This window comes from candidate division KSB1 bacterium (genome assembly GCA_034506395.1).
In the GTDB taxonomy this organism is placed as follows: domain Bacteria; phylum Zhuqueibacterota; class Zhuqueibacteria; order Thermofontimicrobiales; family Thermofontimicrobiaceae; genus Thermofontimicrobium.
This window is the reverse complement of sequence record JAPDPQ010000032.1, coordinates 1-57,671: the sequence shown is the minus strand read 5'-3', so window position 1 is coordinate 57,671 and position 57,671 is coordinate 1. Positions and strand designations below refer to the sequence as shown.

The 57,671-nt window shown below is 46.2% G+C and carries 41 protein-coding genes (1 of these 41 running past the window's edge); 28 read left to right on the top strand and 13 right to left on the bottom strand.

The features are described 5' to 3' along the window. The 3 genes from trkA to ONB37_16665 all read left to right on the top strand — a co-directional run. A protein-coding gene (gene trkA, locus ONB37_16675) for a Trk system potassium transporter TrkA (protein ID MDZ7401792.1) crosses the window boundary here: on the top strand, positions 1–606 show its 3' portion. It extends 735 nt beyond the left edge of the window; 606 of the gene's 1,341 nt are visible here — the last part of the coding sequence; its start codon lies off the left edge, out of view; it ends in the stop codon at positions 604–606. Between the two features lie 290 nt (positions 607–896). Further along, positions 897–1,439, top strand: a complete 543-nt coding sequence (locus tag ONB37_16670; protein ID MDZ7401791.1) for a transposase — start codon at positions 897–899, stop codon at positions 1,437–1,439. A gap of 443 nt (positions 1,440–1,882) precedes the next feature. Beyond that, a complete protein-coding gene (locus ONB37_16665; protein ID MDZ7401790.1) occupies positions 1,883–3,328 on the top strand; it encodes a TrkH family potassium uptake protein in 1,446 nt (481 codons plus the stop codon). Between the two features lie 174 nt (positions 3,329–3,502). Here the strand turns inward: ONB37_16665 and ONB37_16660 are convergent, their stop codons facing one another. The 3 genes from ONB37_16660 to ONB37_16650 form a co-directional block, all read right to left on the bottom strand. Then, positions 3,503–3,973 carry a Rieske (2Fe-2S) protein gene (locus tag ONB37_16660; protein MDZ7401789.1) on the bottom strand — a complete coding sequence of 157 codons (471 nt, stop codon included), beginning with the start codon at positions 3,971–3,973 and terminating at the stop codon, positions 3,503–3,505. A gap of 181 nt (positions 3,974–4,154) precedes the next feature. Continuing rightward, positions 4,155–4,346 carry a DUF2892 domain-containing protein gene (locus ONB37_16655; protein MDZ7401788.1) on the bottom strand — a complete coding sequence of 64 codons (192 nt, stop codon included), beginning with the start codon at positions 4,344–4,346 and terminating at the stop codon, positions 4,155–4,157. Between the two features lie 263 nt (positions 4,347–4,609). Next, positions 4,610–6,181: a YCF48-related protein gene (locus ONB37_16650; protein MDZ7401787.1), complete on the bottom strand. Its 1,572-nt coding sequence runs from the start codon at positions 6,179–6,181 to the stop codon at positions 4,610–4,612. 410 nt (positions 6,182–6,591) lie between these two features. Here ONB37_16650 and ONB37_16645 point away from each other — a divergent pair, with 410 nt between their 5' ends. The 4 genes from ONB37_16645 (at position 6,592) to ONB37_16630 (ending at position 8,935) form a co-directional block, all read left to right on the top strand. Beyond that, on the top strand, positions 6,592–7,173 hold the full coding sequence (locus tag ONB37_16645) for a manganese efflux pump MntP family protein (protein ID MDZ7401786.1): 582 nt from the start codon (positions 6,592–6,594) through the stop codon (positions 7,171–7,173). Between the two features lie 150 nt (positions 7,174–7,323). Beyond that, the gene (locus tag ONB37_16640; GenBank protein ID MDZ7401785.1) at positions 7,324–7,875 is read left to right on the top strand and encodes an RNA polymerase sigma factor; all 552 of its coding nucleotides are present in this window, start codon (positions 7,324–7,326) and stop codon (positions 7,873–7,875) included. Between the two features lie 10 nt (positions 7,876–7,885). Continuing rightward, positions 7,886–8,224, top strand: coding sequence for a hypothetical protein (locus ONB37_16635; GenBank protein ID MDZ7401784.1), 339 nt, complete (start codon positions 7,886–7,888; stop codon positions 8,222–8,224). A 417-nt stretch (positions 8,225–8,641) separates the two neighbouring features. After that, positions 8,642–8,935: a hypothetical protein gene (locus ONB37_16630; GenBank protein MDZ7401783.1), complete on the top strand. Its 294-nt coding sequence runs from the start codon at positions 8,642–8,644 to the stop codon at positions 8,933–8,935. Between the two features lie 281 nt (positions 8,936–9,216). On the opposite strand, the gene ONB37_16625 is transcribed toward ONB37_16630, so the two are convergent. Next, positions 9,217–11,472, bottom strand: coding sequence for a TonB-dependent receptor (locus tag ONB37_16625; GenBank protein ID MDZ7401782.1), 2,256 nt, complete (start codon positions 11,470–11,472; stop codon positions 9,217–9,219). 1,066 nt (positions 11,473–12,538) lie between these two features. On the opposite strand from ONB37_16625, the gene ONB37_16620 reads away from it, so the two are divergent. The 5 genes from ONB37_16620 (at position 12,539) to ONB37_16600 (ending at position 20,026) form a co-directional block, all read left to right on the top strand. Then, entirely contained in the window at positions 12,539–14,023 is a 1,485-nt protein-coding gene (locus ONB37_16620) for a T9SS type A sorting domain-containing protein (protein MDZ7401781.1), read from the top strand. A 180-nt stretch (positions 14,024–14,203) separates the two neighbouring features. Further along, on the top strand, positions 14,204–14,911 hold the full coding sequence (locus ONB37_16615) for a hypothetical protein (protein MDZ7401780.1): 708 nt from the start codon (positions 14,204–14,206) through the stop codon (positions 14,909–14,911). 100 nt (positions 14,912–15,011) lie between these two features. Continuing rightward, positions 15,012–16,133 carry a hypothetical protein gene (locus ONB37_16610; GenBank protein ID MDZ7401779.1) on the top strand — a complete coding sequence of 374 codons (1,122 nt, stop codon included), beginning with the start codon at positions 15,012–15,014 and terminating at the stop codon, positions 16,131–16,133. Between the two features lie 225 nt (positions 16,134–16,358). Then, positions 16,359–18,368: an ATP-binding protein gene (locus ONB37_16605; GenBank protein ID MDZ7401778.1), complete on the top strand. Its 2,010-nt coding sequence runs from the start codon at positions 16,359–16,361 to the stop codon at positions 18,366–18,368. A 293-nt stretch (positions 18,369–18,661) separates the two neighbouring features. Then, the gene (locus ONB37_16600; GenBank protein ID MDZ7401777.1) at positions 18,662–20,026 is read left to right on the top strand and encodes a sigma-54 dependent transcriptional regulator; all 1,365 of its coding nucleotides are present in this window, start codon (positions 18,662–18,664) and stop codon (positions 20,024–20,026) included. 229 nt (positions 20,027–20,255) lie between these two features. Here ONB37_16600 and ONB37_16595 read toward each other — a convergent pair whose 3' ends face one another. Continuing rightward, positions 20,256–21,443: a beta-lactamase family protein gene (locus tag ONB37_16595; protein ID MDZ7401776.1), complete on the bottom strand. Its 1,188-nt coding sequence runs from the start codon at positions 21,441–21,443 to the stop codon at positions 20,256–20,258. A 269-nt stretch (positions 21,444–21,712) separates the two neighbouring features. Next, positions 21,713–22,651 (bottom strand): PHP domain-containing protein, encoded by a 939-nt coding sequence (locus ONB37_16590; protein MDZ7401775.1) that lies wholly within the window; start codon positions 22,649–22,651, stop codon positions 21,713–21,715. Positions 22,652–23,183: 532 nt separating this feature from the next. Here ONB37_16590 and ONB37_16585 point away from each other — a divergent pair. Further along, positions 23,184–26,462, top strand: a complete 3,279-nt coding sequence (locus tag ONB37_16585) for a PDZ domain-containing protein (protein MDZ7401774.1) — start codon at positions 23,184–23,186, stop codon at positions 26,460–26,462. Positions 26,463–26,664: 202 nt separating this feature from the next. On the opposite strand, the gene ONB37_16580 is transcribed toward ONB37_16585, so the two are convergent. Continuing rightward, entirely contained in the window at positions 26,665–29,715 is a 3,051-nt protein-coding gene (locus ONB37_16580) for a fibronectin type III domain-containing protein (protein MDZ7401773.1), read from the bottom strand. 502 nt (positions 29,716–30,217) lie between these two features. Between ONB37_16580 and ONB37_16575 the strand changes: the two genes are divergently transcribed. From ONB37_16575 to rfbC, 6 genes are all read left to right on the top strand, one after another. Beyond that, positions 30,218–31,117 carry a universal stress protein gene (locus tag ONB37_16575; GenBank protein ID MDZ7401772.1) on the top strand — a complete coding sequence of 300 codons (900 nt, stop codon included), beginning with the start codon at positions 30,218–30,220 and terminating at the stop codon, positions 31,115–31,117. Between the two features lie 439 nt (positions 31,118–31,556). Beyond that, positions 31,557–33,956 carry a C25 family cysteine peptidase gene (locus ONB37_16570; GenBank protein MDZ7401771.1) on the top strand — a complete coding sequence of 800 codons (2,400 nt, stop codon included), beginning with the start codon at positions 31,557–31,559 and terminating at the stop codon, positions 33,954–33,956. A gap of 886 nt (positions 33,957–34,842) precedes the next feature. Then, a complete protein-coding gene (gene selA, locus ONB37_16565) occupies positions 34,843–36,282 on the top strand; it encodes an L-seryl-tRNA(Sec) selenium transferase (GenBank protein ID MDZ7401770.1) in 1,440 nt (479 codons plus the stop codon). After that, positions 36,279–38,201, top strand: a complete 1,923-nt coding sequence (gene selB, locus ONB37_16560) for a selenocysteine-specific translation elongation factor (GenBank protein MDZ7401769.1) — start codon at positions 36,279–36,281, stop codon at positions 38,199–38,201. Before selA ends, selB begins: the two co-directional genes overlap by 4 nt. 149 nt (positions 38,202–38,350) lie before the next feature. Next, complete coding sequence (gene phrB / locus ONB37_16555) at positions 38,351–39,706, top strand: deoxyribodipyrimidine photo-lyase (protein MDZ7401768.1); 1,356 nt, start codon at positions 38,351–38,353, stop codon at positions 39,704–39,706. Positions 39,707–39,825: 119 nt separating this feature from the next. Continuing rightward, complete coding sequence (gene rfbC, locus ONB37_16550) at positions 39,826–40,395, top strand: dTDP-4-dehydrorhamnose 3,5-epimerase (GenBank protein ID MDZ7401767.1); 570 nt, start codon at positions 39,826–39,828, stop codon at positions 40,393–40,395. 10 nt (positions 40,396–40,405) lie between these two features. Here the strand turns inward: rfbC and ONB37_16545 are convergent, their stop codons facing one another. The 4 genes from ONB37_16545 to ONB37_16530 all read right to left on the bottom strand — a co-directional run bounded on the left by ONB37_16545 (position 40,406) and on the right by ONB37_16530 (position 43,526). Beyond that, positions 40,406–41,107: an SGNH/GDSL hydrolase family protein gene (locus ONB37_16545; protein MDZ7401766.1), complete on the bottom strand. Its 702-nt coding sequence runs from the start codon at positions 41,105–41,107 to the stop codon at positions 40,406–40,408. A gap of 149 nt (positions 41,108–41,256) precedes the next feature. Then, positions 41,257–42,000: a prolyl oligopeptidase family serine peptidase gene (locus ONB37_16540; protein MDZ7401765.1), complete on the bottom strand. Its 744-nt coding sequence runs from the start codon at positions 41,998–42,000 to the stop codon at positions 41,257–41,259. Between the two features lie 366 nt (positions 42,001–42,366). Then, positions 42,367–43,251: an SMP-30/gluconolactonase/LRE family protein gene (locus tag ONB37_16535; GenBank protein ID MDZ7401764.1), complete on the bottom strand. Its 885-nt coding sequence runs from the start codon at positions 43,249–43,251 to the stop codon at positions 42,367–42,369. Between the two features lie 50 nt (positions 43,252–43,301). Next, a complete protein-coding gene (locus ONB37_16530; GenBank protein MDZ7401763.1) occupies positions 43,302–43,526 on the bottom strand; it encodes a hypothetical protein in 225 nt (74 codons plus the stop codon). Between the two features lie 649 nt (positions 43,527–44,175). Here ONB37_16530 and ONB37_16525 point away from each other — a divergent pair. The 7 genes from ONB37_16525 to ONB37_16495 all read left to right on the top strand — a co-directional run bounded on the left by ONB37_16525 (position 44,176) and on the right by ONB37_16495 (position 51,762). Then, the gene (locus tag ONB37_16525; GenBank protein ID MDZ7401762.1) at positions 44,176–44,799 is read left to right on the top strand and encodes a TetR/AcrR family transcriptional regulator; all 624 of its coding nucleotides are present in this window, start codon (positions 44,176–44,178) and stop codon (positions 44,797–44,799) included. A 64-nt stretch (positions 44,800–44,863) separates the two neighbouring features. Continuing rightward, entirely contained in the window at positions 44,864–46,222 is a 1,359-nt protein-coding gene (locus ONB37_16520) for a TolC family protein (protein ID MDZ7401761.1), read from the top strand. A gap of 379 nt (positions 46,223–46,601) precedes the next feature. After that, positions 46,602–47,444: an efflux RND transporter periplasmic adaptor subunit gene (locus ONB37_16515; protein ID MDZ7401760.1), complete on the top strand. Its 843-nt coding sequence runs from the start codon at positions 46,602–46,604 to the stop codon at positions 47,442–47,444. A gap of 213 nt (positions 47,445–47,657) precedes the next feature. Further along, a complete protein-coding gene (locus ONB37_16510) occupies positions 47,658–48,575 on the top strand; it encodes an ABC transporter ATP-binding protein (protein ID MDZ7401759.1) in 918 nt (305 codons plus the stop codon). Between the two features lie 102 nt (positions 48,576–48,677). Then, positions 48,678–49,412 (top strand): ABC transporter ATP-binding protein, encoded by a 735-nt coding sequence (locus ONB37_16505; protein ID MDZ7401758.1) that lies wholly within the window; start codon positions 48,678–48,680, stop codon positions 49,410–49,412. Between the two features lie 121 nt (positions 49,413–49,533). Continuing rightward, a complete protein-coding gene (locus ONB37_16500; protein MDZ7401757.1) occupies positions 49,534–50,643 on the top strand; it encodes an ABC transporter permease in 1,110 nt (369 codons plus the stop codon). Positions 50,644–50,646: 3 nt separating this feature from the next. After that, a complete protein-coding gene (locus ONB37_16495; GenBank protein MDZ7401756.1) occupies positions 50,647–51,762 on the top strand; it encodes an ABC transporter permease in 1,116 nt (371 codons plus the stop codon). 184 nt (positions 51,763–51,946) lie between these two features. On the opposite strand, the gene ONB37_16490 is transcribed toward ONB37_16495, so the two are convergent. Together ONB37_16490 and ONB37_16485 are read right to left on the bottom strand one after the other, a co-directional pair. Beyond that, entirely contained in the window at positions 51,947–52,897 is a 951-nt protein-coding gene (locus ONB37_16490) for a DUF523 and DUF1722 domain-containing protein (protein MDZ7401755.1), read from the bottom strand. A 496-nt stretch (positions 52,898–53,393) separates the two neighbouring features. Next, positions 53,394–54,860 carry an SDR family oxidoreductase gene (locus ONB37_16485; protein MDZ7401754.1) on the bottom strand — a complete coding sequence of 489 codons (1,467 nt, stop codon included), beginning with the start codon at positions 54,858–54,860 and terminating at the stop codon, positions 53,394–53,396. 1,031 nt (positions 54,861–55,891) lie between these two features. Between ONB37_16485 and ONB37_16480 the strand changes: the two genes are divergently transcribed. Next, the gene (locus ONB37_16480) at positions 55,892–56,581 is read left to right on the top strand and encodes a lycopene cyclase domain-containing protein (protein ID MDZ7401753.1); all 690 of its coding nucleotides are present in this window, start codon (positions 55,892–55,894) and stop codon (positions 56,579–56,581) included. Positions 56,582–57,042: 461 nt separating this feature from the next. After that, positions 57,043–57,671, top strand: a 629-nt coding sequence (locus ONB37_16475) for an NAD(P)-binding protein (GenBank protein MDZ7401752.1), incomplete at its 3' end; no start/stop codon positions are given.

The following is a 57,671-nucleotide window of genomic DNA, read 5'->3' as shown; positions in this document are numbered from 1 at the left end:
GCCCATGAGCTGGAAAAGGAGTATAACGTCAAAATCATCGAATCGAATGTAGAAAAGTCATACGACCTGGCGGAAAAGCTGAAGCGGGCGCTGGTCATCAAGGGCGATGGGCTGGACCTGGATTTAATGGCCATGGAGGGCATCGTGGATATGGACGCCTTTATCGCCGTGACAGGCGATGATGAGACCAACATCGTCTCCTGCCTGATGGCCAAGCATTTGAAAGTGCCCAGAATCATTGCCCTCATCAATCGCACCGATTACTGGTCCATCATCCCCACTATTGGGATCAATGCCTATATCTCAAAACAATTGCTCACCGTAAATAGCATTTTGAAATTCATCCGACGAGGGACGGTGGTGAATGTGGCGTCAATCCCTGGGATTGCCGCCGAAGTGATTGAACTCATTCCCAAAAAAGGCTCCAAGATCACCCGAAAAACACTGCGGGAACTCGATTTCCCAGACGGGGCCATCGTCGGGGCTGTGATGCGGGACGATCAGGTATTCATTCCCGTTGGCGACACGCAAGTGAAGGCAGGCGACAAGGTAGTGGTGTTCTCGTTGCCGTCGGATATTCATGAAGTGGAGGAGTTTTTTAACTAAAGTGGGAGTTAAGCCGTAAGGAGTTAAGCCGTCAGGCTTTTAGAACACGGGCGATTGTTCTGAGATGGTTTTGAAAATGGCTAAAAGGCTGACGCCTTAATTCCCTTTCGAGATGGGATAAAGCCATCAGGGCTAAAACAAGCTTGTTGAATGAAAGGCGCTCCCTTCGATGAATTTAAAAACGGTTAAAAGGCTAACACAGGGTTAAAAGGCTAACGCCTTAAATCCCAAGCAAGGTGGAGTTAAGCCGTCAGGCTTTTATGATTAGATCAGAAGCAAAGGAACATTAAATGAAACGCCATACGCCATATCATCTTTATATTGATGATTACCCTTATTTCATTAACGTTCATACTTATCTCAATATCTATCAGATGACTTCTGACTTTGAAAAACAAAAGCTGCTTCAGAAGATTACGGAATTTTTCAAAACCTTTCATTTTGTTCTTTATGCTTGGATCATTCTGGACAATCATTATCATCTCCTCTTTAAAACCCGAATCGGGAGAGATTTGTCCAAAGTGTTTGGTAAAATTCATGCAGGCTATTCTTATGAAATAAATTCGCTTCAAAATTGTCGGGGCAGAAAAATTTGGCAGAATTATTGGGATTGGTGTATCCGATCCGAACGGGATTTTTGGACGCATTTCAATTATTTGCATCATAATTGCATTAAACATGGCTATTGCAAAAAAATGGAAGACTATAAATTTTCCAGCTATCGCTCCTGGATCAAGCAAAAAGGAGAAGACTGGATGATGTCGGTTTTTCAACAATATCCGATTATTGATTTTTCAATTGATCATGATGATTTTGAAAATGACTTTGAATAAAAAAAGGAGTTAAGCCGTAAGGCTTTTAGAGAAATCACAGCCTGATCAGCCAGAGATTAAAAGGCTAACGCCTTAATTCCCACTCAATGTGGGAGTAAAACTTTAAGGCTTTCATAAAGTTAACAGTCTGGCTGGCTTTGTCTTCAGGGGATAAAAGGCTGACGCCTTAATTCCTCAGCAAAGCGGGAGTTAAGCCGTAAGGCTTTTAGAGAAATCACAACTTCATCGGTGAAGGACTAAAAGGCTAACGCCTTAACTCCCATTCAAAATAAAAGGCTAACGCCTTCATTCCCACTTAATCTGGGAGTTAAGCCGTGAGGCTTTTATCAAGTTACCAATGCGGTCAGCTTTATTTTTAGGGACTAAAAGGCTAACGCCTTAACTCCCATTCACGATAAAAGGCTGACGCCTTAACTCTTGAAAATTACAAATTCTAATTGACGATGATCAACCTCCGTTCCATCATTCATATTCTCAGTGCCCTGCTTATTTTCTTAGGGATTTCCTTGATTCCCTCTGGATTGATCGCCCTTATTTATCACGAAGGCGATTCCCAGGCCTTTCTTATCACCATTGCCATTGCCTGGCTGATCGGGATTCCTACTTTTTTCGTTAGCAGAACCACGGCCGAATTGCGGCCCAAAGATGGCTTTTTGATCGTCACTTCGGGCTGGCTGTTGTTCTCATTCATCGGCGCTTTGCCATTTAAATTGTCGGGATTTATTCCATCATATACTGATTGCTTCTTTGAGACCATTTCTGGCTTCACCACCACAGGCGCTTCGATCCTCACCAATATCGAGACTTTGCCTCATGGGCTGCTGTTCTGGCGATCGTTCACCCACTGGCTGGGCGGCATGGGCATCATCCTGCTGTCGCTAGCGATCCTGCCTTTATTAGGTGTGGCGGGGATGCAACTATTCAAAGCCGAAGTACCAGGGCCGACGCATGACAAAATAACGCCTCGACTGAAGGACACGGCCAAACTATTATGGGGCGTCTATGCGCTGATCAGCCTGGTGGAGACCATTTTACTGATGCTGGCGGGTATGAATTGGTTCGATGCCCTGTGCCATACCTTTGGCACCATGGCCACAGGTGGCTTTTCCACGAAAAATGCGAGTATCGGTCATTACAATAGCCCGCTGATCGATTTCATCATCATCCTGTTTATGATGCTGGCGGGGATCAATTTCGCCCTGCACTATCGGGCGCTGCGGGGCCAGCCGCAAGTTTATCTCAAAGACGCCGAGGTCAGATTTTTTGGTTCGATCATTCTTTTGGCGACGCTGATCATTGGCTTTGATGTGTGGAAAGTCACGGGTCACCACCTGTTCAAAACAATCCAATACAGTTTATTTCAAGTTGTTTCTATCGTCACCACAACGGGCTATGGCACTGCCGATTATGAGCAATGGTCAGGATTATCCCAGGCGATTTTATTTTTCCTGATGTTTTTCGGGGGCTGTGCGGGCTCCACAGGCGGCGGCATGAAAATCATCCGCACCATGATCTTGTTGCAAATGGGGCGCAATGAAATCAAGCGATTGATCCATCCGCAGGCGGTATTTAGTGTGCGGGTGGGAAGCAATGTAATTCCTCGTGAGATTTCATCCACCATCGGTGGGTTCTTTTTGCTTTATATGGCATTGACGGTGTTCGGCGTGCTATTCATGAGCGCACTGGGACTGGATTTTCAGACTGCCTTTGGTAGCGTGGCGGCCATGATCAATAACATCGGTCCTGGCCTGGGTCAGGTGGGACCAACCGATAATTACGCCCATATTCCGATGATCGGTAAATGGTTCCTCAGCTTTTTGATGCTGGTGGGAAGGTTAGAGGTCTTCACGGTACTGGTACTGTTTACCGCTTCGTTCTGGCGGAAATGAATTTGGTGAGCGCCATTGCCTAAATGCTACCAATTGGAAAATCGAGTAACAATTTCGTTCAATTTATGCTCAAGTTGAAATAGTTCTTTTATTCAACAGCGAGGATTCTTGCGAAGGTTTCGAACCTTCGCAAGGGTTTCAATCCTACATTAATTGGGAAGATTGCTGGTTCGATCAATAATAAATGATTACCTGATTGGTATCACTCTTAAATTCGGTTCGAAAACTATCGAGACTTCTCACCGCAGGACCTCGCAGCACCTTACCATCCTTATCGAACTGGGAACCATGACAGGCGCAGTTAAATTTATTACTTGAGGCTTGCCAATCGATGGTACAGCCCTGATGAGTACATACCAGCGACAGTGTTTTGAACGTGGTATCGCTGATTCGAAATAGAATCACTGGCGTCCCTCCTAATTGAAAAGTCTTGAAGCCTCCTACCTGCTGCAGGGCAGGATTTTCGCTCAAATTAACGGTGAATGTTCGTTCTGAGGGGCCATTATCATTGCCAGGTCCAGTGGGATTTTTATCCTTACCACAACTGGCTAATAACGAAGCAAAAACGCTCACTCCCAATCCTGTTAATAGCAAATTCCCTGATGATTCGAAAAATTGACGGCGGTTGATTTTATTTTGATCCATAGCTCTGCCTCCGATGATTCAATTTCTGATTTTAACTTTAAAGCTTAGGCCTATTTGTCCAGAGGGTTTCCCTCCCAATTGTTTATCCCCGTTTAGTTACTTAAACTACTGAACCACTCAACCATCCGCCCAAAAAAAAAGCTTCCCCGATCTGATCGATCCAGGAAGCTTTTCTTTGAACTCAGTTTGATTTGACTTTGCAGGTCGAAATGCCGAATGGCCTGTAAAGCGGACACCAGCCAATAATTGCGGTAAGCATTGGTACCAGGCCAATAAGTCCCAGCCAGCTTTTGAATCCAATGCCCAAGCCGATAATCGCAAGGCCTAAAATCACACGAATTACTCGATCTATTGATCCAACGTTCTTTTTCATCTGCTACTCCTCCTGTATTGCTTTTTGTTAAGTTATTTACTTTGCCACTAGAAAGCGTTTATTCAATTCCAGCTATCAGTTGCAAGTGTTCAGTTTTGATCTGTCAATCCTCGCTCTGAAGGATTCGGTCTTCAATCATCAATGTTATGTTTTAAGAAATTCGGTCCAGACTTACCGATAATGTAAATTGCTGAAAATTTCCACTAACAGGCAACTTCTGGCTCTTGTCTGTTGACTAACCACTGCCAGCGGCAGACTACACACTACTTCATCATCACCATCCGCTGCGTGCTGGCAAAGCGATCTGCTTCAATCCGATAGAAGTAGATACCTGAGCTGAGCAAGCGACCAAAATCGTCCTTGCCATCCCATTTTGCGGCGTGAACTCCAGCAGTTAACTGACCATTCACCAGCAACCGCACTCGCTGTCCCAGCATGTTGAAAATTTCCAGCTTCACCTCGGAAGCGTTGGGCAACGAAAAGCGAATTGTTGTTTCGGGATTGAATGGATTGGGATAATTTTGCTCCAGACTAAATTGACCAGGTACACCAGTCTGAGCAGATTCATCATTAACACCCGTAGTGCCAGGCCATTGAATATCTGTAAAACTGGTATTGTGAACGAAATTGAGAATCACCTCACCAATCACATTGTTAGCCTCCAAACGCCAGGCATGATCGGTCGGCGGGGCATTGTAGCTTCCGTTGCCATTGTGATCCGCATAAAAATCGACCCAATAACTGTTACCTGCTGTGACATTATCAAACGTCACCGAAAAATTCGGCGCAGGAATAGCCGACACGGTCTTGCGACTTGCCTCAATTCCAGTAGCCTTATCAACTACTCGAGCTTCAAATTTCTGTCCAACATGGGGATTCATATTGCTCAACTGCAAGATGATTGAAGGGATTGTTGTGTCCTTTCGGTAGAGAATTGTGCCATTATCGCCGACAGCCCAGCCATGGCCCGCATTGAGAAAGAAGACATCATTCAGCTCGACCGTCACGCCGCTTGCCTCTACCGCCCAATTCACACCGCCATTCGTTGTTTTGAAAATCCGACCGCTATTGCCCACAGCCCAGCCATTGGTTGAATTCAGGAACACAACTGCCTCCAGCCCAACATTGATGCCACTGTTTCGAGATGACCAGGTGTTTCCACCATCGGTAGAATAGAGCAGCACATCGTTTTGTCCCGCAATCCAGCCCTCGGTTTGGGTCAGAAAAAATACATCATGTAGATCGCTGGATGTGCCTGGAGATTTCGCCGACCAGGTTTGTCCGCCATTGGTGCTGATTTTCAAAACGCCATTTTCGCCGACAACCCAGGCATACTGGCTGCCCTTTGCTGCAATGCCCCGATAGCGAACCGTTCCAGTTTCTACAACGGTCCAGGAAGCGCCGTTATCGGTCGAGCGAAGGATCACTCCATCTCGACCCGCTGCGTAAGCCATGCCGCCTTCGCCAAAGGCTACCGCCAAAATATTGCTGCTGGTGCCACTGGAGATTTGCGTCCAGTTCGCTCCACCGTTGATCGTTCGGAAGATGCGACCGTTATCACCGACAATCAGCCCAATATTTTGATCCAAAAAAGCGACATCTTTCAAGTCCTCATTGGTCAATTTGATAGCATTCCAGGTCTGTCCGCCATTTATTGTGAACAGGGTTGTGCCTGAATTACCGACCGCCCAACCATTCTGGGTATCTTTGAACCAGATGGCTTCTAAGATATTTGTTGTACCGCTGGTCTGTGACGTCCAGCTTTGGGAAAAAACGTTTGCTGTCAAAGCCAGAAAAACAAAGATGACCACATTTAGAGTGTATCTTTTTACCATTTTTGACTCCTGAAATATTTTATGAACGAATATAGGACTAATTATGTCCTATTTAGATGATCTTCATAGCAAAAGGATTCTGTAAAATGGGCATTTCATAAAATAAAGCATGAGATTGTGCTTGTTATTCAAAATAAACTGGCGTTCTGAGTCAAAGTATTCTAAAGGATCCGAGCTTCCGACAGGGAAAATACTCACTGCTGAACGAAACAAAACGAAATAATAGGTGTTTAATAGGACAAATTTTTTAGATATTTTTAGAAAGGTGAGCTGTCAAAAATAAGATGCAAAACGTCAGACGTGAAACGAATATAAATGATCATCATTTCATACTCTTTTGATCGGGCGTCTCGCATTTGCCGTTTCCCGTTTCACCATTTAGATCGAATTCAAACCAAAGGAACAATCCGATCGATACCATTACTATTCTTCTCATCGCTTTGGCGCTAGCCATGGACGCCTTTGCCGTGGCTGTGGCTTCAGGGGTTGCACTGAAGGCTGTCAGCTCCAGGCAGACCTTGCGGCTAGCATGGCACTTTGGCTGGTTTCAGTTTCTCATGCCTGTCATTGGATGGACAGTTGGGACTACCGTTTACAAAATGGTTGAAAAGATCGACCATTGGCTGGCATTTTTGCTGCTATCTTTTATCGGTCTCAGAATGATCATCAGCGCCTTAAAGGCTGAGGATGGCAAGCCAAGGACCAACGACCCTACCAAGGGTGGGACTTTGATCATGCTCTCCATCGCCACCAGCCTTGATGCGTTGGCCGTAGGGCTAAGTATTTCACTGTTGAAAATCTCCATCTGGAAGCCCGCCCTAATTATTGGACTGATCGCCTTCAGTTTCACTGCCATCGGCATTCAACTTGGAAGAATTGTGGGGATGAATTTCAAATTGGATAAGTATGCGGAGATTATTGGGGGGCTGGTGTTGATTGGGATTGGGGTGAGGATTTTGGTGGAGCATGGGGTGCTTCATTTTGGCGGTTAGCTTTTGGCATTTGGCTTCTGGCTTTTGTCTTTTGCGACAAATATCGCCCTTTAAAAATTCAGCAACTTTATCCTTCCTTTATCGTTCCTAATCTGAGATTTCACCAAAAAAATACAATAATTTTGCACCTCTTTCGTCTTTATTATCGAGATGATAAACAAGCAAATAAATAGGGTAGATAAGAGCTTCGAGGCGGAGCAAAGGAGTTTATTCGCCTTTATCCGATCCAAAATTCGCTCGATAGAAGAATCGGAAGATCTGTTGCAGGAGGTCTTCTTTCAGGCACTGAGTAGTCTGAATGCGCTCGAAGCGGTCGATAATCTGACGGGATGGCTGTACACTGTCGCCAAAAACAAGATCATCGATTGGTATCGGAAGAAGCGACTGCCAACGGTTTCTATCGATGAACCGATGGCGAACGGATTCAGCTTCCAAGATTTTTTAACCGAGGAAATTCCCGATGGACTGGATGAAGAGACTCGTGAGCTGGTTCTTCAATCCATCATGGAAGCCATCGAGGAACTTCCAGAGAAGCAGCGCTATGTGTTCATCCAGCAGGTGGTGGAAGGCAAGACCTTTCGGGAGCTTGCGGAGGAGACGGGCGACTCGATCAATACCTTGATTGCTCGGAAACGGTATGCCGTTCAATTTTTAAAGAATAGGTTAGCCAGGTTAAAGCCTGGACTCCAAACTCAAACTTAAGAGGTGCAAAATGGAAAAGCTAAAACATCTGAGTGGCACCAAAAGAGTGTTCGCCATTATTGGCATGGCGATCGGTGGTGTCATCCTGGCGGCGGCTATTGCGCTATTGCTGGGATTTGTGGTGATGTGGCTCTGGAATTGGCTGATGCCAACGATCTTCGGTCTGACCAAAATCACCTTCTGGCAAGCGTGGGGACTGGTGCTGCTGTCGCACATCCTGTTCAAATCGTTCCCACACAGCAAAAATCACGATCATGATGATCGCTGGAAGAAGCGTTTTAAAGAGAAATTTGGTCCTGAAAAAGAAGGCGAGACGAAACAGGAATTTGGGGATTCGATCACCCAATAATTTTTTATCCCAACCATTTCAAATGTTCTGAGCCTTTGAAATGATTTTGGAGAGTTAAAAAAATAGAATTCTATAGTCATTCCGAACGGATCCGCCCGCCAATCGACCATAAGCGTCAACCTTAGAGTAAAATGTCATTCTGAGCGACCATAGGGAGCGAAGAATCTCTTGATTGATCGAAAATACGTGCTTCTATCGAAGAGATTCTTCGTCGCTTCGCTCCTCAGAATGACATCGTTGCTATATTCATTCGTTTAGGTTGACGGGAATGGCCAATCGGCGGGCGGAGGAGTGAGGAATCTATATTTCTCATGCAATCGGTTACTTAATGAGATTCCTCCCCGCCATCTGGCGGGTCGGAATGACATTTTCTTATTTTGCAAACCTCTCTAAAAGTCATACTAAGGGAACATAAAAATGGAAAAGATCAAACAATACAAACCGCATGGCAACCTGGCAGGCGAGCATCCCTGGGGCGATGCAGGTCAGCTCATCCTCTTTCTCATCTTTCTGATCGTCTGGGTCGGGGACTCCTTTATCTTTCATTTTTCAACATTTCTTGCTGACGAGATCCCGATCTACGTTCGATTGCCCATCGCTCTGGTAATTCTTGGTGGTGCAGTCTATTTTATTCGGTCTGCTCATCGGATTATTTTTGATGGAGAGATCCACCCACCAGAAGTCATTCGCACCGGTATTTTGATCGAGTGAGACATCCGCTTTATCTGGGCTCCATTTATTTTATGCAGGATTGATCGTGCTGACGCGTTTGCTTCTCTCATTTGCTCTCTGGATTGGAATAATCGCCTTTTATTATGTCATTGCTCGCTGCGAAGATAAGTTATTGCTCGTTAGATTTGGGAATGAATATGAAAAAAACAAGAGCGACGTGCCGATGTGGCCGCCTCAGTTTTTCCAATGAGAAAAAGGCCAGTGAGAAGCTGACTAGCTGCAGCTTCTCACTGGCTTCAAGAAAAAACTTGGATTGAATTTCAATTCACCCGTATCCCAGCGTAAATTTGCCTGCCCACCACAGGTCCCCAAATTCTCGACGAGTCAAAATAGGGACTGAATGGCTCCTGCCACGCCAGAATTGGATTGGGCTGAATGTAGTTGGTGATATTCTCCACGCCGATATAGAATTCCAGATTTTTAAATTTGCGTTTGATTTGGCCAAACATCATCACATAAGCGGGAGAGTAGGCTGCTGTTCGATAGTTCTCTGGATTCATCTCGGTATTGGGTAGACGGCTCTTGCTGTTCAATTGGGTCGTCAAATCAAACTGCCAATTTTTCGAAGGTGTTTGATACGACAGCACCAGCAGCCCTTTATGGCGGTTGGTCAGCGGCTCTTCCAACAGGCGACCATTGATCGTCATTTTCACATCGTTCCAGCGCCAGGCCAAAATGCTTTGAAAGCCTGAAAAAATGGTGGCGTTCAGCTCGATCTGAAAACTATTGGAAAACGCAGCTCCGTTTAAATTGTAAACATGGATCTGGTCAGCCGCTTGTTCAGTATCCACAATCACCCGATTCTGAAAATCAGTTCGATAGAAATCCACAACCAATGTGGCGGGTCGATCATGACCCAGAGTGAAATCCTGTGACAATTGAATCCCATAGTTCCATGCTTCCTCAGCCTTAGGCGTTTCAAGTATAGACAAGCGCTTCGAGCTGGCCAGAATTGCCAGATTTTCCATGAAAAGGTGAGCGCTACGATAACCTTTGCCAGCCGATAGACGGATTATCGTCGCAGGCGTCCATAGATATTTCACATGAAAGCGAGGCGTATAAAAATTGCCGTAGAGACTATGGCGGTCATAACGAAATCCTGCCAGCGTGGTCACTTTATCGGTGGGTTTCCACGTGTGCTCGATAAAGATGCCAGGAACGCGCTCATTTTTTTTGTAGTCCGCATCGTTATAAATTTCATCGACTCGATCCGATACAAAACTGACGCCTGTGGCAATATCATGTGCGCCCAGGGTTTTCTGAAAAATCAAGTTACCATAAAGACTGGTCTCGTTTCCTTGATAAGTTTTTGTTCCCCAGAAAGCATCGTTGTTATGACGAAACGCCGAAAAAATAAATCCGATGCTGCTCGAGCCCGCTTGATCCAGCGCCCTACCGAACTTGGCGTAAACCTCTTGTCGATTGGTTTTGGTGTGAAAACCATAATCATCCAGATGCGGTGTATGGTTATCAAAATCAAAATCAGTCTGGCCGCCATCTCGGTGGTCATGAATGATGGTGAAGCCCAATTGACCATCTCCCAGATCTCCTGGCTGAAATTTCCAGCGATTCATCACATGGAGATGCTCGGACAATGGCATATCCATAAACGTATCATCGTTTTTATCATGGCGAAGGCGATTGAGATTACCATACGCCAATACCATGGTGCTGAGCCTGTCATTGAAACGATGCGAGACCCCGAGGCTGGATTCCGTCTTGCCCATGCTATTCTGATAGATGTTGAAAAACAGCGGCTCGTCTTTTTCGGGCTTCTTGAACTCTACATTGATCTGCCCTGTGGTGGATTCGTATCCCGTCATCACCGATGCGGTGCCTTTGGAGATATCAATCGATTCCATCCATGGGCCCGGCACATAGTCGAGTGCGAATGGAGCGATGAGCCCGCGGATCACTGGCTTCTTTTCTATCAAAACCTGAGTATAGAATCCCGCCAATCCAAGCATTTTAATGCGCTTTGCTCCGCTGATGGCGTCGCTTTTTTCGACATCGACAGTGTTCGTGTTTTCAAAACTTTCTGACAAGGTGCAGCAAGCCAATGTTCGCAGTCCGCTTTCTGTAATGGTCTGGGTGGCGCGAACTTCTTCTGCAGAATGAAAAATATGGGGCCTTTCTGCTGTAACCTCAAGGCCCTCGGTTGTTCGAATTTGTTTCAAAAAGACCATTACATGATCAATATGATCATCAATGATCAGCGTATCGTTTTTGTATTCTACATAGCTGACGATTAGCTTTAAGCTATCTAACTTTGGCTTTTTTAATTGAAAGTTCCCCAGAGCATCGGTTGTTGTACCCAAAGATGTTCCCGCCCAATACACATTGGCGCCAGCAAGAGAAATCGTGTCTTGGGCGCTCTGATCAAATTTGATGCCCATGACAGTGCCATGAACATATCCTTGATGCTGTTGATGTTGTGAATAGAGCAATGATCCCTTTCCCATAAACAAAATTGCCACCAGAAAGAGGCAAATTAAAAAATGGATTGATTTTTTCATCGTCGTCTCCTTTACCTGTTAAAAATATAATTCATTGGCAAATTAAGGAAATTTGCATGTTTTCCATTTAGCTTCCAAGCCATAATTGTGGTGGATAATATTTTGCTATTTCATCCCATATCAGTTTAAAATAAGCCGGCCGTAGAAAATTTTCCGAAATAAAAATATAAGAGTATTCAGAACATTTCGGTTCTTGGCGATCGCTTATTTTAAATGGCCCGCCTTATTTAAGCTGTAAGATTGTTTGATTTGAAAAAGGGATTAGCTTCTTGGTGGTCGGAATATGTCTTGAACAATAGGGGAGATTTGAATAGGGCAGTCAGGTTGAAATAATGGCTCTTGGATGAGGCAAAACTGCATTGGGAGCCGAGGGAGAATGGTTAGCATATTGGAGAAACAAAAACAATGGCATTTCTGATGATGCTGGTTGTTGTTTTGATCGGACGGGCGATCGCAACAGGCCCCCGATTGGCAGCAGTCACATGAGTTTGAATCATTCATCGTGCAGTTTGATGCTGGCTCCATCTCATGCATGGTGTGTGAAAGCAACGCCAAAGGCATCATCGTCAATGTGCAAATGAGAAAAGAGGCGATGACTCGAGTGATCAAAGCCAATTGAATGTGTGTGGTGCGCAATTTTTTCATTGAAAAGCCGTTTTTGTTGCAACGGAACGATCTCTAGAAACGAACAAATAAATGCTTAATTGCAAAACGATTATTTGGCTGCCGTATCAAGCTTTATAATTTAATTTTTTTGGATCAAAAAAGTTTCCATTAAAATGACCGAGAAAAATTTTTTCTGTTTTGTCGGACGAGTCTTTATAAAAAAAACTATCTGAAAAGGATTAGCATGGAAGCGACCAAATCGTCGTATCTGCTCGACCAAAGAGTCGAGCGAACCTAATTTTTAAAACAATTGCTTTCCGATTAATCATTTGATTCAGCACAAGTTAGCTGGCACTGAAATAATGGCATAGACTTTGAATGATTCGCATTTGAACGAAGATCTTCGGATGGTTAGTTCTCAATTAAACTGAAATGGTCATAATTCAACAAGGAGTGTGCTATGAACCGAACGATTCAAACCGCAATTTTAGCTTTTTTGATTGTATTTCTGAGCATCCAAATTGTGGATGCCTCTGCACAGGACAAGCAGCGCAGCAAGAAAGCTTGGCCCGATTCTTTAAATCAAGTGACGTTGACGGGCACCGTCATTATCGATACTACGCATCAAAACATCTATTTTCTGGATGTGGATAATGATGGGGTTGCCGATTTCAATTTGGCCTTTGGACCTGCCTGGTATGAACCCGAAAGCGGTGCTACTCGACCCAATGCTGGTGATTATGTCACCATCGTTGGGGCGGTGAATGAGAAACCAGCGATCCCCGTCGTCATTGTTTTCGAGATCAACGGATTATTGTGGCGCGAGCCAATTGAGAATTGGTGGCAGCATTATCAATGGTGTGACAGTCTGAAAATCATAACCGTTACTGGCACGGTGCTGGTAGATACCACCTATTTTTATGAGCATTATTATTTGGATGTCGACGGTGACCAGCTTCCTGACTACAAGCTCTGTTTTGGCCCCCCCTGGTATGAACCAAAAAGTGGCGCTGTGCGACCCGTGGATGGCGCTACTGTCACCATAGAAGGCGCTGTAAAAGGCGATAGCGAATTGCCATGTCTGGAAGTCTTCAAAATTGATGGACTGGAATGGCGAGCACCCATGGGGCCTGCGCCATGGAGCGGCGGCTGGATCAGTAAGCATCACAAAAATCAAAAACGCATCCATTGTCCGATTGATTCTTCCTCATGGGTTGAAATTCCGCCTGGTGCCTGGCAGGGTGGTGGACATCAGGGTCCCCAGTTTCCTGATTCGGTTTATTGCGAATTCATGAAGGTCTGGCGCGATAGTCTTCCAGGGCGTCCTGATTCGGCAATTGCAGGTTGGCATTTCCACTTCTCCAATCCTGGGGGACATCGGGTGAATGGCAAAGGCGTGCCCGTTCGCTTCATCAAACGACTAAGAATCCAGCTTCACTACGGCGAAGGCGATTCTGGCGGCATGATGCTGAATAAATCGAATATGGCTTCGATTCAGTTGAAATATTGGGATGAAAGACTCGAACAGTGGCTGCCTGTGACCAACGCCAGCTACGATTTCAACAATGAGATCATTATCTTTGAAGCCGAAGATATTCATCCTTATTATGCCGTTTTAGGCATTCAAAGCACGACGTCATTGGCTGGATTGGAAACCAAGGTACCAACCAATTTCGTAATGGAACAGAATTATCCCAATCCGTTCAATCCGAGTACGACGATTGGCTATCGGATCCAGTCAGCAGGAATGGTCCAGCTCACCATCTTTAATGTGCTGGGTAAGGAAGTGCGTAAGCTGGTCAATGAGTATCAGCCTGCTGGGAGTTATCAGGTCGTTTGGGATGGTCGGGATCATGCTGGCAATTTAGTGCCAACTGGGACATACCTCTACAAATTGCAGTTCGGTGATCAAACCCAGATTCGGCAGATGTCCCTGGTGAAGTAAAGTAATTTTATCTGTGGGCTTCAATTTTCTCCCACAGAATTGCAGTCCCACAGAAATGAGATAAAAAATTCTGTGGGATTCCATTTCTGTGGGAGAATATTTTTGTGCTTGATTTTAAAATTTTAAATCTGTATTTTCAAAGCAGCTAAATTCCACTGCAATGTGGAAAAGAGGGTGAGCATGAAGAATCAAATATTAAAATTATCGCTACTGATTGTCATCCTGATGCTCCCGAGTATTTTCTTCGGTCAGAATGATGATCAGACTCCTATTATTGGCTACCAAGATGCCGATCGTGATGGCTTCAATGATCTGTTCCGCGACGCTGATGGTGATGGGATTAACGATGTCACTAATTTGCCGTATCCGCATCATTTCCAATTTGAGGATAAAAACAAGGACGGCATCAATGACCTTTGGGTCGATCGGGATGGCGACGGCGTGAATGATCTGATGTTCGACATGCTGCGAAAAAGAGGCGTTCGGCAGGAGACGCCCTGGGTCGATAGCGATGGTGATGGCATTCGGGATGAGAATATTCGACCTCGGTTTAAAGCGGATTTGCGGGAATTCGTGCTGGATATGGATGGGGATGGAAAGAACGATATTACGGGTATCGAGTTCTTTTCGGATAATACCATGGGCTATCGTTACGGCTGCATCGATGAGGATCGCAGCAAAGTCATTCCCCAATTCAGAGATAACAATGGCGATGGCATGCACGATCCGTTTACCAATCGGTTTCAGCACGAAATGCAGGGCTATGGCAAAGGAAGAAAATACGACTATTTTATCGACAGTGACGGCGACGGCATCTCGGATGGACGGGGCTTTGAGAAATTTGGGAAGCAGAAACGAGGGCAAGGGCATGGGAGAAAGAAGAATTAATACAAACCAGGTTTTTGTAAAAAACCTGGTTTGTTTATTAATTTGGATAATTTTCTGGTGGAATCAATCTTCCGCCCAAACCCGTTTTTCAATCAGCCAGATGACTGCTTATGATCAAAATATCTTCCGCAACTATTTGGCAGCGGGTGATTGGGTGACCCAGACCTCGGTGAATTTCCAGTATGACTTTGAATTGAACAAGCTTCCCATTCGGTTCAATTACACAGGCGATCTCAACTTATTTTATTATTATACCGATCGATTGTCTCACGCCCATCAAATCGGATTGGAATCAATTCTCAATTTCAGCGAACATACTGACTTCAATTTTGGTGCTGCGGGTCAGTTACGGAAATATCAACCTGATTTTGAAATTTATGATTATCGGACACTGATCGCCTTCGCTCAGCTTCGCTGGGATCGCTGGCAAACCACACCGCTCCAATTGGGCTATCGTTTTCGCTATCGGGACTACCAAAACTTATCGGAATTGAGCTATCAGGAGCATTTCGGCTTTGTTCAGTTCAAACATTTTTTCCCAACCCGTACCACGTTCATCGGTGAGCTCGATTTTGGGCAAAAAAAATATATCAATTTGCAAACTGCTGAACCAATTATTGTGGTGACCCCTAACAAACCAGGCAAGGGCAAAGGAGGTCGTTATGGCAAAGGGAATATGGTAATGCCTTCAGATACCTCTATCATCGCATACAATATGGCAGCGCTGAAAGCCCAGCGAGCCAGCCTCAGCATGAAACTCGCCCAATCCCTATTCTCAAAAACGGGTTTGAGCCTCGAATATCTCAGGCAGTTCCAGCCAGCAAATAACATTCGCTATTTGGCGGGAATGGAATATTCATACAGCAAAGATGATGAGCTCTATGATGATCCTTATGCCTATGGCAGCAATGGATTGGAAATCACCCTGACCCAGATCTTGCCATGGCAGAGCACGCTTAAAATTTACGGGAGTCTCATCGATAAAGATTATCTGTACTCGATTGCGGCCGATTCGAGCCTTAGCTCGAACCCAGTGGCTAAAAAACGAAACGATCGGCAGCAATTAATCGGAACGACGTGGGAGAAAATTTTTAAATTGGAACGAGGATTAAAGAATATTTCTTTTTATCTGTCCGCCAATTATTTGGCCAATGAATCGAATGATCGCTATTATGATTTTGATGGATTTTTTGTACAGTGCGGTGTTGAATTTGTATTTTGAGATTTTCATGGAACGCGGATGACGCAGATAACGCGGCTTTGCACGGAATAATTTAAGTGAGATGCGAGACGGCAGAAGCCAGTCTTCAGTCATCAGTAGCCAGTCGGCAGGTGATGCAGGACAATTTTTGCAAATTATTATTGATTAATGGTTGCCATCTCACTGCTCACGTCTACCGTTTCACGTTTCACGTGTACCTTTTGACCAGAAAAACGAGCTGTATTGATGAACAAACTCAGTCGCTTGAAAACGATCCAGCCAGGTTATATTATCATCATCTCGCTATTGCTCATATCTACCTTGTTCCTTTCCGCATTGATCGAGCTGCGCCAGACTAGACGGGAGATCCAGCACATCATGGAAGAGGAAGCTTCGACGTTGATGGAGGCGATCTCGGTGAGCGGCGCCAATGCCATTTATTCCTATCTCGAAATCGAAAAATTAGCCGAAGACAAATTGTTCACCGTTGCTCGATTGGTCAATCGTCTGGAAAAAGAAAATCTGTTATCTCGAAAGCTGTTGCAGAATATCGCTGCTGACAATGAAGTTCATCAGATCGATATTTTCAATTCTCAGGCTGAGCTGCTGCTTTCCAGTTCAGTTGATTCACCCACGCTTCTTCGAATTAACAAAGAAAGCCTCGAACCGATTTTTCAGGGCGAATTGTCAGAGCTGGCGCTCGGGATGTCAGGCGATGAGCAACAGCATTTTTCAGTGGCGGTGAAGCGCGACCGAGGCGGCGCCATTGTTGCCAGCCTCGATGCCCAGGAAATTGTTGAATTCAGGAAGACCATTGGCGTTGGAAAATTGATGCAGGATATTAGCGAGTACCCTGGGATCGAATATATCGTGCTGCAAGATTCCGACGGGATCATTCTGGCATCCCCAGGAATTTCTCGGATGAAAAGCATTGAGAGCGATTCTTTTTTAACAAGGGCATTCAATCAAGATCAAATCTCATCCCGATTGACTCAAGTGAATAACCAGAAAATTTTTGAGTTCGTGCGACCGTTTGTTTTAGATGGTGAAACGCTGGGGTTGTTCCGAATCGGGCTGAAGACTGATCATCTGGATCAAGCCAACGACCGCATCCAGCGCCGCATGATCATCATGTCTTTGGTGCTGGGGTTGATTGTCCTGATCGCGGTCAATTTTTTGACCATCAATCAGAATTATCGGATCATCGATCAGGCGTATCGCCGAATACAAACCTATTCCAGCAATATTCTGGAGCACATGACCGATGCGGTGATCGCCATCGATCGAGACAAGCGGATCACGCTGTTCAATCATGCCGCCAGCCAATTGTTTGGTCAATCTGCTGAGGAGGTAATGAATAAGCCTTGCCAGCTTTGTGTGACAGGAGATATTGCGCCGCTGGTCGAAGCGATCGAGCAGGGCAAGACCTGCCGTGATGTGGAAAGGGTGATTCAATTCAATGGCCGTCGGCTGATCACTTTGATCAGCACCTCGGTGTTGAAAAATCAAAACGGCGAGATCGATTCTGCCTTTGCCGTGATCAAAGATTTGACCGAACAGAGGAATCTGGAAGAAGCTGTTCGGCGCAAAGAGAAACTGACGGCCATGGGTCAATTGGCCTCAGGCGTGGCGCATGAGATCCGCAATCCATTGAATGCTATCGGCATGATCTCACAACGGTTGGCAAAAGAGTTCGAGCCGAAAGGCGACGCACAAGAATATCGTGAATTGATAGATACCGTTGTCAACGAAGTGCGCCGCATCAATGAGATTATTCAGCAATTTCTGAGATTTGCGCGGCCTCCAGCATTGGATCTAAAGCGAATTGACCTCGCCTCGCTGATCCAATCGGTTGTCAAATTAACTTCTGCACAGGCGCAGGAGAAGGGGGTCGAATTCCATCTTCAACTTGATGCGCTGCCAGACATTATGATCGATGCCAATCAAATGAAACAAGCGTTGCTTAATGTCATTCAAAATAGCATCGAGGCGATTCAAGACAAGGGGTTAATCGAGATTCACCTGAAACAGATTGACGATAGAGAGGCATTGATCGAAATTACTGATAATGGTATTGGCATGAGCCAGGAGACCCTCTCCAAAATTTTCAACCTGTATTTCACGACCAAACCGAGCGGAACGGGACTGGGATTGAGTTTGGTGCACCAAATCATATCACAGCATGATGGTCGGATCAAGGTGGAGAGTGAAATTGGGAAGGGGACGCGTTTTTTGATTTATTTGCCTATAAATTGACTGACCGCTAATTCCGCAAATTTAGCTCATTTCGCGAATGGTTTTATTGTGACTCGATAGGTAAATCTTTTTTGAAGCCACAGAACTGTAGTCAGGGCATAACGAAAACTGACTTCTCTGTGATTACGACCGAAGGGAGAAATCTTTAGCTCTAACAATCTTTCTGCAACCAGAATCCTCACTTCGTTCGGAATGACATTTTCGATTTAAAGTTAATGATTTTGGTTCAGCCACTAATTATCGCAATTCGTCTCATTCGCCCTATTTGCGGTCTAAAAGGAGAAATGTGGTAGATGTCGGAACATAAAATTCTCATCATCGATGATGAACCCGCCCAGGTGCAGGTTTTAGCAGGATTTTTAAAGAAGAAGGGCTTTGATATAGAAAAGGCCCATGCTGGTCTTGAGGGCTTAAAGATTCTCGAGAAAAAACCGATCGATTTAATTATTACCGATTTCAAGATGCCTGATATCGACGGGATCGAGGTATTGAAGCGCGCCAAAGCCATCAATCCTGAGGTCGATGTCATTATGATGACGGCGTTTGGCAGCATTGAGAGCGCCACGGAGGCGATGCGAGCAGGCGCCATCGACTATCTGACCAAGCCAGTTGACTTGGATCAGTTGGAGATTTTGATCCACAAGGCGCTGGAGCATCAACAATTGGTGTCGGAAAATCGATTATTGCGAGAGCAACTGGCGGCGAAGTTCAAATTCGACCAGATCATATCGGCCAGTGAAGCAATGGAGGAAGCGCTGAATCTGGCTGGCAGGGCAGCGCCGAGCAAAGCGACGGTGTTGATCACTGGCGAAAGCGGCACGGGAAAAGAGTTAATCGCCAAAGCCATTCATTACGCCAGCCCCAGAAAGGACCAACCATTTGTGGCGGTAAATTGTGCGGCGCTGGCTGAGAATCTGCTTGAAAGCGAGTTGTTTGGCCACGAGAAGGGCGCGTTCACTGGAGCGGATCGGCAGCGCAAGGGCCGGTTCGAGCTGGCCAATCATGGTACTCTATTTATCGATGAGGTCGGGGAGATCCCACTGACCACTCAAGTGAAATTGCTTCGTGTGTTGCAGGAACAGACATTCGAACGGGTCGGTGGTACCGAGACCATCAAGGTCGATGTGCGGATCGTGGCGGCTACCAATCGCGATCTGGAAGAGCTGATCGAGGAAGGCCGTTTCCGCGAGGATTTATTTTATCGATTGAACGTGGTGCGGATCAACGTGCCGCCATTACGCAAGCGAAAATCTGATATTCCGCTTCTGGTCGACTATTTTTTGAAGAAATATTCGGCAGAAAATAATAAAAAGGTGATGGGCATCTCAAAAGAAGCGATGGATTTGTTGATGAAGTATGATTATCCGGGGAACGTGCGGGAGTTGGAAAATATTATTGAGCAAAGCGTCGTGCTCTGTCGAACCGATATCATCATGGTTCGGGACCTGCCGATGACAGTGAGAGGAATGCGCCCTGAATCCAAAAAGGTCGATCCGTTCGGCGAGGGTACTTTTATCGAGCGAGTAGAGGCATTCGAAAAGGCCTTGATTGCACAGGCTATGGAGCAGGCACAGGGGGTTCAGACACAGGCGGCCCGGATTCTAGGGATCACCGAGCGGCATTTGCGCTACAAACTGCAAAAATATGGGATGAAATGAAATTCTAACCGCTCGTTACCCAATCCTGCCCAATCTGATCCAAATTTTGCTTACCAGTTCTATCAGCCTCACTTTTTTCCTCCAAAGCAACGGACCCAGTGAATTCATCCTTCCTCTGAAGTGCGATGTTTGTGTTTTAATTGGCATGGTATGGCAGGGCAGGAAGGGGGATGGAGATGTTTTTCGCGTACTTCAGTCATACTAAACTTTTCGGCAAGCTGGGGCGAAATTAATTTGCAAACCCTGCTTCTTCGCTAGAAGTGAGGTTCAAATAGATGTCAAAAAAAGTGGGCAAAAATTCGATGGCTACCAGGCTCTCGAAATTCATGAGCACGGCGATACCGATCTTTTGATCGGGCATAAATCCAACTTCTGCGCGATAACCCTGAATCCAGCCACCGTGATAAACCAGCTTGTGACCAGCGTAATCGTAAATTCGCCACCCCAGGCCATAATGTGCATCCCGAACTTGCTCGCGCCAGCGATGCTTCCACCGTTCGCGTGGGGAGCGAATCCAGGGAGTGGTCACTTCCTGGATGGTCTGTTGGGAGATTGTATGAGGCGCGCCGCCCAGCATCGCGCGCAGCCATTGGGCCATGTCGTAGATGCTAGCATTCACACCAGCCGCTGGCAAGACGTTATAATAGGCGTCCTTAATCGGGGCAGTGATCCACCCCCCGTTGCGCTGAATATGCGGGAGCGCCCGATTGGTCGATGACAAAAAGCCATCCTTTCCCAAGGAGGCGTCGACCATTCCCAACGGCTCAAAAATCAACTCGGTCACCAGCTCTTGATATGTCTTTCCCGTCGCTGCTTGGACGACATCTCCGATTAAGCTGTAAATCACGTTTTGATAGGTATAAGTTTTTCCAACAGGAGCGATCAGCGGCACCGAGCTCAAACGATCGATCATTTCTGGAAAGGCGAGATTCTGTTCAACCAAATCGGTATACGTATGTTGCGGCAATCCAGTGGTGTGGCTCAGCAGATGTCGGATGGTTAAATTTTGGGTATTTTTGGCATCATACAGTCGAAAGTTGGGCAAATATTTGACAACTTTATCATCCCAATTCAACGCCCCCTGGTCTACCAGCACCCCAGTCAGTACGCTGGCGAATCCCTTGGAGACGGACGCGAGGCGAAATATGGTATGGATATCAATAGGGTCAGAGCTTCCGAATTCTTTCACTCCGAAGCCATTGAGATAGACAATCTGATTGCCTTTGACGATCGCCACTGCAAGTCCTGGCAATTGGCGTCGTTGCATGGTATCCAGCACAAAATTTTCAAATCGATTGATCGCATCGATCAATTGAACGGATTGATCAAAGCGCCATTGTGCAATAGCAAAACTGGTTTGGAGCAGGGAGCTAAATGTTCCAATAATGAATGAAAAAACTAAAATAGATTGTCGCATTTTGCATTTAAAAATGAAACTCATATCCAGCCATGCACGATCATGAAAAAATTTAGACTGTTGAACCGCAAAAAACAAAGTTAGTTCCCCCAATTTTCGATAAGCCAATTATAAGTCTGTACCACTCAAAAGCGAATGGAATCAGAAATGATCTATGAATTCCTGGTTTACCATGGACACAGTGCGATCGATTCATCGATAGCAGAAATCAAAACAGGTTGATGACGCGAGATACTGATGCCCACTGAGAGAGCGTAATTAAATTCTTTCTATGAATCGCCATTGGTCCTATTCCGAATCAATCGCTCCAAGACATTGAATTCTGGCTCTGTGAGGCCAGCGACTCCCAGCGGCCGCTGAATGGAATCATGACAATCCGACCCGCCAGTAATTGCTAAGCGATATCGCTCTGCCCATTCCAACAGCAGAACACTATGCTCTTTGGTATGGCCTGGGTAATAGACCTCGATCCCATCCAAACCCAGAATACTCGGATCGAGAAACTCAGGGAGCATTTTGACAACGATTTCCAAGGGGGGCAGGACTTCTTTATAATGGCTATCTCCGGGAAAGGACCCAGCAGCCGGATGGGCAAAGACGCGAAATAGGGCGTATTTGCGCAACAACGGCGTCAGAAGCCGCATGTCGATCCCAGAGGGGATATAAGCAGGGCTATCGTTGCCGATGATTCGATTGACGAGTTCCTTGTCCTCAATGCCATGTTTTTCTTTCAATGCTAAAGCAAAGTGCCGCCGCGTAATATTGCTGCCATAAGCAGTTAGGTGCTCGGCTTGGAGCGGTCGTTTTAGCACTGGTTCTCGTCCCTCTGGACCGAACACTTCATTGATGGCCTGAACCCGTGCGTTTACCAGGTGTAATCCCCGGCCCTGGCTCATGATATCATTCAGCATGGTTTTGAAGCTGCCATTTGCCAGATAGTGAGGCGGAAAATATAAAAGCAGATGCAATGTCCCCACAAAATAGGGCCGCTTGAACGCCAATGAAACCTCAACCCCAGGGATAACATTGACGCCAAGCTTTTCACCAGCGGAAATGGCTTGTTCTAACCCTTCAATCGAATCATGATCGGTTAATGCGATTGCTTTTAAACCCAATTCTTTGGCCTTGGCAACTAATTGTTCCGGAGAATATTCTCCGTCCGATGCGGTGCTGTGATTGTGCAGGTCTGCAATAATATGACGGCCCATTTGTGTTAAATCCTTTCGCTCTTTGGTTCTGAATGAATTTCATGTTGTCTCCTCTGCCACAAGAGCAGCGATCTTTTGGGGCAGAAATTTTCTATCGCCGAATAGTAACTTTTGAAATGTACAAAAATAAAGTGACATTGGCTAATTAAAAAAATGCAAAATTGACTTGGCTAAATAGCCAATTCCATTCGCTTCCACAAATATTATTTGAATTGGCAGAGGTTTATGAGTTTGCTTTGCCTGCAAAACGAAAGATAATATTTGTCCACTCGCTCTGGCTTGAAGAAGCAAGCCTATAGCTATGAACAATTGATCCACTGAGATGCTTTTCCATGAGTGCTAAAATGGACATCTGAGGCGAATGTGCTCGATCTGAGTCGGATGGCATCTCAGATCGGATGATTTTGTACTACCGATCGGCAGAAACAATGATAATGAAGTGGGATCACTTTGAAACAAACAAATTCCCCTGCAAGTTAAAAAGTCGTTCTATCTAATTCACCCCAACTATTGACGAAACGAAGGAGGAAAAATGAGAAAGTGGGTGCTATTTAGTAGCTTGTTGCTGATCCTAACATCGCTGGCAGTAGCTGAGGATGAGGCCCGTCTGTTACGTTTCCCTGCGATTTATAATGATCAAATTGTATTTACCTATGCAGGGGATCTCTACACAGTTGCGGCGAATGGCGGGATTGCCCGAAAATTGACCAACCATGAGGGTGTCGAGATTTTTCCTCGCTTTTCGCCTGATGGCCAGTACATTGCGTTCACTGGACAATACGATGGGAATACCGAAGTGTACCTAATCCCTGCCGAAGGCGGGATTCCGAAGCGGTTAACGTATACTGCTACGTTAGGACGTGACGATGTTTCTGATCGGATGGGACCCAATAACATCGTCATGGGTTGGAAAAACAAGAGCAAGGAGATCGTGTTTCGCTCTCGGATGAAGTCGTTTAATCCCTTCATCGGCGAATTGTTTGCGGTCGATTTAAATGGAGATCTTCCGGAGCAACTGCCGTTGCCGCGAGGTGGTTTTTGCAGTTTTTCGCCCGATGATCAAAAGTTAGCTTATAACCGCGTGTTTCGGGAATTCCGGACCTGGAAGCGCTATCGGGGTGGCATGGCGGATGATATCTGGATCTATGACTTCAAAACGAAAAAAACTGAAAACATCACCAACAATCCTGCTTTAGATATCATTCCAATGTGGAGCGGCAATAAAATCTATTTTCTATCCGACCGCGATGAAAACCAGCGCATGAATCTGTTCGTCTATGATTTGACCACGAAAGAGACCACCCAGTTGACCAATTTTGTGGATTTCGATATCAAATTTCCTTCGCTCGGCAACAAGGCCATCGTGTTCGAAAACGGCGGCTTTATCTACAAGTTCGATCTCACGACCAACAAGCTTGAGAAGGTCACGATTTATATCGCCGATGATCGAGTCAACGGTAGAGAAGAGATTCGAAATGTAAGCAAGAACATCACGAATTTCGAAATCTCTCCGGATGGCAAGCGTGCGTTGTTTGGAGCGCGAGGTGATGTTTTCACTGTCCCAGCCGAAAACGGTCCAACGAGAAATTTGACCACCAGCTCTGGAATTCACGAGCGCAATTCCAAATGGTCACCAGATGGGAAATGGATCGCTTACGTATCCGATCGAACCGGCGAAGATGAAATCTATATTCAAGCCCAAGATGGAAGTGGTGTCCCAATTCAAATTACCCAAGGCAACGACACCTACATTTACCAGCCGCATTGGTCTCCCGACAGCAAAAAGCTATTATGGGGCGATCGCCGGCAACGACTGCGCTATGTGGATATTGAAACAAAGCAGATCAAAGAGGTCTACCAGTCGAAAGTTTGGGAGATGACCGACTATTCCTGGTCCCCAGATAGCAAATGGATCGCATTCACGCGTCCCGAATATGAAGGGATGAACAAAATCTGCATGTATTCCTTGGAAAAAAATGAGGTCTATGAGGTGACGGATGGTTGGTATGAGTCTGCTCAGCCAGTATTTAGTTCGGACGGTAAATATTTATTCTTTGTGTCGAACCGGGATTTTAATCCAATCTATAGCTGGACTGAGTGGAACCATGCCTATCAAGACATGCAGCGCATTTATTTCGTGACCTTATCCAAAGAGACAAAATCACCTTTCGAGCCCAAAAGTGACGAAGTAGAGGTCAAAAAGGAGGAGACCAAAGCCCCAGCCGAGAAAAAAGATGAAAAAAAGGCCAAAGCTGAGGAGGTCAAACAATTGGTTGTCAAAGTAGATGTTGATGGGTTGAAAGATCGAATTGTTGCGCTGCCGATTCAAGCCTCCAGTTACGGGAATTTAGCCTCGGTAGGAGAGCTGCTATACTACACGCGCAAGGGGAGCAAGGATGAGAAGCAGCTGCTTTTCATGTACGATTTGAGCAAACAGAAAGAGACCGAGTTGGGCCAGGTGGATGGCTACGAGGTTTCGGCTGATCAGAAAAAGATGCTGGTCGCTCAAGCTGGCTCTTACGCGATCATCGATTTGCCCAAGGCCAAGATCAGCATTGAAAAGAAGCTCGATCTTTCCGGAATGGAAGTCAGGTTGGATCATCAGGCAGAGTGGGCGCAGATCTTCGAAGAATGTTGGCGCCAGATGCGCGAGTATTTCTACGTCCCGAATATGCACGGCGTGGACTGGAAGGCGATGAAAGAGAAATATCAACCGCTGGTAAAGCATGTCAACCATCGCATTGATCTGACCTACATTATCGGCGAGATGATCGGTGAGCTGAACGTCGGCCATACTTACGTTGGCGGGGGGGACATGCCTCAGGCGAAGCGAGTTCAAACTGGGCTGTTGGGTGCTCAGATCGTCAAAGACAGATCAGGCTATTTTCAAATCAAGAAAATTCTGAAGGGCCAAAACTGGTCAAATGCCTATCGCTCGCCGCTCACCGAGATTGGGGTGAATGCAAATGAGGGAGATTTCATCGTTGCTGTGAACGGACAATCGACTAAGGGGATGAACAACATCTATCAGGCATTGGTCAATACTGTTGGAAAGCAGGTGAAATTGCGATTGAATACTGTCCCTAGCGAAACTGGCAGTCGTGAGGTTACTGTAGTTCCCATTGCGGACGAGGCGAATTTGTATTATCTCAATTGGGTCGAAGATAATATCCGCAAAGTAACCGAGGCGACCGATGGGAAAGTGGGATACATCCATATTCCGGACATGGGAGTGACTGGGCTGAACGAGTTCGTAAAATATTATTACCCGCAGTTGGAGAAAAAGGCATTGATCATCGATGTCCGAGGGAATGGAGGGGGGAATGTGTCGCCAATGATCATCGAGCGGTTGCGCCGCGAAGCAGCGATGATCACGATCGCTCGCAACCGGATTCCCACGGTGGATCCTGCTGGTATGGTCTGGGGGCCAAAGGTCTGCCTCATTAACGAGTTCTCTGCCTCGGATGGCGATATATTCCCTTATCGATTCAGACAACACAAATTGGGCAAATTGATCGGTAAGCGTACCTGGGGTGGAGTCGTCGGCATCCGCGGCACGCTGCCGCTGTTGGATGGGGGTTATTTGAACAAACCGGAATTTTCTCGGTATGATCTCGAGGGCAAGGAATGGATCATGGAGGGCGTCGGAGTCGAGCCCGATATCTATGTCGATAATGATCCAGCCAAAGAGTTCGCCGGCATCGATGAACAATTAAACAAGGCGATCGAGGTGATCTTAGAGGAATTGAAGACCCAAGAGAAGACCATTCCAGCGCCACCGCCGTTGCCAGTGAAGGTGCCAAAGAAGTAAGTACGTATCGGGATGAAGGAGTTATCAGTAGTCAGTTGTCAGTAACCAGTGATCAGTAGTTAGCAGACAAAGGCTTTTATTCAGAGCAATGGCTCAGAAGCGATGCTTCTGGGCCATTGCTTTATTCCGGCGGTGTGTATTGTTCCGAGTCCTCATTCTAAAGTCTGCTCGTCTAAAAGGTTTGATGAGCGAATCACATCATTCATGGTTGATTAAAGCTTCTCAATACTGCCTCCATCAAGCGGATGCGCCAGGTAGGATCGATGATGGTCTCGAACGGAAATCCCAACGCGATTACAGAAAAATCATTCCCCAAATAGGCTGTGCCGGCGCTGAACCGATTTTCGGCATAGCGCAAGATCGTTTTTGTCCCAGGGACAGGATCAATGGCGTCGGGAGATTCCACCGCATACAGATCCGGACGATATTCCGTGTTAAACCGAAATACTTCGTGCGACTGCAGAAATGAAGAATCCACGGCGCAGACCTTTCCTGTAACCGCGGCATGATTCGTTTGCCAGTCGATATTGAGAACTTCTTTGGCAAATTTGATGTCGTTCTGCGTCGTGTCCTTGTTTCCTGCTAACTCACTGCCAATATAAGCACCGGACAAAAATAATTTGCCCCCGGTTTTAAGAAACGAAATGATGTTGTTCCTTAATTTCTCTGGAAACGCTTTGAAACTTTGATTAATTTTTAAATATGGGTTGTTGTCCAAATTCATCCCTGAAACAAACAGGGCTTTCTCCTCCCCTAAAATCAGATCTATGATGCGATAGTTTTTTAGATCGATCTGGCCGTCCCAGACAGCCTCGTCGCTCGAACTGACGAAAGAGTAACCACAAGCTCGAATGGCTGACCCATGGATGAATGGATAGTCGAAGCTATTTCCGGCGATTAGTTGTGTCTCATAATTGGCGGAACTAGCGCCGTGGCCTGGGGCGTCATTGCTCCGAAATCTGGATTGGGGATCGAAATCGAATTGCGCACCAGTGAGATTGAAAGTGAATTTATCGGCAACGCCGGGATCGAGGAAATTAGCGAAGCCTTTGAAATTCGGTTCGTTGATATATTCGGGCGCGGCAATTCGATCAAAGCCATTGATGATTAGTACTGGGGATTGGTCGTTAGTCATCCAGCAGACCGAAAGGATTTCAGAAGGGAAGCTCTCCCCGCCGCTGTTGACTGCCGTGACCTTAAAGCTGTAAATCGTGCCAGGTTTCAATTCATTTTTGGTGAATTGGTTTGTCGCCAGCAATGTCCCATTATCGAATCCGGCGCTATCTATTCGGGTATAGACCACATATTTTTCCGGCGCAGCGGTTGGCTCGAGCGGATCAATCACTGGCTGCCAACGCAAAGTCACTTCTGCAGAATCTGAAAACCAGGCGTGAAAATGGGAGACTGGGAGCGGCTGAACGGCATATCGAAATCGATATTGGGTGGCTAAAAATTTCAATATGCCTTTATAAATAGCGCGAGCGACATCGAAGCGAAATAAGGGCCAAAGGGCATACTGCATATCGGTGAAATTTTGATGGGATAGTAATTCCAAAAGACACGCCGGCACGTTGGGACGCCAGGCTTCGCTATAGTTGGCGTCGCGAAGGTCGCGGCGCGCCCAATCTGGACGATACTTTCGGCGAATATCCTCTACAATTTGGGTTTGCAGAATGTCGCCCAGGTCGCGATTGACCAGCCGAGACATGCCATCGGGGAAGACATCGAGCGTCTCCGCATCGGTGATGGAATAGATCATCAGCGTTCCGATCGTGCTGTCCTGGGCAATGCCCGCATCGGTGTGAAACGCCAGCGATAGATCGATGGGAATGCCGAGCCCTTCCGCATCCCGATTTCTATTCGGCCCAAACGGCCGGCCTTTGAGATAGTTGACAAATTCGCCCCGGGATTGATAATCGTCATTGTAATCGGTGGTGTCCTTGTTGAGATGATAAACCAGGGTATCAGGCATTCCGGCGAATTGGAGGTAATAGCGAGCTGCTTCAGCGAAACGCGGATAACCGCTGATCGTTCCGCCCCGAATGATATCGCCCATGCCCCCGCCGAAGCGCACTGCATCGGCTGATACGATCTGGCCGGGCCATTGGCTGTCATTAGTGAGCACCACCCGGCCGGAATCCGGATGTACCCCCTGCTTGAATCGGAACTGCCCCAGATAGATCCACGTACTGCCGCCCATCTGCTGATTGACGCGAAATTCGGTCTTGCCGGCGCTGTGATACACCGTGTAATGCGCATCGGGAATATTTTTCAGCGAGTGATGATAAGAAATATAGACGCCATATTCGCCAGTGGCTGGAATGTCAGGAATCCACTCGGCTTGCGCCGAATTGATTGAATCGGCCAGGCAGAAGCGATAGCTTCCTTGCAAAAACGGATTAAAATTGGCAAGATATGGGCGAGTACCAATTTTGAAGCCAGGCGAATCGCCACTTTGCCAGTTGATTGCTCCTTTCTCCCGATATTGGCCATCTTTCAACGGGGAATCGTTGTCGATGATCACCATTTCGGTTTGTAAGTCTCGCTCCCGAGGAAGAAAAACAATGGCACCAGCATTTTCCAGCATGGGCACAAGATATGGGATCACAAACGACATGGGCAGCAAATCTTCCACAGTATTGAACAATCGAGGCCGCATCCATTCCCAGCGATCTTTTGTTCTGGAATAATAATAGCCATGGCTATGCCAGAGCGCAATGTTGCGATTGAATAAACCCATGGTGGGTTGCCATGCTCGTTTTTCGATACATTGCACAATGGGCGGTCCAGGTCGAGTGCTCTCTTTCGGCAGGCGAGATCGGTCGAATTGAGAGCTATCAGATCGAAAGAAATTGGGAATGAGTGTTTCAATGGGTCGTCCAAGCGTGAAAAGCTGCAGATCGAATTGTCTAAATTTTTTGTCCAAATATTTTCTGAACAGATCATAGATCAACGGCACGGTCTCAGGTCGGAATGGCTGATAGGAAAAATGTTTGGAAAGATAAATAATCAAACTTTTTCTTTTCAAATCTACCGTTACCGAATCGACTTTGGAATTGATTGGAATGGGGCCTTGAAAATTAGGGGACATGTTATCGCTAAGGCATTTGTTCGCCCGCTGGATTGCCTCCAGTGCCAAATTCTTCTCCCGTTTGATTTCAATTTCAGCAGGGTGGCGATAGATCGGGGCACAAGAGAAAAGAAAGAGAGAAACCATAAGGAACAATTTAAACCGTTCTCGGTTCAGAAACATATCTTTCGCCTCCATGACGTTGATGATTTGTTCGATAGACTTCTGCAAAATTCAAATGATTTGAGTTACCATCATCTGGCAGCGAATGCAAACATCTCTACTGGTCGGTTCGTGAGATAAAAAATTTTGCATTTTTATGGGTGGCAGAGATTATTCAATTTCTGTTCATTTCATAAGCTTTGCTCGTTCAGATTAAAGAAATATATATTAGAACTTTTTCTGAAAGATACAAGGGAATTTTCGATTGAGCCTTATTGGAGAGGGTCCTGCGTTCAAAACTGGTCAACGATCTTCTTCCTGCATATGATTGGACCGGAAAATTTATAGAAGAAATTTTTAGCGAATTGGCAATCGTACGAACTGAAAAATTTTTATTCAAAATAGATTGACACATTCTAATTTATGCGTCTAGCCTTAAAAGAACAAAATTGGCTTGACTTTGAAATTTTATGCTGGTATATTGTCCATAATCGTATGAGAGAATTTATTGGAGGTATTGGTTATGATTCAATTGAAGCGAATCCTTTGTCCATTGGATTTTTCGAAATGTTCGAAGGTGGCCTTTGAAAATGCCGTAGCGCTTGCACGAAAGGCTAAAGCGGAACTGCATCTCTTTCATGCGATCCTGATGTATGAACATGATTCATACAAGCCAGATGACCGATTACCAGATAATTTAATGAGCTATGAGCTGATTGAAGATATTTCCAAAGAAAAGTTGGGGGAGTTGGTCGATCAACATCAAAATGATTCATTGAAGATGGTAGCAGCCAGCGCTCGCGGATTTTCAGCCGCTGAGGAGATTTTAACCTATGCCCGAGATAACCAGATAGACCTTATCATGATGGGCACTCATGGTCGTACGGCATTGAGCCATCTGCTATTAGGTAGCGTCGCTGAACGTATCGTTCGAATGGCAAAATGCCCCGTCATGACCTTTCGCAAGGACGCGAAAAAGATTAATACCTTCCAAAGGATTTTGGTGCCGATTGATTTTTCTGATTACTCCAAGCTGGCACTTCAGTATGGCTTGGAATTAGCGCATCTTTTTGGATCAGCGGTCATTATTTTTCATTCCATTGAACAACAAATTCACCCAGCTTTTTATGCTGCAGGCAAAACTTCAATCTTTGAGATCGATAGCGATTTGAAAGATCGCGCTTCCGCTGCTATGAAACAATTTCGCGAGCAAATTGGACGGACTGAAATCCCTACGGAGTACGCGTTGGCAGAAGGACCTGCATATCAGCAGATCGTCGAATACGCCAAGCGGGAAAATTGTGATCTGGTCGTGATCGCCACCCATGGATTGCGAGGGCTGGAGCATTTCCTCATCGGCAGTACGACCGAAAAAGTGGTGAGGCATTCCGAGGTTCCTGTGCTCACAGTCAAGCAGGGATGACGAAATTGAATGCTTTGGTTCGATCTTATAAGCTGCTGCAAAATAGCGGAAAAAAGTTCCCAGGACTATCGATCTCCATCCCCTGACCAAAGGAATGAATCTCAGCGCTATCATGCATGAAACGATTGATGGGGTTTCTTATTATGCTTCGAATACATCATTGTTGATTTGCAGAAGCATATTTTTAGGCTATGGGAGACTTTCGTGATGAAATGGGCGGATCTGCGAGTCTCGCTAAAACTGATGCAGGAGTCCCTTTAATTTTGAAATAGCATGCTATGACATGCTTTCCTTCGGATGCATGATGTGAATATTGGGAATCACCTCTCTTTTGCAGTATATTGGTATTGAAGTGCTGAGGCTGAAGAATTGCATTTTTATCCAATTATGAATTCACTGGCAAAAATATGATTCCATTAAGAGGATTGAAAAGGTCGGTATGGGAAAAAAGAATCGAGTTATTTTCGTGGTATTGGTTTCTTTGATTGCTCAGAAAATTGGATTGTGTGAAATTATCACCCATAGCTATCGTTTTTCGGCTCCCGAGATGGTGCAACAACCAGATGGAACGTATCTGGCTTATGTACCGAAATGTTATCAGGCTGGGAAAATTGGTGAGCCGACGCTTCCCCTTTATCCGATTTGTTTGCTTCTTCCGCCAGGACACTCAGCGAAGGATTTGAAAATCAGTTTTCGCGGTAAAAGAGAAGTTAATCACAAATATTTTCTCTCACCCAAACAAGCGCCCCAAACTTCTGATGCTGGTTCAAAAAAGCCCGTGATCAATGAATCCATTTATGAGAGCGCAAAATCTTACACAGGTTTCCCTCCCTCAGTGCAAACCCACTACTATTTTGGCCATTCAGTCGCTCTGGCTTGTTTTTGCCCGCTGGAATATGTGCCAAGAGAGAGGACCCTATTTTACTACTCTGAAGCTTGGGTGGAAATCACCACTGAGCTTGATGATCGGGCGGTGCAAGCGCAACAGCTCTATCGTTCATCTGCTGAGACATTAGCCCAACTCGCTAGGATCGTTGACAATTTTAATGCTTCTATTCAAAATTATCCGAAGCTGTCAAGCAACAAAAGTTATGACTACCTAATTGTCACGATAAAAGATTTCCTCGATGATTATGAATCGTTGGTGCATTTCTATGCCGAGCTCGGGATCAAAACGAAGATCATGCCCGTTGAGGAAATTTATCAATTGGCTTCGGGCGCTGACGAGCCTGAAAAGATCAGAAATTACATCATTCATGAGGTTCAGGAGAACGGCATCCGCTTCGTGCTGCTGGCTGGGGATGGAGATACCAGTCCGTTGGGACAGATGCAAGTTCCATTTCGAGGGCTCTATTGTAAGGTCCTTTCTGGAAACGATGTATATGAGGACAAAAGCATTCCTTCAGACCTCTACTACGCCGCATTAGATGGGAATTGGAATCAGAATGGAGATGATCTTTGGGGCGAACCAGGAGAGGATGATCTATTACCGGAATTAGCTGTGGGGCGAATTTGCGCTGATAATGAAGCAGAAATTCGAGCCATCATCAATAAGATTTGCAATTATCAGGCTCGCCCAGTGGTACAAGATGCAACCAAAATACTCATGGTCGGCGAAAAGCTCTGGAATGACCCACTATCTTATGGCTCGGATTACTTGAATTTATTGATCGGCGATCGAACCGATAATGGCTATGCAACAGTGGGGATGCCCTCTTATTTGAACTTTACTTTCCTCTATGAGGAAGATCAAGGCATTTTACAAAAAGACGTCCTGATTCAGCAGATCAATCAGGGCTACAACATGATCTACCATGCGGGACATTCATCATCTGGCACAAATATGACTTTAAGTCGCTTCGATGTTACCCCGAATAATTTTGCACAAATAAATGGGATTGATCACCTCAATCCAGTGATTTATTCGCATGGTTGCTTGGCTGCGGCGTTCGATATGACAAATTATAGCGGCGAAGATTGCATTGCAGAGAAGATGATGGGGATCGAAAATTTTGCTTCAGCATATATAGGCAACTCTCGTTATGGCTGGTTCAACGAGGGGCAAACCGAAGGACCGAGCTTGCATTTGAATCGGGAGTTTGTTAGTGCCCTTTATGGGGATAGCGTTGCAGCGATTGGGGCAGCCCATACTCTTTCCCGTATTCGAAGCGCTCCATTTGTCACCGCACCGAATCAATGGGAGCCAGGGGCGCTGCGCTGGTGCTTCTATTGCTGCAATGTATTGGGAGACCCAGCAATGACGCTTTGGACCGATCAGATTCGAGAGTTCGACCAAGTGAAATATCCAGAGAGAATTTTTAATACTCCAGCCGAAATAACCATCAACACAGGGGTGGCAAAAGCAAGAGTGGCAATTTCCGGCCAAAATGGGCTCCTCGCTTGCGCTGTCGCAGATCAAAATGGTAAGGCCCAGCTCCAGATCGATGCGGTGCAGGACAGCAAATTGATAGTAACCATTACAGCACTGAATCATCGGATGTTCGCTGGTCATATTTTGGTTCAGAGCACCGATGTGATCTCTTCGGATCCTGCAAATCCGACGAGGTTTGAATTAAAGCCCGTTTTTCCCAATCCTTTTAATGGGACAATTGAGATCCATGTTTCAATTCAGCAAACTGGACCAGTGAGCCTGGAAATCTATAACCTAATCGGGCAAAAAATTGTGACGCTATGGGATCGGGAATTGCCCCAGGGATGGCACCGGTTCATCTGGGAAGGCTTGGATCAAAATGGATTGCCAGTTGCGAGCGGATGCTATATGGTGACGCTGCGATCGGATGAAGGCGTTCGGATGCGCTCAATCACACTGCTGAAATAAATAGCCTCAAAGTGAGTCCTTTGGATCAATCAAATTAAGAAACCAGACAATCATTTGTTAGATTTATCGATGAAAATGAGAGCTATTGAGACTCTCGGGATTGCTCAGCCCGATATGCAAATGGTATTCGGTCATAATCAGGTTCTGCGGAATTCTGGAAGCCGAATTCACACATCGAATTGAATTCAAAGCGGAAGGCGCAGGCTATATTGAAATATGTTGACATCCGGCTTCAGTCTAGCAAAATAAAAAAGCCGACACCCTAGGGGGCAATGTCGGCTTTGTGAGGGATATGAGCAAGATTTCTTTCGATACTCAATTAATTGCAGGATGAACATTCGTTCCCACCATTACATCAGTTGTGCCCAGCCATTTCCAGTTCCGGTCATCAGTCCATAGGGCCTCATGTTCCATTTCCAGCTCAGTCATCGGTTCGGTAATAGTGGGAGACGAATATCCTATGCACCTATCATGGATTGATGCATTGCCTTTTCTTTCTACAATTCCTATGCCATAATTCGGATCGTTAATAACATCTGCATAAATGATGAAATTGCAGAATCTAATCCAATCTGAGAATGATGGATTTAATTCTGATGCAACCGATGAGCGATTTCAATCTTGAAATTCCAATTACAATATTGTGGCAGAAGATTTCTATTGATAATTTCGAAAAATTTGTGTAAGATTCATGGTCGTTGGATCGAATCATTTTGGGTCAGTGAAAGATTTTCATTGTTAAATCCCAATACAGAAGCGATCCGATGGCAAAGAGATTTACGGCTTACGAAAGCCTGACCTGAACCAGGAAAGGAACAACCAAGGAGATTATGTTTTCATCCAATTTCACGGCCACATGGAGATAACGATTTGAGAGGGACATGGAGTGAAACAGACTGGTGAACCGAAACGAAGCAGAATCCTATCACAATTGCCGCAGGTAGATAAGCTGCTCCAGAGCAACGAGATCGCAGCGCTGCTCGATCAATATCCTCGTGAGCTAATCCTCGACCAAATTCGAAAATATCTCGATCAATTGCGCTGGGAGATCCAACAGATTCCCGATCAAAAATTGAGCGAATATCGGTTAAACCGGGATGAATTGATCGAAAGACTCCGCCAAGAGCTGCAATTAGGATTGAGGCCGAAGTTGCGTCGGGTGATCAATGGCACGGGGATTGTGCTGCATACGGGATTGGGTCGAGCGCCCTTGCCGAAGCCAGCACAACAGGCGCTGATCGAGGTCAGTGAGGGTTTCTCCTCGGTTGAGATCGACTTGGATTCTGGCAAACGGGGGAATCGGCATTCAATCGTAGAAGATCTGTTGATCAAATTAACTGGTGCTGAGGCCGCAGCCGTGGTGAATAATAACGCAGCTGCCACTCTTTTGGCGCTGAATACGTTAGCGTTTGGGAAAGGGACGATCGTGTCGCGCGGCGAACTCATCACGATCGGTGGCTCCTATCGGATCCCTGAGATCATGAAAAAGAGCGGCACTCAGATGATAGAGGTAGGGACGACGAATCACACGGATTTATGGGAATACGAGCAAGCTATCAATGATCAAACTGGTTTATTGTTGAAGGTTCATACAAGCAATTATCGGATCATCGGATTTGTATCGGATGTTTCTTTGGCAGAGCTTGTGCAATTGGGCCACAGACACCAGCTCCCAGTGATGCACGATTTGGGAAGCGGGATGTTGTTTGATCTGAGCCGCTACGGATTGCCGAAGGAGCCAGTGGTGAGCGAAAGCATTCGTCTCGGTGCGGATGTGGTCACATTTAGCGGGGATAAATTGTTGGGTGGACCTCAGGCTGGGATACTGGTGGGGAAGAGGAAATATATTGATGCGATTAAAAAGAATCAACTGTCGCGGGCGCTTCGGTGCGGCAAGTTAACGTTCGCCGCCCTGGAGGCGACCTTGCGGCTATTTCTTGATAAAGAAAAATTGTTGGAACATCACCCAGTGCTTAAATTCATGCTCAGAACTGAAGCGGAACTTGAGCAGCAGGCGATACAGCTCAAGGATCGATTGCAGCAAATCATCGGCGGACAGGGGGAAGTGACTGTTGCTGCGGGTTTGTCAGAGGTCGGTGGCGGCTCCTTGGCCACGGAGTCGTTGCCCACTAGATTGCTGCTGCTGCAACTGGGGCAATATTCGCCAGAGGCGTTGGCGCGGAAATTGAGATTGTCTGATCCCCCGATTATTCCGAGGATCGTGAATAACCGGGTGGCGTTAGACCAACGGACTATTCGGCCCGATGAGATTGAATTCATCATCCTGGCTGTTTCTAACATTGTTTCGTCGGGAGGTGCGCAATGAGCCAATTGAAACGTCATTACGTGATCGGCACGGCTGGACATATTGACCATGGGAAGACCTCATTAGTGAAACAATTGACCGGACGGGATACAGATTGGCTGCCAGAGGAGATCGCGCGCGGGATGACGATCGATTTGGGGTTCGCATTTTTAGGCGATGATGTGACGATTATTGATGTGCCTGGTCATGAGAAATTCATCCGGAACATGGTGGCTGGGGTTAGTACCATCGATCTGGTGTTACTGGTGATCGCGGCTGATGATGGTGTCATGCCCCAGACCCGCGAGCATTTGGACATCCTCAAGTTGTTGCAGATCAAGCAGGGGATTGTTGTCGTGACCAAGATCGATCTGGTTGAACCTGACTGGCTGGCATTGGTCGTGGAAGATATTAAAGAATTGCTTCGAGGTAGTTTCTTGGAGCAAGCGCCCGTTATCCCAGTTTCCAATGCCACAGGCCAAGGGATTTCCGAACTAAAACAAAAGATTTTTGAGCTGCTGTCGCAGGTTCCCGATCGTTATGACCGAGGTGTATTTCGTTTGCCGATCGATCGGGTATTCAGCATGAAAGGATTTGGAACTGTCGTGGCAGGAACTGTTCTTTCTGGCAGCTTAACCCTGGATCAGACAGTGGAATTATTGCCGCAGCAACTGAAACTTCGTGTGCGCGGTTTACAGATCCACGAACAACCCGTGAGACGTGTGAAGATTGGCGACCGCGCGGCTGTTAATCTGGTCGGCATTGAAAAAGAAGCGATCCATCGCGGTGATGTATTGGCAGCGCCAGATGCGTTTCGACCAACGCTTTTTTTTGATGGCAAATTTTATTTGCTTGAAAGCACCCCTAAAAATCTCAAAAACACGACGAGAATTCGCATCCATATTGGGACCAATGAGGTTATCGGTCGCGTGAGCATTCTTGACAAGGAAGAAATCAAACCGGGAGAATCCGGCTATATCCAATTTCGGCTGGAAAACCCCATCGCTGCCGATATGGGCGATCGATATGTAGTGCGAAGTTATTCCCCAGTATTTACAATCGGCGGTGGAATGGTGTTAGATGTGCATCCCCCGCGCCATAAGCGATTTTCCCCAGCGGTGATCGAGAAAATGAGGACGCTGGAGCGCGGAGATCCTCAAGAGATCATTGAGCAATTCCTTCGAGCGAATGCCTATCAATGCTTTCAGCTCAATCAAATTTCCCAACGAACCTCTCAGCCGCTTGATACCGTTCGAGAAGTGGCGAATCGCCTCGTCGAATTAGGACACTGTACCCGATATTTAGAGAAAGGGCAGGATTATCTCGTTCATTCCGAATACAGTTCGCAAATTGAACAGAAAATACTTTCTGCTTTGGAACGATTTCATCAAAAGAATCCCACGCGCCGGGGAATGTCGCGAAGCGACTTAAAGCAGGTTTTGGACGTGCCAGTTGATCTGTTCTTGTACAATAAAGTTCTTGAAGCATTGTTGGGAAAGGGGCAGATCGTATTGACCGACAATCGAGTGGCGTTGGCTTCTCACCAACTCCAATTGACTGATCGTCAGAAAAAATTAATGGATCAGATCGCGAAAATCTATTTCGACGCTGGGTTCGTCACCCCGGATGTGATCGCTGTTGCAGAACGGATCGGTGTGAAGGAATCAGAGGCCAATGAGATCTTGCAAATTCTATTGGAGACCGAGCAATTGATAAAAGCGGATGAGGGGATTTTTTTTCATCACGATCGGGTGGCCGAGGCGATGCAATTAATCCGAGCACATTTCAATCGGGAGATGCAATTGACTGTGGGCGATTTTCGCGAGATGATCGCCTCCAGCCGCAAATATGCTGTTCCGTTGCTGAGCTATTTCGATTCGATCGGCTTTACTGTGAGGCAGCAAGATGTTCGGGTGTTGAATCCCGATTTCAAAGAATAGGAGATAGAGGCATTGCTTGGAATTAGAGAATTGAGGAAAAATAAGCTATTCCCCCTTCATCCAAATTCATTTAATCCACCATTCATGATCAATGTGTGCCACAAGCTAATTTCGTAAATTCGACCCATTTTAGATGAGTGAGCCAACCAATGATCCAAGACCAGCGAATCAAAATTCTTAATAAATGTTCTTTGCAGCGGAGGCGATTTGTGCTTTACTGGATGCAGGCCTCCCAGCGAATTGAATACAACCATGCCTTGGAATATGCCATTCAGCAGGCGAATGAACTGAACAAACCCCTGGTAGTCTTTTTCGGAATCACCGATCGGTTCCCTGAAGCCAATGAGCGACATTATCATTTCATGCTGCAAGGGCTGCGAGAGGTTCAAGCTGAGCTGCGCGAACGGGACATTCAAATGGTAGTGCAGTATCAATCTCCAGAGCTCGGAGCAGTGGAGCTTTCGAAACAGGCTGATCTTATTGTGGTTGATCGGGGCTATCTGAAAATTCAGCGCGCTTGGCGTGATTATGTGGCCGCACGGATCGATTGTCCGCTCATTCAGGTGGAAAGCGATGTGGTGGTGCCGGTGGAGACAGCTTCGCGCAAGGAGGAATTTTCGGCAGGGACGCTGCGACCGAAAATCAGCTTGCTATTGCATTCCTTTTTAACACCTATGGAAGTCGGGACTCCCAAATTCTCGTCACTGCAATTTGAATTCGATGCGTTCGATATCAGCGATGTCGATCGGGCCATCACCCGGCTGAAAATCGATCACAGTGTGAAAAAAGTGCGCCATTATCAAGGTGGTACGAGAGAGGCGAAGAGGCAACTCGATATTTTCATCTCTGAAAAGTTGGATCACTATGATGAGCTTCGGAATGATCCAACCCTGAACTATTTATCGAACATGAGCCCCTATCTCCATTTTGGTCAGATTTCGCCGATCGATATCGCGCTAAAAGTCATGGAAGCAAGAAGCCCCGGCGAGGAGGCATATTTGGAAGAGCTCATTGTCCGACGAGAGCTGAGTATGAACTTCTGCTATTACAACCCGAATTATGATAACTTTGATGGTTTGCCCAATTGGGCGAGGCAGACGCTGATAGAACATAGCCACGATCCCAGGGAATATCTTTATTCATTAGAAGAACTCGAGACTGGGCAGACCCATGATCCATACTGGAATGCCTGCCAGAAAGAAATGGTCATCACTGGCAAGATGCATGGCTACATGCGCATGTATTGGGGGAAAAAAATTCTGGAATGGAGCAAAACACCCAGCGAGGGCATGAAAATTGCCTTATATCTGAACAACAAATATGAACTGGACGGTCGTGACCCCAATGGCTTTACGGGTGTTGCCTGGTGCTTTGGCAAACACGATCGAGCTTGGTTCGAACGAGATATTTTTGGCAAAATTCGCTATATGAACGAGAACGGCCTGCGTCGGAAGTTCGATGCCGATGGCTATGTGAAAAAGATCTCCCAATTGGATAATTCGTGAGTTGCTCGGAGCAATGAGATGGTTGGTTGATCGGTCAAAGGGAAAGAAGGGCTCAGATTTGTGATTTGGTCCTACTGCAACATTCATGACAATACAACCGAGATGAGGACACGCAGCAAATGCCATTTAAATTTCAGCGATTGGAAATTCCTGATGTAATCTTGATAGAGCCGAAAGTATTCAGCGATGCCAGGGGCTTTTTTGTCGAGACCTATAAACGATCAGAATTTATCGAAAATGGAGTTAACGAGCAGTTTCTCCAGGACAACTGGTCCCGTTCCTGTCGGGGAACGCTTCGGGGGCTGCATTTTCAAAAGCCGCCGAGAGCCCAGGCTAAATTGGTCACGGTCCTAAATGGCGAGGTATTTGATGTAGCGGTTGACATCCGAAAGAACTCACCCACATTTGGGAAATGGGTGGGAATTCATTTGTCGGACAGCAAGCCACAGATGCTCTATATTCCCAAAGGCTTCGCCCATGGTTTCTGTGTCTTGAGCGATGAGGCTGATTTCATTTATAAGGTCAGTGATGAATATTGTCGCGAACTGGATAGCGGCATCCGATGGAACGATCCAACGATCGGAATTCCTTGGCCGATCGCAGAGCCATTGCTTTCGGCAAAAGATCTTCAACTCCCCTTACTGAACGAAATCGAGTCAGGATTCGATTTCACCAGCTCGTCAGAGTGATGCCTGCGCTTTATTGACTCAGAATTTTCTTCGCCACAGGAAGAATCAATTCCACCCATTCTGCATACATTTTTCCCGAAGGATGCAGCCCATCTGATGCCAGATAGTTGATGTCCTGTCGCGCTTTTCTCGATATTGGTGTAATGTCGATGTAAAATGCTCCTGCTGCTACCGATAACTGTCGATTGAGCGCATTAAATTGATCCAGCTCTTGTCGGATGCGGACCGTATCCGCCTGTCGAGCGAACGGAGTGACGCTGTAATCTGGGATCGAAAGCACGATCACGCGTTCAGGATCATTTCGGGCGAATTGGATCGCTAGGCTGAGCAGCTTCGAGAATCCCTGGCGATATAAGTCGATGCTCAGACCCCGATATTGGTCATTAACGCCGATGAGCAGGGTGACCAAATCATCAGTAGAGTCCGGCGGGTTGGCGAGAATGGCGCTTAATAGTTCAGCCGTGGTCCATCCAGTACGAGCGATTAGTTTGGGCGCAGCGACTGAGTATCCATCCAACCCTAGAGAGCGAGCCAACTGGTTCGGCCAACGCTCGGCTTCTGATACTGATTGCCCGATTGTGTAAGAATCGCCGAGACAAAGGATTGTTTTCGGAAGCGAAGGGGAGTCTGATTGTTCCTCGAGAGGGGATTTTGCGTTTCGGCACATGATCGTGGTGATAATTATTATCATCAGCGGCAGAACACGGATCATATTTTTTCTCCTGATCGGTTAAAAACGAAGTATTGACCCATTTGACAAGTTAAAAGACGACATGCTGTCCGATGATCAGAACAACATGTCGTTTTTTTGCCAAGTGAATCGATAATACGGGCATTCGAGGCAATTCGATAAATAAATTGCTACTTGTGATGCTCTAGAAACCAGCGATAGAGCTCTGGGTTGTTGTAGGTTTCGGTCCAGGAATCATGGCCGGCATCGGGATACACGGTGAATTTGACATTACCGCCGACTTTTTTCAGTGCATCGACCATTTCTTCAGAACGTTGGATGGGAACTACAGGGTCTTTCGCCCCGTGGAAGACCCAAACAGGAACATCTTTGATTCGAAACGCCATCCATGGCATACCCCCACCGCAGATCGGCGCAATGGCAGCGAATTTTTCCGGGAACGTCATGGCCAATGCCCAGGTGCCAAAGCCTCCCATGCTTAGCCCAGTGAGGTAAACGCGGCTGGCATCTACGCGATATTTGTCAATGACTTGATCCACTAGCGCGTTGAGCGCTTCTAAGAGCCACGGATCAACCCACCAGCGATCGCTGGGGCACTGTGGGGAAATCGCGATGAACGGGAAATCTGGCTGCTGTTCCACCACCTTGGGGATACCATGGACTTTCACCAGAGAAAGATCATCGCCCCGCTCTCCAGCTCCGTGGAGAAAAAGAATCAATGGGTAACTTTTTTTCGTGCTGGAATAGTCCTTCGGTAGAAACAATAGATAATTCAGGCTCACAGTTTTCTTAAGGGTCTGCTGGAATTGATGAGCTGTTTGTTCTCCGCTCTTTGCAGTGCGTCTGCCAGTTGCAGCACAGCCCATCAGATAAAGAAGGATGAGCAATGCAGGTAGAATCATGTTTGTTTTCATTTGAATAATCCTTTCAATTTGATCCGTTCAAAAAGAAATCATAAGATCATCTTTCATAAGAGAGAGGGCTCATTGAAATCCGCTGACAACCATTAAAAAGTAGGCAAGAGAAGCTAAGCGAGATAGCCAAATCATATATTTCAATTCCCAGATCGCTGCAGTTTCATCTTGCGAATTCACCTTCAACAAATTGCACTCCGATTGGATCTATCTTTCCAATCAGCTAACCTCATTGATCTTGCTCCACCAAATGGTTCAAATTGATTCGGCTAGCAAAAGGACATCGCAAACGCGCTCCGCTCGTTTGGTCTCTAAAGGCATCGATGTTTTAGAGGCTATTCGGTATTAAATTGAATTGGCAACCATTTACTGGAACAGATAAGCGACCACTCGGTTGTCAAAAAATGTCGGGATCAGGAGCAATTGCTTCTCTGGAATGTATTCGATATCAGCCGAATTGACATTTGAACTTGAGGTATCGAGCAACAAACGAACCTCGCCCGATGCGCTCACGAACGCTGTTTTGCCTTGCCAATCCGAGACAAAATAGTTGCCTTTTCCGTCGCTTTGAACGCCATCGATGCCAAAACCCGTTTTCGCAAGTGTGGCAATCGCTTTCGTTTGCAGGTCGACGGTTTTGAGATATCCGTCCCATGTGCCCACCAACAATTTACCAGCCTCAACAAATAAACCATTGGGCTGAGAGATCTGGGGGTCTTTGAGCCAAACTTCCAGGTCCTCGTTGTTGAATTTATAAATGACACTGTTCTGTTCGGACATATCAGAGATGAAGACATTTCCAGCCGGATCGACCGCAATGTCGTTCAAGAATCCGGCGCCAGCGGCTGGGAATTTGTTAAGGATCTTCCCTGTTGCGATATCGATTTCGACGAGCTCGTCGATATCGGTGACATAGAGTTTGCCCTGCCAGATGCCAGAGCCTTTGGGCGCGTTCAGGCCAGCCACCCATTCCAAATCGAGGATTTCTCCAGACAGCGCAATTCGCGAGATGAATCCCTTGCCATTTTTCTCTAAAGGACTGCCGTTGATATTAGAGATGTAGAGTATCTCACGAACTGGGTCATATAGCACCGATTCTGGCACGCGGAGAGATTGGGGAGTGGCCCATTGTTCAACGAGCTTGAATTGATATGCGATCGGAGCAGCCGATTGTTCCGCTTGCTTTTTCTGACAAGATCCGATCAGGCATGCGATCAGCAGCATGAGGACGAAAGTCGATATTGGTCTCATGTTTCCCTCCATGAATTAGTTCATGTTTTCGGGCGAATACCCTAGTTTGTTCATGAAAAAATCACGATATATTTGATTATGGTCGGTTCGCTCATATTGAACTGTTTGAATAGCGCCACATCGACGCTGAAGATTTCCGCCCTGATACAGGATAGGAGAATAGGCGAATGGGTGACGATCAAAATTTGTGCGTGTCCAGCCTTCGCCATTCGCTCCAACAGGTTTCGGAGCTGCATCTGGCGTTTGGGCAAAATGACAATCTCGGGCTGTTCCAAAAATCCATGCCTTTGCGCGGATAGCGCGACAGGAAATGGGATATAAGCGACTGACCGCGCGACCGAATGAGGAGCGATGTCCCCCCAAAATAATTGAGCATTTTTGGATCGGCGATCAACCTCTCATCCAGGTATTGGGCGAAATCTTGAAATAGTCATGCCCCCAAATGCAATCCAGGTACTGCCCCATTGGCTCATTTGGTCTGTATTGTCCGAGACTACTGATGCTCGAACGGATTGAATTAAAGTTGCGGGCGCTTTCGGATCCTCCCTGAGATGAATCTTACACCGCTCGCAATAGCTCGCAATAAGATCGATTTCCCAGAGCCATTTTCGCTGATAAAAAAGACCAGTGCTGAACTCAGCCCCCAGCAAGGTGTTTTCTGCAACACTGGCAGAACAAAAGCAAAATAGTGGCAGTTGGAAATCGCTCTAAATCGACACTATTTCTCTTGAGGTGCATATCTTAGTTCCATGTTTTGATGAATGGCCTTTGAGTGCAGCGCTCAATATTTACACATTTTTGACTCAAATGTCAAGGCTTTTTCTTGAGGCAAAAAAAATGCTTGACTTTTAGATTAAATTTGATATATTAACCATGTAGTTTAACTAAATGGTTAAATCAAACGGTTAAGACGGCGGGAGGGTCATGGAACTACAAGAGACAACCCGCGAGAAGATAAAGGCAGCGGCGCTAGAGCTTTTTATGGAGCGTGGGTATGATGGGGCTCGGATGCAAGAGATCGCCGATCGCGCGGGCGCCAATAAAGCGCTGATCCATTACTATTTTTCATCCAAAAGCGAATTGTTTGAGGCGATAATTCGAGAGACATTCGAAGAGCTATTTCGGTCCTTCGATGAAGTTGAACCATCTGAAATTGAGGATCCCAGCGAAATGATCGCTCGGATGGTGCGCACTCATTTTCAATTCATTTCGGATCATCCGAATTTGCCGCGCATTCTTGTCAGGGAACTGAATAGCAATAATCCCATTGCAGAGCAGGTGCTGACCGAGCTCTTCGACCAATTTGGCACCGATCGCCTAACAAGAATGCTCGAATTAATCAAAGAAAGGATCGCGGCTGGCAAATTGCGCTCAGTCGATCCCAAACAGACGCTATGGAATATTGTGGCATTGAATGTTTTTTATTTCGTGTTCAAGCCATTTCTCCGAGCAGCCTGGCCCGAGGACATTGCGAACGAATCTCAATTGCTTCAAGAGCGAGAACATGCGATCATCGATTTATTGCTATATGGATTATTGCCAAGATGAGCATTGTTCATGAGAAATCGAGATGATTTGTTTGGTTTGCTAATATCATGGCGGGGAGAAACGTATGAGATCGAAATTTTTTATGAAGAAAATGCTTTTGGTGTTGATGGTGATAATTTGGACGGTGCCAGCCTCATCTCAACTGACCCTGCGTGACTGCGTTCGGGCGGCGCTAAGTAATAATGCTGAGTTGAAGAAAACGGAGACGGAGGCTGCTATTGTGGAACAGGACGTTCATCAGGCTTGGGGGGCACGATGGCCTTCGTTGGATTTTTCGGGTTCCTATCGACGGCAAAGTATCGTTCCAGAGCTTGATCTCGCTGCTATCAAAATCCCCATTGCCGGGCAGGAGATGACGCTGTTTCCTGGCGGATCAATTCAATTGGGGTTATTAGACAATTACGATTTCAAGCTGACCATCCTGCAACCGATTTTCACTGGTTTTCGGCTGTTCAATCGTTATCAAGCGGCCAGGGCCTTTGCCTCTGGCAAGGCCTCGGAAGTTTTGCGGAAACGATCGGAATTGATTTTTCAGATCGAGTCCGCTTATGCAGATGTTTTAAAAAACCAAAAGACACTTGAAATTGCGTTGAGCGCAAAACGGCAATTGGAGGCCCATCGGACCGATATTGAAAATATGATGAAGCAAGGCATGGCTAAACACGAGCAATGGCTCAGGGTGCAAGTTAAGCTCTCGGAAGCTGATTTGGCTGTAACGCAAGCCGAAAATCGCATCCGCATCGCCAAGCTTCGCCTCGAAAATCTCATGGGCCAAAAATTGCCGAAGGAAGCAATGCTTGAGCCGATGCCTATGGCCGAGTCAGTGGAAAGCGATCCGTCTGTTTCACTTCAGAAGGCACTCGTGAATCGGCCTGAACTGCAATCGCTTCTTCATGCGAAACAAGCCGGCCAGGCAGGGCTGAAGGTTGCCCGTGGCGGCCATTTTCCTACATTGTCAGCGTTCGCTACATTGGGCTATGGGAAGCCAGGGCTGGATTTTATCAAGCGAGAATGGATGGATTACTGGCTTGTTGGCATCGGCGTAGAGTGGAATTTGTGGCACTGGGGCCGAAACAGATCGCAAGTCGCTCAGGCGCAACTCCAATTAGAAAATCTCGAAGCAACAGATAACCAAGTGCGGCAGGCGATTGAGCTCGATGTAACTCAGGCGTGCCTTATGCTGGATGATGCTCGCAAACGGTTGGAGCTCACGCATGCCCTGGCGGATCAGGCGCGGGAGAGCTATCGCGTGACCGAGCAAAGTTACCGCCAGGGGGTAGCAACCCACAGCGAATATCTTGATGCACAGGCGGAACTCACGCGGGCGCAACTCCAACAAGCCCAGGCTGAAATCGACCTCGCGGTGGCCCAGGCCAATTGGCGACGAGCTGTGGGCTTTAATATTAGCGCTTACCAGGAATAATTTTGCTCAAGCCCGCTGAACGATCCATTACCCTCGAATTTGAACTTGGTTGTATTGACGAAACAATCATACGATGCAATTAACGAGCAGAAGCAATGAAATCGTTCTTTCGAGAAAAGAGATGAATCCTCTGAGTTGATGGAATAATGGATAGATGGGATGCAACTTGCACCAAAAGATTCTGCAAATTTCGGTCGGCAGAATGAGCCATAGTTGCAGCGTTTGCGGAGGTGAGTTTCAGCAGCTTCGAGGGAAACGAACGACTTTTGGAGATACTAAGATGAACGGAAAATCGCTGTCAAGGATAAATGGAAAAGGGGTGGCTATGAGAGGCCTTTCGAAAGCTTTAATCCTTTTTTCGATCTTGTTGTGGATTGCAATGATAGGTTGCTCCAAAAGGGAGTCCGAGGAATTATCTGGATCAGGGATTCTGGAAGCGACGGAAATATTAATTAGCGCAAAATCGGCTGGGACTTTGATCGAAATGCCTGTGGCGGAAGGGATTGTCGTTTCAGCCGGGCAGATGATCGCTCAAATTGATACAGAGAAAATTTATTTGCAGAAAAAGCAGCTCATAGCAGCTTGGACCGAGCTGAAGCTGAACCTTCAAAATGCACAACGAGGAGTTGATTTGGCTCGAGAAAATTTAGAGAATATCAAGAAAAAATATCAACGCATCAAAGCCCTTTTGGAGGAAAATAGCGCTACGCAACAACAATATGATGATATATTCACCGCTTATCAAGCCGCCCAAGTTCAATATGATAATGCGATGACCAGTCTGAAAGCGTTACGCGCCAAAGAAGACCAATTGGTTGCCCAACTCGAACTCATCGAAAGCCAACTGCGGGATACAAAGATCACTGCGCCCATCACTGGAACGATCATTGAAAAATATGTCGAACAAGGGGAGATCGCAAGAGTTGGAGGACCAATCGTCAGCATGGCAGACCTCCAAAAGATGTGGATCAAAGTCTTCTTCAAAGAGCCAGCACTCGGGCGAATCAAGCTTAATAGCCCAGCAGAAATTAGGATCAGTGCCTATCCCGATCGTTCGTTTCCTGGCCGCGTTTCATGGATTTCACCCCGGGCCGAATTTACTCCCAAAACCGTTCAGACCAAGGAAGCCCGTTCCGATCTGGTTTATGCAGTGAAAATTGAAGTTCTAAATCCTGATGGCGTTTTGAAAATTGGCATGCCAGCGGATGTAGTGATAAAATAGAGCGGCTCCGCAAAAATTCTGCTATGTCGGCTGGTTGAGATGCACATTGAATTGCCGGACTTCCGATCCGATTTTAATTGAACAAGCGTCATAGAGGCAATAAGGTCAACAACAAGAAGCCTTTCGCTGAACATTCGTTGCGCAGATTGATATATTTTCTGAATTGAGAGAACTCCGTACGAAAAGTGAAGAGAGATAAACTGGGGGTAGCGATTGAATGTCGATATCAAAATTTCCCATCTGACCAAACGGTTTGGGGACGTGATCGCGCTAAAAGATGTGAATCTTGAGGTGTTGTCGGGCGAGATGATGGGATTGATCGGGCCGGACGGGGCGGGCAAGACCACACTGCTCCGCATCCTCAGTGGTCTTTTGGTCGCTGATAGTGGCGATTGTTGGGTCGCAGAGCGCGATGTCCGTCGGCAGCTTGCGGCGGTGCGAGAGGTGATCGGCTACATGCCGCAGCGATTTTCCCTCTATGGCGACCTTACAGTTGCAGAAAATCTGCGGTTCTTCGCGGATCTGTTTCAGGTCAGCCGTACCGAACGGGAACGCCGGATGAAACGATTGCTCGAGTTCAGTCGATTGCGTCCATTCATGCACCGGCGTGCAGCCGCTCTCTCTGGAGGGATGAAGCAAAAGCTCGCATTGTCCTGCACGTTAATTCATACTCCCAAGGTACTCTTGTTGGACGAGCCGACCACCGGGGTCGATCCAGTGTCACGTCGGGAGTTTTGGGAGATTTTGACCGAGCTTCGAGCCAGCGGGGTTACCATCTTGCTCACCACGCCCTATATGGATGAGGCGGCCAAATGCGACCGGGTGGCTCTAATTTATCATGGTAAAATTTTGCTCGTCTCGGAACCATCGCAATTGGCTGTCTCGCTCAACAAAACGGTAATCGATGTGATCTGCGATCGACCCGTTCATGCGGCTAAAATCTTGATGAGCACCGGGTGCTTTGATTCGGCTCATAGCCTGGGCGATCGGGTACATCTGATCTCTCAGCAGAGCCGAGATCGATGTCAGCCAATAATCGCCAAATTGCTGGAAGCTGAAAACATCCGAATTAATTCTATCAACGAAATTCCTCCAACCATTGAAGATGTCTTCGTCGAACTATTGTCCTGATGTCGAACTGGAGTTCTCTTTTGCTTAGATTTTGATGTCGATTGATTTTTTCAATGAGGTACCCTCTGTTTCGATTATAAACAAATCTATTGTCGGAAATCTATGTCAGCAGAAATTTCGGTAACAGTGGAGCAACTGACTCGGACTTTCGGGAGTTTTGTGGCGGTCGATCATATTTCATTTCAGGTCTATCGCGGCGAAATTTTCGGTTTTCTTGGAGCCAATGGCGCTGGCAAGACCACGACCATCCGGATGCTCTGTGGACTGTTATTGCCGACCTCTGGGAGCGCGGTGGTAGCTGGTTACGATATCTATCGGCAGGCTGATCAAATCAAACAGAACATCGGCTATATGTCTCAAAAATTTTCGCTCTACGAGGACTTGACCGTGGCGGAGAACCTTGAATTCTATGCTGGTATCTATGGCTTAGGTCGATCTCAGCAAAAGGCAGCTCAAAGTCAGTTGATCGCTTCCATTGGGCTGGGCGAGCATCTGCATAAATTGACCCGGGATATTCCACTCGGTTGGAAGCAGCGCTTGGCATTAAGCTGCGCTGTCATGCATCGACCCCAAATTTTATTTTTAGATGAACCCACTGGCGGCGTCGATCCTATTTCCCGAAGGAGCTTCTGGAGTCTGATTTACGATTTAGCCAGCGAAGGCATTACGATATTCGTCACGACTCATTACATGGATGAGGCTGAATACTGCAACAGGCTTTCAATCATGCATGATGGAAAAATTATCGCTATCGGTTCCCCAGAGCAACTGAAGGAGCGCTATCACCAAGCTACTATCGAGGATGTGTTTATCAACTTGGTTAGGCCACGCATTTAGGCTATTTTGGTATCGAGGAAAACTTTAGCGAACTGTGGTTTCCCAATGGTAACACAAATCATTTGAAGCTTGGATTGTCGGAAATCTATTTCAAGCATAACCGTTGAATGAGATAAGCTATATGAAACCGCGCGTTGTGGCAATTGTCCAGAAAGAGTTTCTCCATATCATACGTGATCCCCGCAGCTTAGTGATCGCCTTTCTATTGCCAATTATCCTTGTGCTGCTTTATGGGTATATTATTACGTTTGACATCAAGCAGATTCCGATTGGGGTTCTGGATGAAGATAGGACCCCAGCGTCGAGGCATTTGGTTCAGCGATTGGTCAGTTCTGGCTATTTCAAAATTACTACCTATCTGCAAAGACGGGCTGACATCGAACCTGCTTTAATGCACCGAAATTTTCTCGCTGCACTGGTGATTCCTCAAAATTATTCGAAGCGCTTGAAAACCGATCCTCAAATCCCTGTGCAATTCATTATTGATGGGGCCAATTCGCGAACGGCCACTATCGCCATCAATTATGCCAGATCGTTCCTAATAGAATGTTCGTTGGAGATGAATACCCTCATCATGAATCCTCCATTAGAGCTTCGGCCGCGAGTTTGGTTCAACCCAGACATGAAAAGCGCACATTTCATTGTGCCCGGCCTTGTGGCTGTGTTCATGATGTTGATCTGTGCCCTCTTAACATCACTTACAATCACCAGGGAACGCGAGACTGGGACCATGGAGCAGCTACTGGTCTCGCCCATCCGACCATACGAGATCATCTTGGGCAAAATTGCACCTTACGTGATATTAGCGCTGGTGGATGCAATGATGGTGGTGATTTGCGCTAAAATTATCTTCGGTGTTCCATTCCGCGGTAGCCCATGGTTGTTGCTGCTGTTTAGCCTTTTTTATGTCTATGCGGGTTTGAGCTTAGGGGTGTTTATCTCAGCCCGAGCGAAAACCCAGCAGACGGCGATGGTACTTGCCCAGTTGACCACGACTCTCCCAGCAATTATGCTTTCTGGGTTCATTTTTCCCATCGCCTCGCTCCCGATTGCATTGCAAATTATTTCCTATTTTGTCCCAGCAAAATATTTCTTGATCATTATCCGAGGCATTATGCTCAAGGGCACTGGTTTTAGTTATTTCTACCAGCCAGCAATCTTTTTGATTGCCTTCGGAACACTTTTATTGCTGATTAGTGTCAACCGTTTTAAAACCAATCTGGAAGGGTAGGCTATGAGCCGAACGTTCCATTTGATCAAAAAAGAATTCATTCAAATTCGGCGCGATCCATCGCTGATCCGAATTCTGATTATTATCCCCATCGTCCAATTGCTCATTTTGGGGTATGTGGTCTCTTCAGAAGTGAAGAACATCGCGACAGTTATTTGCGATCTTGATAATTCTCAATTGAGCCGCCAGTTGGTGGAACGGATACGAAATTCAGCATATTTTCGAGTGAAATATTTTGAACCGCACCAGCAAAACTTGGCTGATTATCTGGATCGGGGTAGGGCATCCGTAGCCATCGTTATTCCTGACAATTTAACAAAAAACATAGCGAGCAATATTCCCACGGCTATTCAAATTTTGGTCGATGGGGTGGATTCCAATTCATCGACTATGGCGCTGGGCTATATTTCTGGAATTCTTGAGAGTTTTCTCTCCGAGCAGTTAACGCAATATGTTCAACTCGGCACAGAAATTCATCTATTGACGGCCAATGTTCGGGTTTGGTACAACGAGGATTTGAAGTTTAGCCATTTTATGATCCCGGGGCTGATCGTTTTTCTACTGACCATGGTTACGACGCTGATCAGTGCCATTGGTCTGGTGCGCGAACGAGAGATTGGAACTCTCGAACAATTATTGGTCGCGCCAATTAAAAAACATGAAATGCTAATTGGAAAAATCGTCCCGTTTGCCGCTATAGGGCTTCTGGAGGTTTCTTTGGCCATTGCTTTCGCTAAGGTCTGGTATCATATCCCTATTGCTGGTAATTTGGGCTTATTTGCATTGTTCATCGTCGTCTATTTATTTACCACGCTGGGAATCGGTCTGTTTGTCTCGGCTTCGGTCCAAACTCAGCAGCAGGCCATGTTCATGAGTTTCTTTTTTATCGTCTTTTTCATGTTCTTATCTGGATTCCTTTTTCAGATTGAAAATATGCCTCGAATAGCACAATATCTCTCCTACCTTGATCCAATGCGATACTTGGTCGTTGTCGTCAGAGAATTGTTTATCAAAGGAGCAGGGATGAAATACCTTTATTGGCAAGGGATTGCTTTAGTAATTTTTGGAAGCATGATATTTTCCTTCGCAGCTTTGCGCTTTCAACGGAGAATGAAATGAGCTTTTGCAAATTGCACGTTTTTATTTTTGCGTCGATAATAGAGAACAATCAACTAAAACTCAGCCTGCCGATCCATGCAGCAATGTTCTGATCTTCTCTACATCAATGATGAGAATCAAACCAATTTCAATAGAGCTGATTTGAGTGGTAACTTAAGGTCGATGAACTCGCATCGATTGCATCTCAAACATGATTTCTAAGCATTAGCTCAATTGGATGCGGATTTAGATAATATTGCCGCTTCAAATATGGTTCATTGTATTTCCGCACATAATGATTCAGTAACGTGATCGGAACGATCAGCGGGATCAGGCCTTTGTGATAATTGCCGATTACTTCCAGCAACTCCTGCTTCTCATCTGCCGACAATTGCTTTTTGAAATAGCCCATGCAATGCTGCAGGACGTTCACGTTTTTTTTGACAGTGGCATGGAGTTTCAGGCCCGTCATCAGCGTGGTGAGATACTGATTCTGCAATTCCTTCGGCTCGAGCTCTTTGGCCTGGGCCACCAATTTGCCCAATTCTGAGAGATGTTTGGGACTGTGGGCCATGATCAGCAATTTATGATCGGTGTGGAAATCCACCAGGCCTTTGCGGGAGCCATCGTTTTGCACGTAATTGAGCCAGCGTTTGTAGACAAACACCCGTTCGATGAAATTCTCCCGCAGTCGGGCGTCGTTGAGGCGGCCCTCGTCCTCCACTGGCATCAGCGGGAATCGCTCCATGAATGCTCGAGCAAAGACGCCCACGCCTTTCTTGCTGGGAACGCCGTTTTTGTCATAGACTTTGATGCCCTGCATCCCTGAGCTGGGGGATTTGCTCTTGAAAATATAGCCGCAGAGATTTTCTTTTTCCAATTGATCCAGGCGCATCTTGGCCCAGGTCAACATCTGCTCGGTTTTATCGATACCTGTGCGGCTGGTTACCAATCGGGGATTCTCTGGATCACCGACCAGCCTCAGCGCCTCCCGTGGTATCGGCAAACCGCACTCGACTTCGGGACAGACGGGCACCCAGTCCACAAATTGTCCCACCACATCTCGCAAGTAGCGATCCAGCTTATGACCACCATCATAACGAACGTTTACACCCAACAGACAGGTGCTGATTCCGAGTTTCGGACGATCGTTCATTTTACTCTCCTTCGAATAACAGAAATCTTCCCCACGGATAATAAACTACTATGATATTTTTTTGGGTGAAATGATCCATGGCTGATCTATCATCAGTGGGTAAAAAAATGTTCCCACGGATGATAGAACTTCCACTGATATTTTTTGATGAAATGACCCGTGGAGATTTTATAATTATTGGGCAAAAAATGTCCCCACCGATATAAAACGACCACTAATGATTTTTTTGTTTATTGATTTATGTCTGTTCTATCATCAGTGGGTAAAAAAATGTTCCCACGGATGATATACCCTCCATTGATTTTTTTAAAAAAATGGTCTGTGGCTATTTTATTCTCAGTGGACATAAAAATGTTCCAACAGACGATAAAACTTCGAACGCTTTTTTACTGAAATACGCCGTGGTTGTTCTATCATTAGTGGGTAAAAAATGTCTCCACAGATGATTGAACCTTCATTGATATTTTTAAAGAAATGATCCGTGGCTGTTCTATCATCAGTGGGAATCGGATGGTCTCTCTGCTGCTTTAGCGATATTGCGAATCATCCCAGGAAAAATAAACGCATGCAACGGATAAACCAGATACCAATATACAATTCCCCATAATCCAATCGGATCATATTCCACGGTTTGATGAATAATCGAACCGCCATCGGGTGTTGGCTCGACATCGAAGGTCAGCCAGGCACGGGCGGGGAGTTTCATCTCGGCCAGTAGGCGCAAGCGCTTGTTCGGCTCGTATGCCTGCACCCGCCAGAAATCGATGGCATCGCCGACGTAGGCATGTTCAGGATCTCGTCTGCCACGACGCACGCCCACGCCACCGACCAGCAAATCCAGAAAACCCCGCAGATTCCACAACCAGTTGGCATAATACCAGCCCGTGTCCCCGCCAATCCTTCGGATCGGCTCGAACGCCTTTTCGGGCGGAACATTGACTTTCACCTGCCTCGCATCGATGATCCGATTGCCGAAACGCACGCCACCCCAATCCTTCGGCATATTGCCCGCTGCCGACAGCGCATCTGACCATTTGGTCTCGGCAAACTCTCGTTCCTCATTGCATAGCGCCTGGGTGATGGCGTGTTTCACCGACTTCGGCTTGATATCGAACACCTCCAGCGCCCGCCTGTCTCGAACGATCGTTGGATGCTTAATGCTATCGACCAATTTTTTGCCCACTCGGGCGTATAATGGCGTCACTAATCCCAGCCAGAGGCTGGAGAGCCTCGGCGTCAACACAGGCACAGGGATCATCAGTCGCTTCAACCCCTTCTGGCGGGCATATTCTTTCATGATGCCCTGATAGGACATTTTGTTGGCGCCGCCGATCTCAAAAATCTCATTCTGATCCGTCTTCAAGTCAATGGCAGCGATGAGATAGGCGATTACGTCTTCGATGGCGATCGGCTGAGCAGGCATGCGCACCCATTTCGGGATGATCATGATGGGCAGCCGCTCCACCAACGCACGGATCATTTCGAACGACAGGCTGCCCGAACCCAGGATGATCGACGCCCGAAACTCGATGACCTGAATGCCCGAGCTCCGCAGATAGTCGCCCACCTCCAGTCGGCTCTTGAGGTGATCCGATAGCTTCTCCTCGGGATTGGCCAGCCCGCCCAGGTAGATGATCCGCTTCACACCATTGGCTTTGGCGACCTCGCTGAAATTCTGCGCCGCTATTCGATCCTGCACCAGAAAGCTCTCCTTTGAACCCAGCGAATGCACAAAATAAAATGCCACATCGATATCTTTAAACACATTCCCTTGTTCCAGCGACTCCCGCTTTAAGGGATCCCCGTAAACGACCTCAGTGCGCTCGTCAATTTGATGCTTCAGCGCCTCAGGCCTTCGGGCCATGCAGCGAACGTAATACTTTTTTTCCTTGAGCGCCCGCAGCAATCGACCGCCGATGTAGCCTGTGGCACCTGTCAATAGTATTTTGGCTTGATTAATCATATTGATTCCTTCGAAATCATACAGTTCTGCAAAATTAGAATATGCCTGTCATTCCGAACGAATCCGCCAGTGGGCGGAGGAGTGAGGAATCTGTTTTTCTCATGCTATCAATTAATTAATCAGATTTCTCTCCGCCAACTGGCCATACCCGTCAACCCAAGCGAATGAATGACGAAACGATGTCATTCTGAGGAGCGAAGCGACGAAGAATCCCCTCGATAAACGCACCTATTTTTGCTAAATCAAGAGTTTCTTCGCTCCCTGCAGTCGCTCAGAATGACATTTCACTCTTAGGTTGACGCCAATTGCCAACTGGCGGATCGAAATGACATTTTTTCCTATTTTTCATATTTAAGTCAGAAAACCATCCAAAAAACAAACCTCGAATAAAAAATCATATCCAATCCCAAAATTTCAAATTTCAAATGTGCCAATTTCCTGAGAAAAAAGGCTGGAGGTTTGAAGATTAAAATTTGATCATTGAGATTTATTTGGAATTTGATGTTTGTTATTTAGGATTTTTGTCAATTCCAATTTTTTGCTTGATTTTTAGGTAAATTTTCACCATCTTTTAGCCATTCAATGGATAGCACCACATCTTGCACTGCAACTCGCCCGTGAATATAAGCAATCCATAATCAAAAGTCAAGCCATTTAAGCGATATGAGCTATATCAAATTGATCAAAAAGCCATCGATCTTGAAAAAAATGGGCAATTCAATTTGATTATTCGCTCATATCGCTTTTTTATTGAATCTTTTTGATGATTTGATTATCTAATGATTTAAAAGGAAACACAACTGATTAATAATACTGGTTGGCTAGAGTTAATTTTAACATCCCCCTAAATCCCCTACCCTGCGGGCACAGGCTTCAAAGGGGGACTTCCTATAGTTCCCCCCCTTTGAAGGGGGGACAGGGGGGATGTTAATAGGATCAAAATGGCATATCAATTATTCTGGCTATATGGAAATCAGGACAAATTGTGAAACCAAATTTAAAAATCCGTTGAGCACATAATACAAAAAATCATGAACGCAGAATATCTCATATTCAATCTCATCGTCCTCAGCGGTCCGCTATCCCTGAGCTTTGACCGAAAAGTTCATTTTGTGGACAAGTGGCCCAATGTCTTCAAAGCCATTTTGATTTCACTGGCCATATTTGTCGCCTGGGATGCCATTGTCACGGGACGCCACTGGTGGTTCAACGATCAATATACGCTGGGGTTCAAAATTTTAAGATTGCCCATTGAAGAATGGCTGTTCTTCATCACCATCCCTTATGCCTCGCTGTTCATTTGGGAGGTGTTTGCGGCGTATTTCAAAAATCGGGAGATAAAAAACCTTCACATCGTTCCGAAGATTTTGTATATCGGAATCCCCGCAGGCATCGGATTATTTTGGGCGGGCAAAGAATACACGGGACTGGTGCTCATCGCTCTGGGATTGGTGGCGCTGCTCGACTGGAAATTGAAAACGAAAATTTTTCTCCAGCTTCGCACGGTGCAATATCTGGCGATCTCAGCACTGGCCATGCTGATTTTCAATGGCTATCTGACGTGGCGACCTGTGGTGCTGTACAGTGAGGCTTATCAATTGAACTTTCGCATCTTTACAATCCCGATCGAAGATTTTGGGTTTGGGTATGCGCTGATTTTGTTGTGCACGGTTCTTTATGAGAAATTTAAAAAACAGCTATCAGTGAACAGTAATCAGTGATCAGTAAAAAGTGATCAGTAATCAGTAATCAGCCGCCAGTGATCAGTAGTGATGGTGTAATTTGCTGTCGAGAGCATTTACATATCATTATCATTTCGACCGAAGGGAGAAATCTGTAAGTCAAATGTGAAAATGTGGAATCTCTTATACTAACCGTCATTCCGATCGAAGCGAGAAATCTCTTTAAGCTAAGATGTCTTTTAAAAATCGAGATTCCTCACTCCGCTGCGCTCCGTTCGGAATGACGAGAATTAAACTGTTTTTACACGGACCTTTCGTTCGGAACGAAACTTCTACAACAAATTTACTCGTTTTCATTCAGACATTAATTAGCGAAATTGGCTTAATTCGTCAAATTAGCGGTTAAAAATAATTTTAGTTTTGACATTTGATGTGACTGACGTTTGGTTATTGAAATTTAAAACTTGTTTGTCATTTGTATTTTGAGTTTTGAAGTTTTAATGAAGATAATTTCAAAAAAACAAATTGTAGTTGTCGGTGGCGGCCTGGGTGGTCTAACAGCAGCGATAAGATTGGCTCATCAGGGCCATCGGGTTCAGCTCTTTGAGAAAAACGAAACCCTGGGCGGCAAGATGAACCAGTGGATCGCCGACGGCTTTCGCTTCGATACAGGACCATCCCTCTTGACCATGCCGTTTGTGATCGATGAGCTGTTCGATTCAATTGGCGAGAAGCGATCCGATTATCTGGAATTCGTCCCCATCGATCCCATCTGTCGCTATTTCTGGCAGGACGGCAGTACGCTGGACGCCACGGCTGATACTTCCAGGATGATCAGCGAAATGAGAAAATTTTCTGAGGACGATGCGAAACGGTACGAGCTATTTTTGGCTTATACCAAGCGGATTTATGACATCACCGCCGATGTGTTTTTATTTACGCCCATGCACGAAATCAAGAAGCTGGCCAAATGGAAGACGTTTTTGAAACTATTTCGTGCCCCGCAGATCGATCCATTTCGTACCGTTCATCAGGGCGTGTCTCGATTTTTCAAGCATCCGAAGCTGGTGCAATTGTTCGATCGTTACGCCACCTACAACGGCTCAAACCCGTACCAGGCTCCTGCCAC

What these genes read in the sequence shown, in the direction of transcription:
- ONB37_16575 (MDZ7401772.1), top strand. Translation starts at nt 30,218, where the DNA reads ATGATTCAATTGAAGCGAATCCTTTGTCCATTGGATTTTTCGAAATGT.
- ONB37_16600 (MDZ7401777.1), top strand. Translation starts at nt 18,662, where the DNA reads ATGTCGGAACATAAAATTCTCATCATCGATGATGAACCCGCCCAGGTG.
- ONB37_16520 (MDZ7401761.1), top strand. Translation starts at nt 44,864, where the DNA reads ATGAGATCGAAATTTTTTATGAAGAAAATGCTTTTGGTGTTGATGGTG.
- ONB37_16640 (MDZ7401785.1), top strand. Translation starts at nt 7,324, where the DNA reads ATGATAAACAAGCAAATAAATAGGGTAGATAAGAGCTTCGAGGCGGAG.
- ONB37_16525 (MDZ7401762.1), top strand. Translation starts at nt 44,176, where the DNA reads ATGGAACTACAAGAGACAACCCGCGAGAAGATAAAGGCAGCGGCGCTA.
- ONB37_16605 (MDZ7401778.1), top strand. Translation starts at nt 16,359, where the DNA reads ATGAACAAACTCAGTCGCTTGAAAACGATCCAGCCAGGTTATATTATC.
- rfbC (MDZ7401767.1), top strand. Translation starts at nt 39,826, where the DNA reads ATGCCATTTAAATTTCAGCGATTGGAAATTCCTGATGTAATCTTGATA.
- ONB37_16650 (MDZ7401787.1), bottom strand. Translation starts at nt 6,181, where the DNA reads ATGGTAAAAAGATACACTCTAAATGTGGTCATCTTTGTTTTTCTGGCT.
- ONB37_16630 (MDZ7401783.1), top strand. Translation starts at nt 8,642, where the DNA reads ATGGAAAAGATCAAACAATACAAACCGCATGGCAACCTGGCAGGCGAG.
- ONB37_16485 (MDZ7401754.1), bottom strand. Translation starts at nt 54,860, where the DNA reads ATGATTAATCAAGCCAAAATACTATTGACAGGTGCCACAGGCTACATC.
- ONB37_16480 (MDZ7401753.1), top strand. Translation starts at nt 55,892, where the DNA reads ATGAACGCAGAATATCTCATATTCAATCTCATCGTCCTCAGCGGTCCG.
- ONB37_16615 (MDZ7401780.1), top strand. Translation starts at nt 14,204, where the DNA reads ATGAAGAATCAAATATTAAAATTATCGCTACTGATTGTCATCCTGATG.
- ONB37_16570 (MDZ7401771.1), top strand. Translation starts at nt 31,557, where the DNA reads ATGGGAAAAAAGAATCGAGTTATTTTCGTGGTATTGGTTTCTTTGATT.
- ONB37_16495 (MDZ7401756.1), top strand. Translation starts at nt 50,647, where the DNA reads ATGAGCCGAACGTTCCATTTGATCAAAAAAGAATTCATTCAAATTCGG.
- ONB37_16490 (MDZ7401755.1), bottom strand. Translation starts at nt 52,897, where the DNA reads ATGAACGATCGTCCGAAACTCGGAATCAGCACCTGTCTGTTGGGTGTA.
- ONB37_16595 (MDZ7401776.1), bottom strand. Translation starts at nt 21,443, where the DNA reads ATGCGACAATCTATTTTAGTTTTTTCATTCATTATTGGAACATTTAGC.
- selB (MDZ7401769.1), top strand. Translation starts at nt 36,279, where the DNA reads ATGAGCCAATTGAAACGTCATTACGTGATCGGCACGGCTGGACATATT.
- ONB37_16505 (MDZ7401758.1), top strand. Translation starts at nt 48,678, where the DNA reads ATGTCAGCAGAAATTTCGGTAACAGTGGAGCAACTGACTCGGACTTTC.
- ONB37_16665 (MDZ7401790.1), top strand. Translation starts at nt 1,883, where the DNA reads ATGATCAACCTCCGTTCCATCATTCATATTCTCAGTGCCCTGCTTATT.
- ONB37_16620 (MDZ7401781.1), top strand. Translation starts at nt 12,539, where the DNA reads ATGAACCGAACGATTCAAACCGCAATTTTAGCTTTTTTGATTGTATTT.
- ONB37_16545 (MDZ7401766.1), bottom strand. Translation starts at nt 41,107, where the DNA reads ATGATCCGTGTTCTGCCGCTGATGATAATAATTATCACCACGATCATG.
- ONB37_16610 (MDZ7401779.1), top strand. Translation starts at nt 15,012, where the DNA reads ATGACTGCTTATGATCAAAATATCTTCCGCAACTATTTGGCAGCGGGT.
- ONB37_16540 (MDZ7401765.1), bottom strand. Translation starts at nt 42,000, where the DNA reads ATGAAAACAAACATGATTCTACCTGCATTGCTCATCCTTCTTTATCTG.
- ONB37_16585 (MDZ7401774.1), top strand. Translation starts at nt 23,184, where the DNA reads ATGAGAAAGTGGGTGCTATTTAGTAGCTTGTTGCTGATCCTAACATCG.
- ONB37_16655 (MDZ7401788.1), bottom strand. Translation starts at nt 4,346, where the DNA reads ATGAAAAAGAACGTTGGATCAATAGATCGAGTAATTCGTGTGATTTTA.
- ONB37_16580 (MDZ7401773.1), bottom strand. Translation starts at nt 29,715, where the DNA reads ATGTTTCTGAACCGAGAACGGTTTAAATTGTTCCTTATGGTTTCTCTC.
- ONB37_16500 (MDZ7401757.1), top strand. Translation starts at nt 49,534, where the DNA reads ATGAAACCGCGCGTTGTGGCAATTGTCCAGAAAGAGTTTCTCCATATC.
- ONB37_16635 (MDZ7401784.1), top strand. Translation starts at nt 7,886, where the DNA reads ATGGAAAAGCTAAAACATCTGAGTGGCACCAAAAGAGTGTTCGCCATT.
- phrB (MDZ7401768.1), top strand. Translation starts at nt 38,351, where the DNA reads ATGATCCAAGACCAGCGAATCAAAATTCTTAATAAATGTTCTTTGCAG.
- ONB37_16515 (MDZ7401760.1), top strand. Translation starts at nt 46,602, where the DNA reads ATGATAGGTTGCTCCAAAAGGGAGTCCGAGGAATTATCTGGATCAGGG.
- ONB37_16660 (MDZ7401789.1), bottom strand. Translation starts at nt 3,973, where the DNA reads ATGGATCAAAATAAAATCAACCGCCGTCAATTTTTCGAATCATCAGGG.
- ONB37_16535 (MDZ7401764.1), bottom strand. Translation starts at nt 43,251, where the DNA reads ATGAGACCAATATCGACTTTCGTCCTCATGCTGCTGATCGCATGCCTG.
- ONB37_16590 (MDZ7401775.1), bottom strand. Translation starts at nt 22,651, where the DNA reads ATGGGCCGTCATATTATTGCAGACCTGCACAATCACAGCACCGCATCG.
- ONB37_16670 (MDZ7401791.1), top strand. Translation starts at nt 897, where the DNA reads ATGAAACGCCATACGCCATATCATCTTTATATTGATGATTACCCTTAT.
- ONB37_16625 (MDZ7401782.1), bottom strand. Translation starts at nt 11,472, where the DNA reads ATGAAAAAATCAATCCATTTTTTAATTTGCCTCTTTCTGGTGGCAATT.